This window comes from Arenibacter arenosicollis (assembly GCF_014397245.1).
Taxonomy (GTDB): Bacteria; Bacteroidota; Bacteroidia; order Flavobacteriales; family Flavobacteriaceae; genus Arenibacter; species Arenibacter arenosicollis.
Window position 1 is genome coordinate 57,672 of record NZ_JACLHY010000004.1, and the last position, 57,671, is coordinate 115,342.

The 57,671-nt window shown below is 39.3% G+C and carries 51 protein-coding genes and 2 riboswitches (2 of these 53 cut by a window edge); of the genes, 11 read left to right on the forward strand and 40 right to left on the reverse strand.

All coding sequences use genetic code 11. The features are described from left to right. The 14 genes from H4O18_RS06155 to metF form a co-directional block, all read right to left on the reverse strand. Nucleotides 1-119, reverse strand: the 5' portion of a protein-coding gene (locus H4O18_RS06155) for a DUF5723 family protein (RefSeq protein WP_187582488.1). Its footprint begins 1,318 nt before the window's first position; 119 of the gene's 1,437 nt are visible here — the first part of the coding sequence; it begins with the start codon at nt 117-119; the stop codon falls past the left edge of the window. After that, nucleotides 116-658, reverse strand: coding sequence for a hypothetical protein (locus H4O18_RS06160; RefSeq protein ID WP_187582490.1), 543 nt, complete (start codon nt 656-658; stop codon nt 116-118). Before H4O18_RS06160 ends, H4O18_RS06155 begins: the two co-directional genes overlap by 4 nt. A gap of 63 nt (nt 659-721) precedes the next feature. Beyond that, on the reverse strand, nt 722-1,411 hold the full coding sequence (locus H4O18_RS06165) for a YjjG family noncanonical pyrimidine nucleotidase (RefSeq protein ID WP_187582492.1): 690 nt from the start codon (nt 1,409-1,411) through the stop codon (nt 722-724). After that, nucleotides 1,404-2,699, reverse strand: a complete 1,296-nt coding sequence (locus H4O18_RS06170; RefSeq protein WP_187582494.1) for a polysaccharide deacetylase family protein — start codon at nt 2,697-2,699, stop codon at nt 1,404-1,406. Before H4O18_RS06170 ends, H4O18_RS06165 begins: the two co-directional genes overlap by 8 nt. Before the next feature lie 92 nt (nt 2,700-2,791). Continuing rightward, nucleotides 2,792-3,490 carry a RadC family protein gene (gene radC / locus H4O18_RS06175; RefSeq protein ID WP_187582496.1) on the reverse strand — a complete coding sequence of 233 codons (699 nt, stop codon included), beginning with the start codon at nt 3,488-3,490 and terminating at the stop codon, nt 2,792-2,794. Nucleotides 3,491-3,644: 154 nt separating this feature from the next. After that, entirely contained in the window at nt 3,645-4,982 is a 1,338-nt protein-coding gene (locus H4O18_RS06180; protein WP_187582498.1) for a Gfo/Idh/MocA family protein, read from the reverse strand. A gap of 96 nt (nt 4,983-5,078) precedes the next feature. After that, complete coding sequence (locus tag H4O18_RS06185) at nt 5,079-5,873, reverse strand: 3-keto-disaccharide hydrolase (RefSeq protein WP_187582500.1); 795 nt, start codon at nt 5,871-5,873, stop codon at nt 5,079-5,081. 79 nt (nt 5,874-5,952) lie between these two features. Beyond that, complete coding sequence (locus H4O18_RS06190; RefSeq protein WP_187582502.1) at nt 5,953-6,450, reverse strand: VOC family protein; 498 nt, start codon at nt 6,448-6,450, stop codon at nt 5,953-5,955. 81 nt (nt 6,451-6,531) lie between these two features. Further along, entirely contained in the window at nt 6,532-6,894 is a 363-nt protein-coding gene (locus H4O18_RS06195) for a hypothetical protein (protein ID WP_187582504.1), read from the reverse strand. 39 nt (nt 6,895-6,933) lie between these two features. Then, a complete protein-coding gene (locus H4O18_RS06200) occupies nt 6,934-7,398 on the reverse strand; it encodes a hypothetical protein (RefSeq protein ID WP_187582506.1) in 465 nt (154 codons plus the stop codon). Nucleotides 7,399-7,625: 227 nt separating this feature from the next. Continuing rightward, complete coding sequence (locus H4O18_RS06205; RefSeq protein ID WP_187582508.1) at nt 7,626-8,702, reverse strand: serine hydrolase domain-containing protein; 1,077 nt, start codon at nt 8,700-8,702, stop codon at nt 7,626-7,628. 70 nt (nt 8,703-8,772) lie between these two features. Then, nucleotides 8,773-9,582, reverse strand: coding sequence for a head GIN domain-containing protein (locus tag H4O18_RS06210; protein ID WP_246474060.1), 810 nt, complete (start codon nt 9,580-9,582; stop codon nt 8,773-8,775). A 53-nt stretch (nt 9,583-9,635) separates the two neighbouring features. Continuing rightward, a complete protein-coding gene (locus tag H4O18_RS06215) occupies nt 9,636-10,733 on the reverse strand; it encodes an acyloxyacyl hydrolase (RefSeq protein ID WP_187582510.1) in 1,098 nt (365 codons plus the stop codon). Between the two features lie 142 nt (nt 10,734-10,875). Continuing rightward, on the reverse strand, nt 10,876-11,829 hold the full coding sequence (gene metF, locus H4O18_RS06220) for a methylenetetrahydrofolate reductase [NAD(P)H] (protein ID WP_187582512.1): 954 nt from the start codon (nt 11,827-11,829) through the stop codon (nt 10,876-10,878). A gap of 314 nt (nt 11,830-12,143) precedes the next feature. Here metF and H4O18_RS06225 point away from each other — a divergent pair, with 314 nt between their 5' ends. Continuing rightward, complete coding sequence (locus tag H4O18_RS06225) at nt 12,144-12,398, forward strand: hypothetical protein (protein ID WP_187582514.1); 255 nt, start codon at nt 12,144-12,146, stop codon at nt 12,396-12,398. Between the two features lie 13 nt (nt 12,399-12,411). Here the strand turns inward: H4O18_RS06225 and metH are convergent, their stop codons facing one another. From metH to H4O18_RS06315, 18 genes are all read right to left on the reverse strand, one after another. Then, nucleotides 12,412-15,126 carry a methionine synthase gene (gene metH, locus H4O18_RS06230; protein ID WP_187582516.1) on the reverse strand — a complete coding sequence of 905 codons (2,715 nt, stop codon included), beginning with the start codon at nt 15,124-15,126 and terminating at the stop codon, nt 12,412-12,414. A gap of 44 nt (nt 15,127-15,170) precedes the next feature. Continuing rightward, nucleotides 15,171-16,112, reverse strand: coding sequence for a pyridoxal-phosphate dependent enzyme (locus H4O18_RS06235; RefSeq protein ID WP_187582518.1), 942 nt, complete (start codon nt 16,110-16,112; stop codon nt 15,171-15,173). After that, a complete protein-coding gene (locus H4O18_RS06240; RefSeq protein ID WP_187582520.1) occupies nt 16,109-17,122 on the reverse strand; it encodes a homocysteine S-methyltransferase family protein in 1,014 nt (337 codons plus the stop codon). Before H4O18_RS06240 ends, H4O18_RS06235 begins: the two co-directional genes overlap by 4 nt. Before the next feature lie 191 nt (nt 17,123-17,313). Next, a riboswitch (SAM riboswitch) is annotated at nt 17,314-17,467 on the reverse strand. A gap of 119 nt (nt 17,468-17,586) precedes the next feature. Beyond that, nucleotides 17,587-18,651, reverse strand: coding sequence for an NAD(P)/FAD-dependent oxidoreductase (locus H4O18_RS06245; protein WP_187582522.1), 1,065 nt, complete (start codon nt 18,649-18,651; stop codon nt 17,587-17,589). A 77-nt stretch (nt 18,652-18,728) separates the two neighbouring features. Continuing rightward, nucleotides 18,729-19,562 carry a uroporphyrinogen-III C-methyltransferase gene (gene cobA / locus H4O18_RS06250; RefSeq protein WP_187582524.1) on the reverse strand — a complete coding sequence of 278 codons (834 nt, stop codon included), beginning with the start codon at nt 19,560-19,562 and terminating at the stop codon, nt 18,729-18,731. Nucleotides 19,563-19,564: 2 nt separating this feature from the next. Next, nucleotides 19,565-21,655 carry a HEPN domain-containing protein gene (locus H4O18_RS06255; RefSeq protein WP_187582526.1) on the reverse strand — a complete coding sequence of 697 codons (2,091 nt, stop codon included), beginning with the start codon at nt 21,653-21,655 and terminating at the stop codon, nt 19,565-19,567. A gap of 111 nt (nt 21,656-21,766) precedes the next feature. Next, nucleotides 21,767-23,014 carry a sulfate adenylyltransferase subunit 1 gene (locus H4O18_RS06260; RefSeq protein WP_187582528.1) on the reverse strand — a complete coding sequence of 416 codons (1,248 nt, stop codon included), beginning with the start codon at nt 23,012-23,014 and terminating at the stop codon, nt 21,767-21,769. Between the two features lie 77 nt (nt 23,015-23,091). After that, nucleotides 23,092-23,991, reverse strand: coding sequence for a sulfate adenylyltransferase subunit CysD (gene cysD / locus H4O18_RS06265; RefSeq protein ID WP_425489123.1), 900 nt, complete (start codon nt 23,989-23,991; stop codon nt 23,092-23,094). Between the two features lie 122 nt (nt 23,992-24,113). Then, the gene (locus H4O18_RS06270; protein WP_187582530.1) at nt 24,114-24,737 is read right to left on the reverse strand and encodes a phosphoadenosine phosphosulfate reductase domain-containing protein; all 624 of its coding nucleotides are present in this window, start codon (nt 24,735-24,737) and stop codon (nt 24,114-24,116) included. 38 nt (nt 24,738-24,775) lie between these two features. Next, nucleotides 24,776-25,045, reverse strand: coding sequence for a DUF2061 domain-containing protein (locus tag H4O18_RS06275; RefSeq protein WP_187582533.1), 270 nt, complete (start codon nt 25,043-25,045; stop codon nt 24,776-24,778). Nucleotides 25,046-25,269: 224 nt separating this feature from the next. Then, nucleotides 25,270-25,680, reverse strand: a complete 411-nt coding sequence (locus H4O18_RS06280) for an RrF2 family transcriptional regulator (RefSeq protein WP_187582535.1) — start codon at nt 25,678-25,680, stop codon at nt 25,270-25,272. A 93-nt stretch (nt 25,681-25,773) separates the two neighbouring features. After that, nucleotides 25,774-26,943, reverse strand: coding sequence for a trans-sulfuration enzyme family protein (locus H4O18_RS06285; protein ID WP_187582537.1), 1,170 nt, complete (start codon nt 26,941-26,943; stop codon nt 25,774-25,776). A 393-nt stretch (nt 26,944-27,336) separates the two neighbouring features. After that, complete coding sequence (locus H4O18_RS22120) at nt 27,337-27,477, reverse strand: GIY-YIG nuclease family protein (RefSeq protein WP_343065420.1); 141 nt, start codon at nt 27,475-27,477, stop codon at nt 27,337-27,339. Between the two features lie 109 nt (nt 27,478-27,586). Next, nucleotides 27,587-30,973, reverse strand: coding sequence for a bifunctional aspartate kinase/homoserine dehydrogenase I (gene thrA, locus H4O18_RS06295; protein WP_187582539.1), 3,387 nt, complete (start codon nt 30,971-30,973; stop codon nt 27,587-27,589). A 143-nt stretch (nt 30,974-31,116) separates the two neighbouring features. Then, a complete protein-coding gene (locus tag H4O18_RS06300; protein WP_187582541.1) occupies nt 31,117-32,409 on the reverse strand; it encodes an O-acetylhomoserine aminocarboxypropyltransferase/cysteine synthase family protein in 1,293 nt (430 codons plus the stop codon). Nucleotides 32,410-32,568: 159 nt separating this feature from the next. Then, nucleotides 32,569-32,676: riboswitch (SAM riboswitch) on the reverse strand. 75 nt (nt 32,677-32,751) lie between these two features. Beyond that, complete coding sequence (gene metK, locus H4O18_RS06305; RefSeq protein WP_187582543.1) at nt 32,752-34,008, reverse strand: methionine adenosyltransferase; 1,257 nt, start codon at nt 34,006-34,008, stop codon at nt 32,752-32,754. Between the two features lie 247 nt (nt 34,009-34,255). Continuing rightward, nucleotides 34,256-36,943 (reverse strand): TonB-dependent receptor, encoded by a 2,688-nt coding sequence (locus H4O18_RS06310; RefSeq protein WP_187582545.1) that lies wholly within the window; start codon nt 36,941-36,943, stop codon nt 34,256-34,258. Nucleotides 36,944-36,998: 55 nt separating this feature from the next. Then, nucleotides 36,999-37,847 (reverse strand): GLPGLI family protein, encoded by an 849-nt coding sequence (locus H4O18_RS06315; protein ID WP_187582547.1) that lies wholly within the window; start codon nt 37,845-37,847, stop codon nt 36,999-37,001. Between the two features lie 199 nt (nt 37,848-38,046). On the opposite strand from H4O18_RS06315, the gene H4O18_RS06320 reads away from it, so the two are divergent. Beyond that, complete coding sequence (locus H4O18_RS06320) at nt 38,047-38,661, forward strand: deoxynucleoside kinase (protein WP_187582549.1); 615 nt, start codon at nt 38,047-38,049, stop codon at nt 38,659-38,661. A 79-nt stretch (nt 38,662-38,740) separates the two neighbouring features. Here the strand turns inward: H4O18_RS06320 and H4O18_RS06325 are convergent, their stop codons facing one another. The 6 genes from H4O18_RS06325 to H4O18_RS06350 all read right to left on the reverse strand — a co-directional run bounded on the left by H4O18_RS06325 (nt 38,741) and on the right by H4O18_RS06350 (nt 47,890). After that, entirely contained in the window at nt 38,741-39,760 is a 1,020-nt protein-coding gene (locus tag H4O18_RS06325; protein WP_187582551.1) for an App1 family protein phosphatidate phosphatase, read from the reverse strand. Nucleotides 39,761-39,778: 18 nt separating this feature from the next. Beyond that, nucleotides 39,779-41,029, reverse strand: a complete 1,251-nt coding sequence (locus H4O18_RS06330) for an MgtC/SapB family protein (protein WP_187582553.1) — start codon at nt 41,027-41,029, stop codon at nt 39,779-39,781. Between the two features lie 85 nt (nt 41,030-41,114). Next, the gene (locus H4O18_RS06335) at nt 41,115-43,529 is read right to left on the reverse strand and encodes a sodium-translocating pyrophosphatase (RefSeq protein WP_187582555.1); all 2,415 of its coding nucleotides are present in this window, start codon (nt 43,527-43,529) and stop codon (nt 41,115-41,117) included. A 114-nt stretch (nt 43,530-43,643) separates the two neighbouring features. Further along, nucleotides 43,644-44,174 carry an inorganic diphosphatase gene (locus H4O18_RS06340; protein WP_187582557.1) on the reverse strand — a complete coding sequence of 177 codons (531 nt, stop codon included), beginning with the start codon at nt 44,172-44,174 and terminating at the stop codon, nt 43,644-43,646. Nucleotides 44,175-44,243: 69 nt separating this feature from the next. Then, nucleotides 44,244-46,739 carry a DUF5686 family protein gene (locus H4O18_RS06345; RefSeq protein ID WP_187582559.1) on the reverse strand — a complete coding sequence of 832 codons (2,496 nt, stop codon included), beginning with the start codon at nt 46,737-46,739 and terminating at the stop codon, nt 44,244-44,246. A 170-nt stretch (nt 46,740-46,909) separates the two neighbouring features. Next, nucleotides 46,910-47,890, reverse strand: coding sequence for a pyruvate dehydrogenase complex E1 component subunit beta (locus H4O18_RS06350; RefSeq protein ID WP_187582561.1), 981 nt, complete (start codon nt 47,888-47,890; stop codon nt 46,910-46,912). A 186-nt stretch (nt 47,891-48,076) separates the two neighbouring features. Here H4O18_RS06350 and H4O18_RS06355 point away from each other — a divergent pair, with 186 nt between their 5' ends. From H4O18_RS06355 to H4O18_RS06390, 8 genes are all read left to right on the forward strand, one after another. After that, a complete protein-coding gene (locus H4O18_RS06355; protein ID WP_187582563.1) occupies nt 48,077-48,823 on the forward strand; it encodes an electron transfer flavoprotein subunit beta/FixA family protein in 747 nt (248 codons plus the stop codon). A gap of 63 nt (nt 48,824-48,886) precedes the next feature. Next, nucleotides 48,887-49,855, forward strand: a complete 969-nt coding sequence (locus tag H4O18_RS06360) for an electron transfer flavoprotein subunit alpha/FixB family protein (RefSeq protein ID WP_187582565.1) — start codon at nt 48,887-48,889, stop codon at nt 49,853-49,855. A gap of 91 nt (nt 49,856-49,946) precedes the next feature. Further along, nucleotides 49,947-50,576 carry a bifunctional nuclease family protein gene (locus H4O18_RS06365; protein WP_187582567.1) on the forward strand — a complete coding sequence of 210 codons (630 nt, stop codon included), beginning with the start codon at nt 49,947-49,949 and terminating at the stop codon, nt 50,574-50,576. A 21-nt stretch (nt 50,577-50,597) separates the two neighbouring features. After that, nucleotides 50,598-52,058, forward strand: a complete 1,461-nt coding sequence (locus H4O18_RS06370; protein ID WP_187582569.1) for a NupC/NupG family nucleoside CNT transporter — start codon at nt 50,598-50,600, stop codon at nt 52,056-52,058. 194 nt (nt 52,059-52,252) lie between these two features. Continuing rightward, nucleotides 52,253-53,077, forward strand: coding sequence for a thymidylate synthase (locus H4O18_RS06375; protein WP_187582571.1), 825 nt, complete (start codon nt 52,253-52,255; stop codon nt 53,075-53,077). A 158-nt stretch (nt 53,078-53,235) separates the two neighbouring features. Next, nucleotides 53,236-54,396: an ergothioneine biosynthesis protein EgtB gene (gene egtB, locus H4O18_RS06380; protein ID WP_187582786.1), complete on the forward strand. Its 1,161-nt coding sequence runs from the start codon at nt 53,236-53,238 to the stop codon at nt 54,394-54,396. A gap of 9 nt (nt 54,397-54,405) precedes the next feature. Continuing rightward, the gene (egtD, locus tag H4O18_RS06385; protein WP_187582573.1) at nt 54,406-55,377 is read left to right on the forward strand and encodes an L-histidine N(alpha)-methyltransferase; all 972 of its coding nucleotides are present in this window, start codon (nt 54,406-54,408) and stop codon (nt 55,375-55,377) included. Nucleotides 55,378-55,434: 57 nt separating this feature from the next. Further along, entirely contained in the window at nt 55,435-55,716 is a 282-nt protein-coding gene (locus H4O18_RS06390; RefSeq protein WP_187582575.1) for a DUF427 domain-containing protein, read from the forward strand. An 89-nt stretch (nt 55,717-55,805) separates the two neighbouring features. Here H4O18_RS06390 and H4O18_RS06395 read toward each other — a convergent pair whose 3' ends face one another. Beyond that, entirely contained in the window at nt 55,806-56,102 is a 297-nt protein-coding gene (locus H4O18_RS06395; RefSeq protein WP_103440768.1) for an isoamylase early set domain-containing protein, read from the reverse strand. Between the two features lie 154 nt (nt 56,103-56,256). Continuing rightward, a complete protein-coding gene (locus H4O18_RS06400) occupies nt 56,257-57,339 on the reverse strand; it encodes an aminotransferase class V-fold PLP-dependent enzyme (RefSeq protein ID WP_187582578.1) in 1,083 nt (360 codons plus the stop codon). Nucleotides 57,340-57,395: 56 nt separating this feature from the next. Between H4O18_RS06400 and H4O18_RS06405 the strand changes: the two genes are divergently transcribed. Then, nucleotides 57,396-57,671: the 5' portion of a 2TM domain-containing protein gene (locus H4O18_RS06405; RefSeq protein ID WP_187582579.1), read on the forward strand. Its footprint extends 111 nt past the window's final position; 276 of the gene's 387 nt are visible here — the first part of the coding sequence; it begins with the start codon at nt 57,396-57,398; its stop codon lies beyond the right edge, outside the window.

Genomic DNA, 57,671 nt, shown 5'->3' on the forward strand with positions numbered 1-57,671 from the left:
GGATTGATCATTAAAGCCTGAGGGATTTCTGTAAAATCGTACAGTATTTGTTTGTTCTGTGCAGTAACAAAGGCACAGCCCAATAACCAGGACAATAAGACTAGTTGAAATTGCCTCATTTTAAACGGACCCTGAATTTACCACTTGACCTAAAAATAATTTTTGGGTCTGGGAGGTTGGAAACACTGCTATTGTCCTCTATAAGAACACTGACTTTTATACTTGAAGTATTTTTTATGATTTCAATGCTTCTTTGCTTTCCAGGGCCATAAGGCACTTGCCTTCTATAAAGTGGCGTTGGGGCAGATGGCTGTACTGGAAAATCTATAGTATCAATTGTATTACCGTCTTCATCCAAAAATTCCACAGTCGGCTTAAACTCCTTACTGGTAGTATTATCTATTTCAAAAAATATAGAGCCATCCAAAACTCGATCTGCAAAAGCGTCAAAAGTAAAGGCATCAAAATTAAAATCCTGGGAATAAAAATATTGGCCAACAGATTCATTTATTATTCTTTCTGGCGATTCTACATACAAGATACTTGCTTCTACTGTAGGTATAATTTCCAAATCATCATATTGGTCAAAGTTTTGCGTTTCTATACAAGAATAAAGCGCAAGCAAAATAAATGAGAGAAGCAAAATTTTATTTTTCATACCAAACTTTCCAAGAACAACTACCGGTATCGCGTTGCTATAGTGTTATTGTATATTATAACTCTATAAATACAATTTTATTTCACTTAAATCGTGAATCATATCGCAATATTCGTGCTCCGGTTCATTATTGGCGTTAAAATGCAAGGTATGGATTCCAACCGCCCTTGCCCCCAAAATATCAGCCTCCAAACTATCCCCGATCATCAAGGATTTATGCGGCAAAACATTGGCTTTACTAAGTGCCAGTTCAAAGATTTTTGGGTTGGGCTTTTTAACACCTGCCATTTCGGAATTAATTATATGATCAAAATAATAATGGATTTTGGAGCTTTGCAACTTTTTATCCTGTATTTCCTGAAATCCGTTCGTGATGATATGCAATTTATAATTGGGCTTCAAATAGTCCAAAACCGCAGTTGTATTCGGAATAAGATGATTGAAGGAAGATAAGTTCTCAATATACTGATCGGACAGAATATGTATTAATTCATTGGATATGGCATATTCAAGTGTATCAAAAGTGATTTTCAATCTTTGGAACCTAAGTTCGTCCTTGGATATTTTCCCCTCCCGATAATACTTCCAAAATTTAAAATTTATGGGAATATAAACCTCCAAAAAATCCTCTAGTTCAATACGTACCGAATTCCCGTGAAGTATTTTTTGAAAGGTAAGAGCCGAATTTTTTTCAAAGTCCCAAAGGGTATGATCCAAATCAAAAAAAATATCGGTGACGAGGGATTTAAACATGAACTTGTTTTAAAATACTACTATACAACTTCTTCCAATTCAATTTGCTTTCGGCCCCAATTAATTCATTTGAAAAAACAGTAATAAAATTTCCGTTTACCATTTTCGTTGCCAGATAAAGCCTGTTAACCGCTGTAAAAGCCTCGGTCCTATTTCTATATTTCAGCAAACCGTAATCGTGTATTGCAAACGGATGTATTTTTATAGGCTGCTGGACTTCCAAAGGGATATCATAAAAGTAAAAGGGTGTGCAGGTCCCGGCCCTAAACCCTATTTCATGGGTATATCCCATAGTATAGTCGTCGGTAAAACCCGCCTCGATCAAATTCCTATAGGTTTCAGGGATATCAACTCTGTTATAACGCATTCGGGAGCTGGAAACGGGCCTATTAATTACATTGGAAAGATTCTTTTTCTCCTCCTTAAGCAAGGCTATGTCATTAAAGGAACTGTACGAGCAGGACAAGGAAACCTTATCGTAGTCGGCAACTGATTTAATTAGGTGCTTAAAATTGTTGTTGTTTGGGGATACATTTTTGTCATAGGTGGAGTACTCGGCAAACTGAAAAAAGAACATTCCCTTTACCTTATTTTTTTTATGTAATTCTATAAGCTCGAAAAAATTGTCATAGGGATCTTTTTTTAGCTTTGCCCAAACCAAAATTCGGTCGTAGACCCGTCTAATTTTAAGCGATGCCAAATCGAAAAGAAACCCGGACATCCCCCTAACAAAACCTCTATAGGCAAAACAGTGGGAACTGGATACATCTATAACGGAGGTGTATTTATAATTCCTTGGCTTGTGTTTTAAATCCTTGAATTTGTCCTTAAGCGCGTATAAAAGTTTTTGGGCCCAAATATCTACCAAGGGCTTTTCCAGAAAATCGTATTGAAAGGCCAAACTGTCCTTTGGCGAAAATCTTCCATGCATGTCCTTCACATGGGGTAGATACTCTTCGTACCTACTTAACAAATAAAAACTGGCAGAAAAAATATCGAAGGGTAGATTGCTCCTATCCCCTGTTGAAAAAAAACACGGTGTTCCTTCCCAATCTGCCACATGGATCTGAATATCGTTTATACCGTGTTCAAACAACAAATCATTGCTTCTAACGAAAAACTCGTTCTGTAATGGCTGCTTGGTATAGGTAATCTTAGGGCCTGTATGCTTTATAAAATCCTCTACTTTGGTGGTATAGGTTACCTCTATCCCCAAAATAGTCGTAAACATATGCCTCATGATATAACTAAAACGAGGGGTAATTTTATGGGTATAAATGAGCAACATAGTAATTTACTTTTTCCTTTTTTAAAAGTACCTGACCATAGGTTTCAATATTCAAAATTAGAACGTCCAAACCCTAAATCACCAACCGCTTTCTAAAGGATATTTTCATCTGCAAAACTAAAGTATTCTTTTTGTGTGATAATGATATGATCTAAAACTTTTATATCCAAAGCTTCCGAGGCCACTTTTAATTTTCTGGTAATTTGTTTGTCGGCTTCACTGGGTTTTAATGTGCCGGAAGGATGGTTATGCGCCAAGATCAATCCAACGGCACCAAGTTCCAAGGCTTGTTTTAACACCAACCGCACATCTACCAATGTTCCTGTAATACCTCCCTTACTCAATTGCCCTGCCTGTAGTACCGAGTTGGAATTATTGAGAAAAACTATCCAAAATTCCTCATGTGGCAATTCTCCCATTTTAGGCTGTAAAAGTTCAAAGACATTTTTACTACTGCTGATTTTTGTTATTTTCTGGGCCTCTTCCCCCCTACGTCTCCGCCCTATTTCCAAAGCAGCAGCGATAGAAACAGCTTTAGCCTCCCCAATGCCTTTGAATTGCATGAGCTGTTTAATAGACAATTTCCCTAATTCGTTCAGATTATTGTGCACCGATGCCAAAATACGTTTCGACAACTCAACGGCACTTTCGTTGCGACTTCCCGATCCAATAAGTATGGCTATCAATTCTGCATCCGAGAGATGCGATTTGCCTTTTTGCACTAATTTCTCTCGAGGCTTATCATCATCGGACCAATTTTTAATAGAGAAAGAAGACGGCTTGTGTTGCATAACCTAAAGATAAGAATCTTAACGTTTTATCATAATTACAAAACCGAATATTACGAATGGCCAGGTACATAAATTCTACAATAAAAAAAGCCCAGCTGCAATTCTTGTAAAAAATAGCAGCTGGGCCCCAGCAATAACTTATATGTTGCCATTATTAAAAATCCCTATACGGTGCGTCCAGGAACTTATTGGCTTCCGGTTCGGAAAATCTAGCCGTGCTATTATCCCAATGCAAAGTTTTGTTAGGAAAACGACCCGCAATAACCCCCAGTAATATGGTTTCAGTTAATCTAGCCGAATACTCAAAAGGAGCCGTTGTTTCGGTTTTACCTAAACAGGCATCCACGAATTGATGGTAATGCTTATCTCCTTCGGAATCATAATCCCTAACCGGTTCGCCTATGGCCTTTTGATCCTTGATTATGGACAAATCCAGTTCCTGATACTTACCATCTACAATAAGCCTAGGCAATTCCATGAAATGAGGTAACAAAAGTCTTCCTTTTTCACCTATAAACATGGCCCCTTGTCCTGGTAATTTCTCTTTATTGGGCAATACCAAATCCTTATGTTTCTCTGGCGCACCTTTACCATCGTACCAAATCCATTTCAAGGTATCGGCGGTATATTCGGTTCCGGGAAACGTATAAGTAACGGTGTTTTTTTCAGGAAATCCAAACCCAGTAGGTTTTCTGCACTGGTTTTTTATGGTCATTGGCACATCCAATTTAAGTGCGTTGTATGGGGTATCAAAAATATGCACTCCCATATCTCCCAAGGTACCACAACCGTAGTCCAATAATTTTCTCCAATTGGCCGGATGATAATACCCTTCCTTATATGGTCTTTCCGCAGAAGTTCCCAACCAAAGGTTCCAATCCAAATTATCGGGAACCGGATCGGACCCTTTTGGTTCCGGACCATCAAATCCCCAATTCTTGGGACTCCAGGCCCTAACGGTACTTACTTTTCCTATAATTCCGGATTGGATCAATAAGGTGGCCAATTTATAATCATAGAAAGAATGTACTTGAATTCCCATTTGGGTCACCAAGTTTTTTTCCTTGGCCATCTTCCTCATCGCCCTAGCTTCCGCTACGTGGTGGGTAAGGGGCTTTTGACAATATACAGGTTTTCCAATTTCCATGGCCATCATTGATGCGGGCGCATGGGTATGATCTGGTGTAGAGACTATTACCGCATCTATATCGTTCTTCATTTCCTTAAGCATCACCCTGTAATCCTTAAAGACCACAGCATTGGGGTGCAATTTTTTGGCTTCTGCCAATGCTTTGGAATCAACATCACATAGGGCCACCACATCTACCAATTCATGAGATGATATGGACGCAAGGTCAGCACCGCCCATATTACTGACGCCGATATGGGCCGTCCTCAGGCGTCCATTCTTGGACAATGCCCAAACAGAGGATGGCAGCAGCGCCGTTAAACCTAAAGCAGCGGTACTTTTTAGAAAGTCTCTTTTTTTCATATGTATATTTTAATGTTTTATAACGGTTATAGGTAAGCCTTGATGATTAAAATAATCATTCTCCTCTGTGTTAAGAATTATTTTTATCAGTTAAGATTATAATTTTCTAATTTTTATATTTCTAAACCAAATGGGACTTGAATGATCCTGAAAGCCAATATACCCAGACTTGAACTTACCATAATATTCCTCATCCTTCCATTTTCCAGAATTCTTTCTTTCATACCAATCTTTGGACCAAGGCACAAAAGATAGTACTTTTTTCCCATTGAGCCAGTGCTCCACTTGCTCAGGAGTAAAAACTATTTTTGAGGAGTTCCATTCCCCAACAGGATTCAATATTTTTTGATCGGGATCGGCTACATGCATGGCATAGTCAGAAGCAGTCTGTTGTAAGGGTTGAAGTGCCGATGGATTTTCTGTATGCCCAAGACTAAGGTTATAAGCTGTAAGATCGTGGATTTTAGCATAATTCTCATCATCGATCAGCTGGTATTCCGGGGAAATATTTGGTGGCCCGGCATTGGGTATACCTTCCTTAAGGTGGTAGAAAATTCCACTATTGCCCCCTTCTGGCAATTTCCATTCTACATACAACTCAAAGTTATCAAACTCTTCCAACCCATAAATTATATCCTTTCCGCCTGTATAATCCTGCTCCAGCCCCAATTCGGTATCAAATGTCAATACACTGTCCTTTACCACCCAACCAGGAGGCAAGGTGTCTCCATTGTAAGCTCTCCATCCGTTGGTAGTTACTCCATCAAAAAGGTATGTCCAATTTTCGGTTTCAACTGCAGTTTCAGCTTTAACTTCAGCCTCGGATTTGGTCTTAGTTTTGCATGAAGTCAGTACTAAAGCCACAGAAAAGAAGGTCAACAATAATTTCATTCGATTATTTTATTTGTAGTATTTATAAAAACGGGAAGATAAAAATTTTTCACAAAAGACTCAAGATATGAAAGCCAAATTATTCTGATTCCAATTCCTGCAGCAAACTGGCCAAATTCAGTGGTTTGGTAAACATTACCAAGGACCCGTCCGGCTCATAGGCCCACAGGTTTTTTGGTCGATCCCAATACAGTTCAACCCCATTCCCATCTGGGTCATCCAAATAAAGTGCTTCCGAAACACCATGATCACTGGCCCCTGTTAAAGGATACTCCGCCTTCCTTAAACGATTCAATATTTCTGCTAGGTCTTTTCTTGTTGGATATAAAATTGCCGTATGAAACAAGCCCACGCTATTGGTTGGCGCAGAAGGAAGCCCTCTACTATGCCAGGTATTTAAACCAATATGATGGTGGTATCCACCGGCTGAAATAAAGGCCGCTTGGTTCCCGTACATTGTAGTGACTTCAAAACCCAAAAGATTACAATAGAAATTTAACGACCGTTCCAGGTCGCCCACTTTTAAATGCACATGCCCAATTCGTGTCTGGGAAGGTATAGTATATTCGTTATCCATAAAAGGTAGGGTTTTTAACCTTAATGTAAATCTTTTTATTCAAGACCCTTGGTCGAGACCTACCAGGAACCGCAAATTTTATTAGTACTTATAAATTCTTGCAGCGTATGTTGTGGTAGTATCAATGTGATAAATGTTCATGGGATAATTTCCCCTAGGCTTAATATTTGGCATTTCCACAGCCTTGACCTTAGGTGAAATTGGTTTTGACCGCTGATTATCCATCAAATTACTTAGATCGTCCTTATAATTGAAGTCAAAAACAATGGTATCTTTTAAGGTACACTTACGCTTTTTAAAAGCATTGGCCTCATGATCGCTCCAATCCTTTTCTAAAAAACCCCTATTCTCATCTTCGGCATTTGCCAAATTTGGGTATTGTTGTGCATTTAAACAAGTGCCAATTAAAAATAATACTGAACAAAAAAAGATGAACTGATTCATGTTATATTTTTTTTGTAGGCACAACTTAGGTGGCTGTCTTTAAGATTCCCCACAGTGAATCCCCTTTTCGTATTGCTCCCTCAAAGCAGCTACAGCATTCTTTAATTCCTCCGGAGCGTTTCCATACTCAAAGGTCACCTTGTATTTTTTGCCAGAAAATTCTTCAATTTCCAACCATTCTGCCCCGCCATCCGCACAATCAGGGCATCCAATGATTTCGGGCAGTGAAAAAAATTTACTTAAATCTACTGTTTTTTTAAAGGAATCCCAACTAATCTGAGTCAAGTTTTCGGTACATTTAATGGGTGTCACTTGATCGTTCCATCCTGAACGGGAATAGATTACCGAACCCGATTTAAGCAACATGGCATTTGTACAATAGCCTACACATATTCCAAACGAAGTCCCATACCCCAGCTGTTTGATCTCTGAGGGGTTACCCTCATTTTTTTCACAGGAGACCAACAGACCCATCATCATAAGAAGAAATAAATAATTTTTCATCAGCTGTTTTGTGTTTTAAAATCGGCCATATCTTAAGTAATTCCCCAAAGTTATCCCTGACCGGCTAATTTGTTTACCCATAGATGTTTATGTTCTATTTAGGTTGCGTAGAAAGCAATAGCCATAGCACTATTAACTATCATTTTCAAAACCCTCGCAATCTTAAAATCTCACATCCCACGCTAACAGAAAACAAAATAACACTATACAACAGAATTGGGGAATATTTAGACCTCAACGTCTCCGATCAGAAGCCCTATCACCTCTTCCAAAGTATCCAATACTCCAGGATTGGTACAGTTGATCAGAATAGAGAAAACCATATCCTGTTCCGGATACACATAAAATACCGCATAACCACCTACTCCATTACCCACATGTCCATAATAGGTCCTACCCAACTTATCTTGGGTAACCTGCCAACCTAGACCATAGTAGGTAGGAGTCCCGTTAATAATCCCAGAAGTGAGGAATTGGGATTGAATTTTGTTCTCCCTAAACTTGGTATCCAAATACACCTGTCCAAAAAGTGCAATATCCCTAGATGTGGACAAATAGCCTCCTCCTGCCAATTTGTATGTATTATTTACTGGGATGGCCATCCTGAATCCCAGCTTGCCCCTTGAATAAAAAGTGGTACAGTTAGGGGGTAATTCCCCAGGAATTTCGGGGAGTGTATTTTTTAAACCATAAGGCCCTAAGATTTTTTCCTGAACATAATCGGCAAAGGGGATACCACTAACCTCCTGCATGGCCATGGAAATCAATACCCAATCAAAACTGGTATACTGGAAGCCCTTTCCTGGTTCAAAAAGTAAATCATCTTCCTGGAACAGAGCAAGAGCCTCCTTATTGGTCATAGGCCTATTTAACCCATATTCACCACCACGATAACCTCTCATTCCAGCGGTATGTCCAGCCAACTGACGGACTGTGATGTCGAACTTCTTTTTTGGAAAATAGGGAAGGTATTTATAAATAGATGCATCCAAATCCATTTGTCCGTCCTCCACCATGGTGGCCAAAGCAGCTGCAGCAATGGGTTTAGACACACTGGCTATTCTGAAAATTGTGTTTTGGGGGTCTATGGGAATTTGTTGTTCAACATTTGCATATCCATAGCCTTTCTCAAAGAACACTGCATTGTTTTTACGTACGGTAATGGCCAGGCCTGGAACCCGCTGGTCATCTATAAGCTTTTGTAAGATTTGATCCGCCTGGATTTTACCCATTAATTGCTTGTCCCCACCAATTACCCTTTGGGAAGCTAATAAATCTTTAAGATATTTCAATATAGGATTCATCGGCCAAATACTAAGCTACTTTTATGTTATGGAAAATAGGGAATGGACCTTCGACTATGAACTTTGGGCCTTAATTACTAAAAATTAGTTCCCCCTTATACAATTGCTCCACCTCCACTAAGGCCGGTCTAGTAAAACTTACCACATCCCCGGTACCGCGCAAGGTTCCCTTCAGGGATTCTTGTGGGCTTATACGTATATCGTTGGAACCCCTATGATTGAAACTAATATTTTCCGCAATTAAAGCCTTGGCTTCCAAACGGGAATCGCCTGCCGCAAATACAATATTAAAATTAAGCGTTTTGCCTCTTAAATTATAATATGAAATTCCATTGGAAACTATGGATAAATTTTGGGTGTCCAATTCCAAATTAAACTCCCCACTGGTATAGCCGGCGTCAGGGTCATTGAAGCTTTCGGAAATAAGATTTAAACTAGTAAAGGCCAATACACCCTCACTTAAGATATCCAGCCCAGTACTACTTCTGATTTCCGTAATATTCGGAGCCGTAACATATACTTTTGTAAGTCCATATTTTCGCGTAAAATTACAATCATTGGTATCGCGTAACAACAAGCGGCCATCCTCCACAGTTACCTCAACCTCGTTGCGCAAATATTCCCCTGTTTCCACTTCTACTTTCAAAGCACTTCCCTGTTTAAGTGTCAGTTGCACATTTTCGTAGACCGTAATCTTGGTAAAATCGGGCACTTCCACCAACTCCCTGGTAATGTCCCCTGCGTTTTGAAAGCAATCAGGGGCATTTTCACTGTTACAATTCCAAATCAATGTCATTACAACCATAAGCACGCACCATCTAGAAACAATTTTCATGCTGTTCCTACACCCAAATTTTATCATCAAAATAAAATAGTTCATCTTATTAAATCATTAATGCAGACTAATCCGCATTTAAGTCAACTTCTGCTAGCTTATAGCCGTACCCCTACCCCAAATTCCACAGCTTCGGCCTTTGCTCCATGGGATTTTAAGGTTATAGCCCCGTAGACCTTGTCCGAAAAATATCGCTTAAGGCCAATTCTATTGTATACCTTGCCTTCAAAATCAAATGGATAATACACATAATACCCCAACTGTGCTATAATAGACATTTTATTGACAAAAAGTTCATGGCCCAAAAATAAGCCTACACGCTTATAGTCGTCATCCGGTTGCACTCCATATTCCGGAAATGCCACCGACTGATAGCGTATAAGTTCCTTTAAAAAGTTGGAAAAATACACATCTGCACCAAACTGCAGGGCACTTCTTCTGGTAAAGCGTTTATCTACATAAGCCGAAAAAATATAAAAAGCATATTGACCGGAATCCACCACATCACTTTCATTAATACCTGACCTAAAGGCCAGATTATACCGAATTGGCTCTGTAACCTTTAATTTTTCCGTCCGTATATATTGCCTTTCCGTACCACCATCCAAATCGTAGGTTAAACCCACATTTAAGGCCATAGTATTGGTAGAGGTATTTGGTGCCGTAACATTGGCATTGGAATAATGTATTAGGGAGATTCCGGCCTTTAGGCCCAAGCCTTTAAAAATATTCTCTTTTTGGTAGTTCAACATTAAATAGGTAGAACTCAAAAAATGTGAACCATAAGCGTTGTTCCTGAAATTCTCATTCTTGTCAAATGGGTTGGTGTTATAAGCCACCCCCTGTCCTAATCTGAATTGAAGATTCCTTTTAAAAAAATAGAAGTTGTAATGTGCGTAGAGCCCAAAATTCTCCCCCAAAGTACTACTGTTCATATTCTGATAAACGAATGAAAAACCGGTATCGGGGTAATTATACAACTGTTGCCATTCCTCGTCCCCATAGGTTTTCCTATTATATCCCAAAATAAATCCCCCGGGATGATTGGTAATCAAATGGGAAATATCAGGATTGTGCAAAAGCACGGAACCATAGTATTGGCTAATATCCAAGGTATATCTCTTGGTTTCTTGCGAGTTTTGTGAAAAGCAAAAAGCTGTCGACAGACAGCCTATAAGAAATAGCCTTAGTTTCATGGGGAGCAAATGTAATGAAAAATTAAAAATAGGGGTTTCTAAAACTTGGCAATACTTTATGGCAACACATGAACTCCTGAAATTAATTCAGAGTTGAACCTTGTCCTATCAATTTCCTAACCAATTTAACTGGAAGCAACCGTTAAAACAACTCTTTGGCAATAGCCTCAATATTATCGGATTTACCCATGGAGTAATAATGAAGCACGGGTACACCTGCCGCCTTCAGTTCCTTTGATTGTTGAATGGCCCACTCAATTCCCACCTGACGCACATCTGTGTTAGTATTGCAATCGTCTACAGCATCAATTAAATCTTGTGGTAGGTCAATCTTAAAAACCTGAGGCAATAATTGCAAATGCCGTTTTACGGCAATAGGCTTAATCCCCGGAATAATAGGTACATTGATACCCATATCCTTGGCTGCTTTTACAAATTCAAAATACTTCTGATTATCAAAAAACATTTGAGTTACCACATAATCGGCTCCCGCATCCACCTTTTCCTTTAATCGCTTCAAGTCTGTCATCAAGGAAGGGGCCTCTAGATGCTTTTCAGGATACCCCGCTACCCCAATACAAAAATCGGCACTATGCACCGTCTCCACCTTATCATGCAGATAATTTCCGTGATTTAAGGCGTAGATCTGTTTCACCAAATCCGTGGCATAAGCATGTCCTCCTTTGGTAGGGTTAAAATACTGCTCCTCTTTCCGGGCATCTCCACGAAGTGCCATCACATTTTCGATACCCAAATAATGACAATCAACAAGAACATACTCGGTTTCTTCCTTGGTAAATCCGCCACAAAGAACATGGGGAACGGTATCTACCCCGTATTTATGTTGAATGGAAGCGCAAATTCCTACCGTTCCCGGTCTCATACGCGTCAACTTTTTGTCCAGCAAGCCATCCCTGTCTATGTACACATATTCTTCCCTAGAAGTTGTAACATCAATGAATGGTGGTTTAAACTCCATTAAGGGATCTATATTGTCATACAATTCCTGAATGCTCCTACCCTTGACTGGCGGTATAATTTCGAAGGAGAATAAGGTCTTCCCCTCAGCTTTTTTTATGTGTTCTGTTACTTTCATGATTTCTCCCCCTACCTTTCCCTAATGAAAAGGACCTTTGTCAATTATTATATTTAATACCGTGCACAAATGTGCTATTCTTAATTCTATTCTTATATGGCAGCTCCCAATCACTCCTTTCAGTCGCTTTGGGACCGGGCTATCCACTTAATTTTATTATGTTTTTATGTTTAAAAACATAATAAAGATATCGATCCTATCCCTGCTGCAAAGGCTGTCGGTCTGGATAGCAATCAATGTTCCATTTCAATTCTGCATTTCATTTCGAAACCGAGACCGAGACCTACAAGGTTAAAAAAACCTTGTAGGTCCAAATGGCAAAATTAATCATCCGCAATATTATGCATCAAACCTCAGTAAGACCTACAAGGTTAAAAAAAACCTTGCAGGTCCAAATGGCAAAATTAATCATCCGCAATATTATGCATCAAACCTCAGCAAGACCTTCAAGGTTAAAAAAAAAACCTTGTAGGTCCAAAGGCAAAATTAATCATCCACAATATTATGCATCAAACCTTGGCAACACCTACAAGGTTAAAAAAACCGTGCAGGTCAAATTAACAACCTAGCAGGTCCCAGACCCTAATCATCTGCAATATTGGGCGACAACCATCTCGTGGCTTCCTCCACAGGCATCCCTTTCCGAGCTGCAAAGTCGGCCACCTGATCCTCCTTTATTTTGCCTACTCCAAAATACCGGGCTTCCTCGTTGCCAAAATAATATCCACTTACACTGGCTGCTGGCCACATGGCCAAGCTATCTGTCAATTCTACCCCGATCTTTTCCTTCACTTCCAATAATTCCCAAATGGTCAATTTCTCCAAATGGTCCGGACAGGCCGGGTATCCCGGTGCTGGCCTTATTCCTTTGTACGACTCTTTGATCAGCTCTTCATTGCTAAGCCCTTCATCGGCGGCATATCCCCAATGGTTGATCCGTACTTCCCTATGCAAATATTCTGCAAAAGCCTCTGCAAAACGATCTGCCAATGCCTTTACCATAATACTGTTGTAGTCGTCCAGATCTTTACGGTAACCCTCTGCCAATTCATCTGTTCCAAAGCCCGTGGATACGCAGAAACAACCTATATAATCTTGTAAACCGCTTTCTTTAGGGGCAATAAAATCTGACAAAGCAAAATTAGGTTTCCCCACATATTTTTTGGCCTGTTGCCTTAAAGTCCTAAAGGTAAATTCCTTTCCATTGTGTGTCAACAAAATATCATCGTCGTTTACCGAATTGGCAGGAAACAATCCAAATATAGCCTTTGCTTGGAAAAGCTTGCCATCCAAAATCTTTTTCAGCATTGCCTTGGCGTCATCAAAAAGCTCGGTCGCCTGTTTACCAACGACCTCATCTGACAAAATATCCGGGTACTTGCCATGTAATTCCCAACTTCTAAAGAAAGGGGACCAATCTATATACGGCTCCAATTCCCGAAAATCAAAATCTTCTATCATTTGAATTCCCAAGGTCTTAGGCTTCACTATTTCGGCCTTTGACCAATCCAATTGATATTTATTTTTTCTAGCCGCCTCAAGGGTCAAATATTCTTTATGTTTTCCCCTGTTCAGGAATTTTTGTCTAAAATCTGCATAGTCCAACTTAATGCTCTCCTTGTACTTTTGGGAAGCCTCCTTTTGCAATAGATCCCCTACTACGGTAACTGCCCTAGAAGCGTCGTTAACGTGTACCACGGCACTATTGTACTGCGGATCTATCTTAACGGCCGTATGGGCCTTACTGGTAGTAGCACCACCGATAAGCAAAGGAACCGTAAAATTTTGTCGCTCCATTTCTTTGGCCAAAAAGACCATCTCATCCAAGGAAGGGGTAATAAGTCCGCTAAGACCTATAATATCCACTTTTTCCTCCTTGGCAGCATTAATAATTTTCTCGGGAGGTACCATAACCCCCAAATCTATGATCTCGTAGTTGTTACAGGCAAGGACTACACTAACAATATTTTTTCCTATATCGTGCACGTCGCCTTTTACGGTGGCCATTAGAATTTTTCCGGCAGACGAGCTGCTTCCTTCCGGCTGGGGATTTTTAAGCTTCTCCTCCTCTATAAACGGTAACAGATAAGCCACTGCTTTTTTCATGACCCTGGCAGATTTTACCACTTGGGGCAAGAACATCTTACCACTTTGAAAAAGGTCACCCACCACGTTCATTCCGGTCATTAAATGTCCTTCAATTACCTCTATTGGGGCTTTTACACTTAAGCGTGCAGCTTCCACATCCTCTACCACGTATTGATCAATTCCCTTGACCAAGGCCCGGGTAATCCTATTTTGCAAAGGTTCCTCCCTCCAAGAAAGATCTACCTTATTTTCCTTCTCCTTCCCAATTACGGTTTCTGCAAATTCCAATAAGCGTTCAGTGGCGTCTTCCCTTCGGTTAAGGATTACATCCTCTACGCGCTCCAAAAGGTCTTTTGGAATATCATCATAGACTTCCAACATACTTGGGTTAACAATTCCAATATTCATACCCGCTTTTATGGCGTGATACAGAAATACCGAATGCATGGCCTCCCTTACCGGGTTATTGCCCCTGAAGCTAAAGGATACATTACTAACCCCTCCACTTACACTACAAAAAGGTAAATTTTCCTTCACCCAAGCAGTGGCCTTTATAAAATCGAGCGCATTTAACTTATGCTCGTCCATTCCCGTGGCTACGGGAAAGATGTTTAAATCAAAAATAATATCCTCTGGTGGAAACCCTACTTTATTTACCAAAATATCATAGGAACGTTTGGTGATTTCCAGTCGCCTCTCATAATTATCGGCCTGCCCTACCTCATCAAAAGCCATAACAATTACCGCAGCACCGTATCGCCTAATTAATTTGGCGTGCTTAATAAACTCTTCTTCCCCTTCTTTGAGACTTATTGAATTTACTACACATTTTCCTTGCACTACCTGCAGACCTGCCTCTATAATATCCCATTTGGAGCTATCGATCATGATAGGGACCCGAGCAATATCCGGTTCGGCCACAATAAGGTTCAAGAACTTTACCATTACCTCTTTGCCATCGATAAGGCCATCATCCATGTTAACATCAATGATCTGAGCTCCACCCTCTACCTGTTCGCGGGCAATATCCAAAGCTTCTTCAAACTTCTCCTCCTTGATCAGTCGCAGGAACTTTTTGGAACCCGCCACATTGGTGCGTTCTCCCACATTTACGAAATTGCTTTCTGGGGTTATCACCAAAGGTTCCAATCCGGAAAGTTTTAAAAACCGTTTTGTACTATGTTGTTCCTTATCCTTAGTATTGCTCATTATTTATGTATTGACCTCAAAATTAAAAACACGATCTCGCGTCCTTAAAATGGCAAATTTGATAGTTCCACATTACCTCCAGAGAGGATGATTCCTATTTTTTTATTCCTAAACTTTTCTTTTTCTTTCAACAAGGCCGCAAACGGCACTGCACTGGATGGTTCTATTACCAGTTTCATCCGCTCCCAAATTAATTTCATGGCATCGATGATCTCCTTTTCCTCCACCCTAATAATATCAGAAACCAATGCGATGATAATTGGGAAATTTTTATCCCCCAAGTTTGTCTTTAGTCCGTCCGCGATAGTATCTGACGATATATTATACTTTATTTTTCCACTCTTCAAAGCTCTATAGGCGTCATCCACTTCCATTGGCTCACCCCCGACAACTGCGCAATTGGTCCCAAAATAGTGGGCCGCCAAGGCCGTACCAGCTATGAGTCCGCCACCACCTACTGGAGTCATAATGAACTCCAAATCGGGCTGGTCCTTTAATAATTCCAAGGCCGCGGTACCTTGACCTAAAATTACATTGAGGTCATTGGACGGGTGTAAAAAAACCGCTCCCTTTTCCTCAACAATGGTTGCCGCAGATTTTTCCCTGGCTTCCAATGTAGGTTCCGAGATCGTAACCACTCCACCATAGGCCTTCACTGCTTCAATCTTTACAGATGGGGCACTGGATGGCATTACTATATATGCCTTTACCCCCAAATTCTTTGCTGCCAAGGCCAAGGCCTGACCAAAATTTCCAGAGGAATGGGTTACCACTCCTGCCTTTTTCTGAGCCTCACTTAATTGCTGAATGGCGTTGATAGCTCCCCGCATTTTAAAAGCACCCATTTTTTGAAGATTCTCACATTTAAAGAAAACCTCCGCTCCAGATAATTCGTTCAATAAACGGGAGGAGAGCACCGGTGTTCTATGAACAAAGGGGGCTACTCTATTTCCTGCTTCAAGAACAATTTGTCTAGAAGGTATCATATGTTATGCGTTTCCAGGGTATTTAGGGTTCTAGGGGAATAGTTCTTAACAATATCGGCCATTGCTTTTATATGTTCAGGAGTGGTCCCGCAACATCCACCCACAATATTCACTAAACTCTTTTCCGCATATTCCTTGATCTGCATTGCCATCTCCTCCGGAGTTTCATCATATTCCCCAAAGGCATTTGGTAATCCCGCATTTGGATGCGCAGATACGGCATGCTCGGTCTTGGCTGATAGCACCTCTAAATGAGGCACCAACTGACTAGCTCCAAGGGCGCAGTTGAATCCTACTGACAAAATGGGTATATGGCTTATGGATATTAGGAATGCCTCGGCCGTTTGCCCCGATAGGGTTCTACCGGAAGCATCCGTTATAGTACCACTTATCATAATTGGTACGTCTATATTTCGTTCTTCCTTTACCTCTTCAATAGCAAATAAGGCGGCCTTTGCATTTAAAGTATCAAAAACCGTCTCTACCAATAAAATATCCGCTCCTCCGTCCAAAAGTGCCTCCACCTGTTGTTTGTAGGCTACGCGCAGTTCATCAAAAGAAACCCCTCTAAAGCCGGGATCATTCACATCTGGCGACATACTGGCAGTTTTATTCGTAGGCCCAATACTCCCAGCCACAAACCGTGGCTTATCAGGTTCGCGGGCCGTAAACTCTTCCGCTACTGCCTTGGCTATTTTGGCCGATTCATAATTTAGTTCGTAAACCAAATCTTCCATATGGTAGTCCGCCATTGCAATGGTGGTACTGGAAAATGTATTTGTTTCAACAATATCCGCACCAGCAGCAAAATACAGGCGGTGTACTTCAGCAATAGCCTCGGGCTGGGTGAGGGATAAAAGATCGTTATTTCCCTGTAAAGGGTGTTCCCATTCCTTAAATCGTTCTCCCCTAAAGTCCTCTTCAGTGTATTTATGTCGCTGTAACATGGTGCCCATAGCGCCATCCAACACCAAAATTCTTTCCTTTAGTACGTCTTGAATCTTCTTCATATTACTTTTCAAAAATGTTTGCTCCCTTATGGGTCAAAACCAAGATGCTATTATATGATGTCCCAAATTACTTGGGAAACACAAAATTATAAAAATGACACCCGAAAACAATGGATTACCCCCTAGTTATCGGTATCAAAAAAAATAAATAAAATCAAGTAAGGAAAAGTTTTAGACCAGCGTCTTTCTTTATGTTATCTATTCCCATATAAAATTCCATGTAAATAGAATAAAAACAGGATTAGAATGTAGCACCTTCTTTATTCTTCCCGATAGTTGTCGAAAATGAAAAAAGGGTTGCTAAGGCTTCACCGGGTCTAGTCCCTCCGCCTTTCTTGATAACGTTTCAATGTATTAATGAACGGGTTGCAAAGTAACGCAACAGTGCCTTTAAAAGCAAGGAATCAACTCTTTATTTTAATTAAACCTGTCAGGCTTAACCACCTGACAGGTTTCAATGGCGGTTATGCCAAAATACTTTGAACTACTTCTTTTTTAGCTTCCTTCTTGCTACCGTCAAATCCTTCTACCCCACCTACAGTGGTATATTTCATTACATAACGCTTTCCAGGATTGATCAACTGGTAAGCACTCTGACACATAACGGCCGCTTCATGGAAGCCGGACAATATTAATTTAAGCTTTCCAGGATAAGTGTTTACATCGCCGATGGCATAAACTCCTGGAATATTGGTTTGATAATCGTAGGCGTTGTTCACCTTGATGGCATTTTTTTCAATTTCAAACCCCCAATCACCAATAGGTCCCAATTTTGGAGAAAGTCCGAAAAGTGGAATAAAATTATCCGCTTCCACATAGGTTTCACCTTTTGCTTCATCATTATGTTTTACCACAACGGCTTCCAAATTATCGTCTCCGTATAATTTAACCACCTCAGCTTCGGTATATAATTTAATTTTACCAAGTTTGGCCAAGTCAGCTGCTTTTTCTACAGAATCCAAAGCACCCCTAAATTCATTTCTTCTGTGTACCAAAGACACTTCCGCAGCTACATCCGAAAGGAATATTGCCCAATCCAACGCAGAATCCCCACCTCCGGAGATAACCACCTTTTTATCCCTATACACTTCAGGGTCTTTAATGATATATGCTACACCCTTATCCTCAAAATCCACCAAATTGGGAATCAAGGGTTTTCTTGGTTCAAAAGACCCCAATCCGCCAGCAATAACCACCACAGGCGCCTGATGTTTTGTTCCTTTATTTGTGGTTACCACAAATGAACCGTCATCCAACTTATCCAGTGTCTGTGCTCTTTCACCCAAAGTAAACCCAGGCTCAAATGGTTGAATTTGTTGCATCAGATTTTTTACCAAATCACCGGCAAGAATTTCCGGGAATGCTGGAATATCATAAATAGGTTTCTTAGGATAAATTTCAGAACACTGACCCCCAGGTTGAGGCAATGCATCTATAAGATGCGTCTTCAATTTCAATAATCCCGCTTCAAAAACCGTGAACAACCCTGTTGGACCTGCTCCAATTATAAGTATATCTGTCTTTATCATACTACTTTGATTAATTCCTAATTAATTGCGACACCTATTTAGGCCTAAACCCAATTAGTTGAATGTCTCTCCTTTATTTACTGTGCCACTTGGTGGCTATTTAATATTTCGGTATAATTCAATATTGCGGACCGGTGGTTTACCACCTCCCCGATAATAATAATCGCAGGGTTGCTCAATTGCTCTTTAGCTACCAGATTCTCAATTGAACCTATAGTCCCAACACCTACCTTTTCATCTTCACGTGTGCCATTTTGAATAATGGCGATGGGTGTTTCAGATTTTCCCTCGCTCTTAAATAACCCAACAATCTCAGAAAGTTTGCTCATCCCCATCAGTATTACAATAGTAGCATTTGATTTTGCTGCCAAAGCTACATCCGTGGATAATTTATGATCCTTTGTTGTACCCGTAATTACCCAAAAACTTTCGGCAGCACCCCTTTTGGTGACGGGAATGTTTTGGGAAGCAGGTACGGCCACCGATGAGGATATCCCTGGTACCATGGCTACTTTTATGCCTTTACTGGCGGCGAATTCCATTTCTTCCGCCCCTCTACCAAAAACAAAGGGATCACCTCCTTTTAATCTTACAACGTGGCCGTGGGTTTTGGCCCTACTAACTATAAGATCATTTATCTGTTCCTGCTGATAGGCATAGCATCCTTTCCTTTTTCCCACAAATATATGTTCGGCATTAGGAGCATAATTCAATAGGGAAACATCCACAAGGGCATCGTACAATACCACGTCGGCCGCCTGTAAGGCCTTTACTGCCTTTAGCGTTATTAATTCCACATCGCCAGGTCCAGCACCCACAACGGTCAACTGTCCAAGCTTATCAGCTTCCCCATTTGACCTAAGGTCCGCCAGCGTGGTATTAACATGAATATTATCTTCCTTGCCGATCATTACTATGCGTTTGTCAATTCTAATTTCCTATAAGCTTCCACATTGCCCAAAAATTCTTCGGCATCTTTCAAATACGCTTTTGCAAAGGCTTCTGTTGGTGCATTCTGATTTAATTGAAGTACCATTTTCTCAAATCCTTGCTCCAATTTGAATTTCCCCGTGGCCACAAACAACTTATCAAAATCCTTAATGATACTGATATGTGTATTTACCTTGGTATTTTCAGCTGTCAATAAAGCCTTGGCCGTATTAACCATTGATGAATAGGAATGATAGATACTGGCTGCCCATTTTTCTTCTTCCAAATTCAATTTTGCAGTTTCAATCTTTTCCTCACTGTCAAACAACAAAGTGGCTATCAAATCTATTACTACCCCTGCACATTCTCCAATACCAATGGCTTGTTCATATTTTTCAGAAGTACCCCAATCAATAAAATCGGATGCTTCCAAGTTATCCACATCTGACAAGGGCTTTAGAAAGTCATAAAAGTACATTTGACCTTTTTCCTCATAATAGTCCACAAAGGATTTCCCGTTGCCGTTGGCATCATAATCGTTTAAAATAAACCTTAATGCCTCAGGACCCCTTTTACTAGGTATCTTAATTACCTTATCTGCAAATCGGCCGTTTCCATTTCCTAAATTACCACCTCCCAAAAGCACTTGAAGCGCTGGAGCCACCAATTTATTCTTTGTTCTAACAGACATACCCTGGAAACCAATATTGGCCATATTGTGCTGGCCACAGGCATTCATACATCCACTAATCTTAATAACCACGTCCGTATTATTGATATAATGGGGGTATTCCGCCTTAATTACCCTTTCCAATTCATCCGCTATCCCAGTACTACTGGCAATTCCCAAATTACAGGTATCGGTTCCTGGACAAGCGGTAATATCCAAGGCAGTATTGTATCCAATCTCTGCGAAGCCCAATTTTTCCAATTCTTGATAGAAAAAAGGTACCAGCGATTCCTTAACATAAGGAATCAAGATATTCTGACGCAGACTCAATCTAATTTCACCTGCAGCATATTTTTCTACTAGATCTGCCAATTGTCTGGCTTTTTCTATATAAAAATCACCCAATAAAACCTTTACCCCAATAGCAACATATCCCTGTTGTTTTTGAGGAACCAAGTTGGTAGCCTTCCATTTATCAAAGGCTTTCTGGTCTTTAATAGTTACTTCAGGAGCAATATTCTCTGCAATATTCACACTTGGATAGGCATCCGCATCTATTTCGTAAGTCTGGACAGGTATTGCCAATTGCTCTTCTTCCAACAATTGCTTAAATCCGTCCAAGCCAATATCCTTCAACAAGAATTTCATTCTTGCTTTTGCCCTACTTTTTCTTTCCCCAAAACGGTCAAAAACACGAACTACTCCTTCCATTAAAGGGATGATCTTGTCTGTAGGTAAAAAAGAATAAATTTCATCTGCATGTCTAGGCTGTGAGCCCAATCCACCACCCAAAAGCACTTTAAATCCTCTTACACCATTCTCTATCTTAGCAATAAAGCCAAGATCGTGCATGTATGAAAGACCCGTATCCTCATCTGAGGAAGAAAAGGAAACTTTAAACTTCCTCCCCATTTCCTGACTTATTGGGTTTCTTAAAAAATATTGAAACAAGGCATGTGCATAAGGGGAAACATCGAATGGTTCGTTTACATCTATTCCAGCAGTTTCGCTGGCCGTTACGTTCCTCACTGTATTTCCACAGGCTTCCCTGATCGTAATATCATCCTGCTCCAACTGTGCCCATAATTCAGGTGTACGGTTAATATCCACATAATGAATCTGAATATCCTGACGGGTAGTAATATGAAGTCGACCCGTAGAGTATTCTTCGGAAACGTCACATATCCTTCTTAACTGCTGAGAGCTAACTTTCCCATAGGGCAATTTTATACGAATCATTTGGACACCAGGTTGTCTTTGACCATAAATTCCCCTAGCCAATCTTAGACTACGGAATTTCTCCTCATCCAAACTACCGCCTTGAAATTCACGGATCTTAGCTTCCAATGCTATGATATCCTGTTCTACAACCGGGTTTTCCACTTCTGTTCTGAAAGTCCGCATGCTACTTTTATTTTTTATTCAAAATGATTATTAATTTTTAAAAACCTTTATCCCATAGGGATAATAGATTAAACTGACAACGACACCATACCCTAGGGCACGGAAGGAGGTTTAGTTTATAAACCCGACCCCAGCTGTTGTATTGGACTGATTATCTATTAAGATAAAAGAGCCATTGGTACGGTGATTCTTGAATGAATCGTAAAAAATTGGCTTATTCAATCTAAAGGTAACCTGTGCTATATCGTTCATTCCCAAGGCAGTAATAGTCGTATCGATACCTGAGTAATCCGGATTAATTTTATGGTGAATGTTCTCCACCTTGGCCAAAACCTTATTCACTCCGTGTTGCACAACATATTTGCTTCCCACAGTTAAATTTTGTGAATCCATCCATGAAACCGTAGCTGTAAATTGCTTATCTATTGTTGGCAAGTCACCTACTTTTACCAACATATCTCCCCTGCTTACATTGATCTCATCTTCCAAGGTAATGGTTACGGAAGAACGTCTTGTTGCAGTTTTATATTTCTTGTCGTAGAAATAGATTTCCTTGATTTTGGATTTGGTCATGGATGGCAAGACCACTACTTCATCACCTACACTCAGCTCACCTCCATATACTTTTCCAGCAAATCCTCTAAAATCATGGAATTCTTCTGTTTTGGGACGTATCACATATTGAACCGGAAATCTTGGGGTACCTACATTGTAAATATCCTTTCTATCCAATTCCTCAAAATGTTCCAAAAGAGTTTGCCCTTTGTACCACGCCATTTTCTCTGACCTGTTTACCACGTTGTCACCCTTAAGCGCACTTACGGGAATAAAGGTAATTTTCTGGTCCTGGTAATCGCGCTTACTCATCAGCTCCTCAAAATCGGCTTTGATCTCATTGTATCTTTCCTCTGAGTAATCAACCAAGTCCATTTTATTTATGGCAACAATAACATCTTTTATCCTCAATAAGTTATTGATAAAAAAGTGTCTGTTGGTCTGCTCTATCACTCCTTTTCGAGCGTCGATCAAAATAATGGCCGCTTGCGAAGTAGACGCACCAGTAACCATGTTACGGGTATATTCCACGTGACCAGGGGTATCCGCAATGATATAACTCTTATTGGGCGTTGAGAAATAGATATGAGCTACATCTATAGTAATTCCCTGTTCCCTTTCCGCTACCAAACCATCTGTAGCCAAGGAGAAATCCAGATAATCATATCCTTTCTGCTTGCTGGTCTTTTCTATGGCCTCCAACTTATCGTCAGTCAGGGATTTGGTATCATAAAGCAATCTTCCGATCAAGGTACTTTTACCGTCATCTACACTTCCTGCTGTTGCTATTTTTAGTACTTCCATTTCTTTTGTGTTTTGTATTTGACATTGAGATTTCGTTGACAATTTTTACAAGTGCCAACACACTTCAAATGCCGACTTTAAAAGTATCCTTGTTGTTTTCTTTTCTCCATTGCGGCTTCGGAACGTTTATCATCTATTCTAGCTCCTCTTTCCGAAATCTTGGACTCCCTAATTTCGCCTACTACCTTTTCAATGGTATCTGCGTGGGACAATACCGCCGAAGTACAACTCATATCTCCAACAGTTCTAAAACGAACCATGCGCTCTTCCACTTTTTCATCCTCAGCACGGAAGACAACATCATCTTCTGCCGACCATATAAATCCGTCCCTTAGGAAAATCTTTCTTTTATGCGCAAAATAGATGGAAGGTATTTCTATGTCCTCTTTTTGGATATAGCTCCAAACATCCAATTCTGTCCAGTTACTTATTGGAAAAACCCTTACGTTCTGACCCAATTCTATCTGACCGTTCAACATATCAAACAACTCTGGGCGTTGGTTCTTCTCATCCCACTGACCAAAATCGTCACGAACCGAAAAGATGCGTTCTTTGGCACGGGCCTTTTCTTCATCCCTTCTGGCTCCACCAATACAGGCATCGAACTTAAATTCCTCAATGGCATCCAACAAGGTTGTAGTCTGCAACATATTCCTACTGGAGTATTTACCAGTTTCCTCTACCACTTTTCCTTGGTCTATGGAATCCTGTACGTTACGAACAATCAATTCCACTCCTAATTCCTTAACCAACTTATCCCTAAAGGCGATGGTTTCCGGAAAATTATGCCCAGTATCAATATGCATTAAAGGGAACGGTATTTTAGCAGGAAAAAAGGCTTTTTGCGCCAATCTCACCAAGGTTATGGAGTCTTTACCACCCGAAAAAAGCAACACTGGCTTTTCAAACTGTGCCGCAACTTCCCTTAAAATATAAATTGCTTCGTTCTCCAAAGCATTATTGTTCAATACTTCCAATTCATTCGATCCGCTCACGTCTACTAGTGTTTCCAATTCTGATTCTACAATGCTCACAATAATTCTTTATTTAATTGGTTTTCCTTCAAAAGAAGCATTCACCAATTGTTAATATTCTTTTCTTAGGTATGCAGTCCACATTCCCGGTTTTCCAAAACCTTGGTGGGATCAAAGTACTTATGCTCATTAGGCAAATTCCTATCCTTAAGGTAAGCATCCAATTGACTATCACTATAATGATAGAATGGACTCACCTTCAAAACCCCATCGCGACTTAAACTTAAGATATCCAAAGAATCCCTTAATGCTGTCTGCCCTTGCCTAAGATTGGTAAACCATACATCTGGCTTATGCTCCTCCATAGCCCTTCTAAAGGGTTCCAATTTTACCTGTTCTGTAAAAAGCTGATGTCTGGGATCATCTATACCCGGAATTCCCATGACAGCATCCCTATGAGAGGAAGTTTGTTTGGGAACATATAATTTTACATTTAAATGCAACCTCGCAATAAGCTCTTCTGCATGTTTATATGTATTGGGCGTATTATAACCCGTATCGCACCAAACCACAGGAATTTTAGGAGCAACATCGGTTACTGCATGCAAAATAGCCACTTCATAAGGCCTGAAATTTGTAGTTACCAACGGATTCTCGGCATATTGAATAGCCCAGGAAATTATTTCCTCCGGTGGTATACCCTTAAATTGTTGATTTAGTTTATGTATTTCCTGCTCTGTAAATGCCATTGTCTCTGATTCTTTAAATTCTTTGGATTCTATTTCCTCTACCTTCCCCAATTAATCTTATTCCATATCCTTTCATGAAAGAAATACAATATCATCTTGGTAAACAACTCTACAACCCCGATAGAAAATGCAACGGACAAAGTCCCGGTAACGATCCAAGAAATTAAGATAGTATCCAAGGTTCCAATAATTCTCCAACTAATAGATTTAGCAATACTCCTTTTAGGGTTTTCGGTACGCTTATCAGCCTTATAGCTTTTAGTTGCAGTACTTGTATTATTATTTGCAATTAATTGTTCAGCAATCATATGACAAAAAAACTTAAATTTATTACCCTATCGATTTAATAGAGTAAGCAAAAATAGAAATATTTTTTAGAACACAATAGAAAAAGTTATATAAAATTAAACTTACCCTATAAATTTAGTAGATTAATAAAAAATACGCTTAATATTTGAAGATTATCAATGTTTTATTGCGTAATTACCATGCAAGATTTACAAATATAAACCCCTAATCTGGTAGATTTACCCTATGGCACAAGGTCTGCAAGCGTGTTGTTCCTAAAAACCTCCAAGGTGCTATCCCTAACCTGTAACATTAATTTATGAACGGAACAGCTTGCCTCATCCGGGCAGTCCTCACATTTTTCATAGAAGTTTAAGCTTACACATGGCACCATGGCTATAGGACCTTCCAAAACCCTCATGACAGTGGTCATGGGTATATCTTTTGGTTCTTTTATAAGGTAATATCCCCCGCCCTTTCCTTTTTTGGAACCTAGTAGGCCCGTTTTTCGCAAGGTGAGAAGAATACTCTCAAGAAATTTTTGGGAAATATTCTCATGCTTGGCTATTTCAGAAATTTGAACAGGAGCACGCCCTTTTTGAGACGCCAAGAAGGTCAGTGCCTTTAATCCGTATTTGGTCTTTTTGGAAAGCATGCAGCGAAGATAAGGAAAATTAACATTCCCAATTGGACCTAACCTTATTTTACAAAAACAGTTTAGTCCATTGGAAAACCTTCACAATAGAGCCTAGTCCAATGCTTGTGCAATATCCGCAATAATATCATCTATATGCTCCAAGCCAACCGACACCCTGACCATCCCATCTGTAATGCCAGATGCCAATCTTTCCTCGATAGACAATTTACTATGCGTTGTAGAGGCGGGATGTGTAACTATACTTCTGGAATCCCCTAAATTAGCGGACAAGGACAACATTTTTATAGCATTGAAGAATTTTTGTCCGGCTTCAACGCCTCCCTTTACTTCAAAAGCTACCACGCAGCCCCCTGCTTTCATCTGTTTCTTGGCCACTTCATATTTAGGATGTGATTTTAAAAATGGGTATTTCACCCAATTGACCTTCGAGTGTCCTTCCAAGTATTCGGCCAATTTTAGGGCATTGTCACAATGTTTATCCACTCGTAGAGCTAAAGTTTCCAAGCTCTTGGATAGTACCCATGCATTAAAAGGCGATAGGGACGGGCCAGTAATCCTGGAAAAGCGATACACCTTGTCTATTAAGGCTTTGCTCCCCACTGTAATACCTGCCAACACCCTACCTTGCCCGTCCATTAATTTGGTTCCGGAATGGATTACCAAATCGGCCCCAAACTTGATAGGCTGCTGTAAATAAGGCGAAGCAAAACAATTATCTATGATAAATATTAAGTTATGCTTCTTGGCAAATTTGCCCAATTCTTCCAAGTCCAACACATCCACTCCCGGATTGGTAGGAGTTTCCGCATAGATAATTTTGGTGTTCGGAGTTACCAATTCTTCCAGTTTATCCAGTTCATCTATTTTAAAATAGCTGGTAGAAACATTCCATTTAGGAAAGAACTGAGTGAACAAACTATGGGTGGATCCAAAAATACTTCTAGCGGAAATAATATGATCTCCACTTTCCAATAAGGCTGCAAAAGTGGAAAACACGGCCGCCATACCCGATGCAAAGGCAAAACCATCCTCGGCACCTTCCATCTTGCATACCTTTTCAATAAACTCGGAGGAATTGGGATTGCTATACCTAGAATAAATATTACGGTCCTTTTCTTCGGCAAAAGAAGCGCGCATATCCTCTGCATCCTCAAAAATAAAACTCGAGGTTAAATAAAGGGGTGTTGAATGCTCCAAAAATTGGGTACGTTCTGTCTGAGTGCGTATCGCTTCCGTTTCAAATTTAAAATTCTTCTTCATTATTTCTAATCTATCTAATTCTAATGGTATCCAGTGCAAAGGATAAGCTTTTATTTAATATATCGGGTACTATCAATCTCCGACTATCCCCAGTGGCTGAGCGGAGTCGAAGCCTCATCCAAATTCTTTCATTCTCAAATATGACCAATTTCGACTACGCTCAATCTCCGGCATTCCAAGGTGGTTGAGCGGAGCCGAAGCCACCAATCGATTATGATTTAATCTTCTCTTCAATATAATGTTTAAAGTGGGTTTCATTTTTACATTCGGCAAGGCCATTTAATTTAGCCAAATCCCCATTTATCAACACCTCCTTTTTATTACGACTCCAACCCTGGATTTGCTTTTCTCGATAAAATGCCTTATCAATTCTATCATACTCCTCTACATACATCAATTTAACAGGAAGCCTCTTTTTTGTATGGTTGGCCCCCTACCTTCGTTGTGCTCCATTAACCTCTTGTCCAAATCCACCGTACTACCACAATAATAACTTCCATCAGAGCATTCCAATATATACAAGAAACCTTTCACCTTATATAAAATTAAAACCGTTATATCAGAAATACCTATAATTTCGATTTCGACTACGCTCAATCCCCGACATTACCTGATGGCAAAGCGGAGTCGAAGCCACGAGAATTTATCCCTTTTCCGCTATCCTCAAAATATCCCCAAAAACACCTCTGGCCGTTACTGCTGCGCCCGCACCTGCTCCTTGTATAACAAGCGGATGTTGACCGTAGGATTCCGTATATATTTCAATAATGGAATCGGACCCTTTTATTTGTCCAAGGGCACTCTCTTTGGGAACAGAGATTAATTTAACCTCCAATTTCCCCTTTTCTTTTTGCAGATCCCCTGATAGGTCACCCACATAACGGAGTACATGACCGGGCTTTTGAGCCTTCTTTATACTGCTAAATTTTTCATCCAAAATATTCAATTGTTCCAAAAAGCCTTTTACATCACCATCCTGAAGCGACTCCGGAATTAAATTTTCAATTTGTATATCCGAAAACTCATTGCTAAGATCCAGTTCCCTGGCCAAAATCAATAATTTTCTTCCCACATCATTACCGGAAAGATCCTCACGCGGATCCGGTTCGGTATACCCCAGTTCCATCGCTTCCTTTAAAATCACTGAAAATAAGGCATCCTTTTCTGAAAAGGTATTGAAAATATAACTCAAAGACCCCGAGAAAACCCCTTTTATCCTAGTAATATTCTCTCCAGAAAGATGCAACAACTTAATAGTATCTATCAAGGGTAATCCAGCGCCCACATTGGTCTCGTACAAATATTGCTTTTGATGTTTGGCTAGTTCCTCCCTAAGTAACTGATAATAATCAAAACGCAGGGTATTGGCAATCTTATTGGATGAAACCAAATCAAAACCGTTATCCACAAAATCAAAATACGATGCTACAAAGTCCTCATTGGCCGTATTGTCGACCGCAATAAGGTTCTCCAGATGATTATCCTTGGCAAACTTGAAAATATCGTTTAATTTATAAGGAACTGCCTTGGTATCCATGGAAGTTTTCCAATTTTTGGAAATACCATTCTTGCTCAATAAGACCTTTTTAGAATTGGCTACCGCAAAAACATTGATATTAATTCCTTTTCTTTTTTCTATAGTCTTGTTGGACTTAAGAATTTGATCAATAAGGGTACCGCCCACATTGCCATGTCCAAAAATGGCAAGATTCACTTTTTTACTTATCCCAAAAATCTGCCCATGCACCACGTTAAGTGCCTTGTGCAGATCCGATTTTTTAACGACCAAACTTACGTTCTTGCCCGAAATAGTATTGTTAAACAACAAGGGAACAACCTGATTCTTTATAAGGGCATTGAAGGGCTTATGGAATGTGCTAAGATCCTGGCCAACAATGGATATAACGGACACTTGATCCACCACAGTAATATTATTTATATCCTGTAGTTTAAAATCGGTTTGAAATTCCTCCTCCAATGATGTTTTTGCCAAATTGGCATTTTTGGCATCGACTACCAAACCAATCCCTCTTTCCGAAGACCCCTGGGAAATAATACTTACACTTATATTATTATTACCCATTGTCCTAAAAATACGCGCATCTACACCAACCTTGCCCAATAACCCGCGACCTTCCAAATTGATCAGTGCCATATTCTCTATGACCGATAAGGATTTTATTCCCTCTTTACTGGTTTTGGCGCTTATTAGGGTACCTTCATTATCGTTATTGAAGGTATTTAAAATACGCAGTGGAATATTCTTTTCAATTAATGGAATAATTGTCTTTGCATGCAAAATATTGGTTCCGAAATTCGCCAACTCGTTGGCTTCACTATAGGAAAGTTCAGAGATTCTTTTTGCCTCGGTCACCAAATCCGGATTAGCCGTAAAAATACCGTCTACATGGGTGTAGTTCTGCAATTCTTCGGCATTTAGGTAATTGGCCAATAAGGCAGCCGAGTAATTGCTCCCATTTCTACCCAATGTGGTGGTTTCATTAAGCTCATTGGAGGCAATAAAGCCAGTGGTAACCGCTACGGCATCCAAATCCAATTTCCCGAACTCACTTTTCACATTTTCCTTGGACAAAGTCTCCAAAACTTTTGCATCGCCAAAATTGGAATCCGTTTTAATGAGCTGTCTGGAGTCTATAAATTTTGCATTGACTCCTTTCCCTATAAGTAATTTGGTTACCAATTTTGCCGAGAGCAATTCTCCATATGCCAAAACCTGATCCTTAATTTTAGGGCTATAATCCCCTAACAAAGCCACCCCTTCGAACAATTTCACCAATCCCCTAAATTCTTCAGAGAGATTGACATTGCCATAGGCATGCTGTTGATATTTTTCAAATTCCTCAAAATCCTTTACATAATCCAACCCCTTGGCTGCCTTGTCCAACATGGCTTCCAATTCATCGGTAGCTTTATTCCTGGCGGATACCACTACCGCAATATTTTCACCCTTCTCCACCTTATCAGTAACAATCCGCAACACTGTATCCAGTCCTTCACCATTGGCCAAAGACTTACCGCCGAATTTTAAGACCTTCACCTTTTTAGATCTTCCGTTACGGTCAAAAACTCCCTTTAATAGCTCCTCCATTTGATTGAATTCGATCAAAAAGGCATCGTGCCCGTGAAGGGAATGAATTTCACCATAGGTTACATTACTATTGGCTTGGGCCAGTTTTTTAAAGGTATCCTTATTTTCCTGGGCCGTAAAAAAAAGATCGGAATCCACCCCAATGATATGGATATTGGTATCGCTATTTTGAAGATTAATAAATGCCTCTTCCCCTTCCCTGTTGATATCAATGGTCTTTAACAATTGATTCATTAATTTATAGGCAGACAATTGAAAACGCTCCTGTAACTTCTTTCCATGATGTGTCAACCAACTCTCTACATTGAAGACTTTCAATTCCTCATTGGTGCTTCTTTTGAAACGCTCTTTAAAGGATTCCGGTGTCCTGTAACATAGCATAGCATGCATACGCGCATCATGTACAGGCTGTTTGGAATTCACCAAAAACTGCTCCTGTATCTGACAGTTGGCAATAAGCCAATCTGTTGATTTCCAATCGGATGCCACTGGAATAAGATGCTCGGTTAAATGGGGATTCAAAGCCGCCATTTCCCAAGCAATACCGCCTCCCAAGGAACCGCCGATAAGGGCATAAACCTTACTTATTTTTAAGGCCTCCAATCCTAATAGAAAAATTTTGGCAATGTCCTTGGCTACAAAATCCTTATAATTTTCTATAACAAATCCATCATATCCATTTCCAGGAATATTAAAGGAAAGAATGGTGTATTTCTTAGTATCAATACATTTACCATCCCCGATCAATGTTGTCCACCATCCATTCTCTCCAGCCACATCGGAATTACCTGTAAGGGCGTGGTTCACCAGAATAATTGGTGCGGAATGCAGGGGAAGTCCAAAGACTTCGTAGGACAAATTAATATCCAAGGTTTTGCCGCTATAGGTAACGTATTTATTAACTGAAAGATGATGTAACATAAGTTGTTTGAACTAATAATTATTCTTGAAAGAACACGGTCATTGATTTTATAATAATATGGGAGTGGAGAAATTAGTATCTAATATTTCAAGGCACTCCCACATCACTTTATCAATGATTATAAAAGGAAATAAAATATTTTTTATGCTAAAACAGATTTATCAATGGTTGAAAATGCCTGCACCAAATCTGCCTTTATATCCTCGATATCCTCCAAACCTACACAAAGGCGTATCAAATCTTTTGTAACTCCAGTTGTTTGTTGGGCATTATCATCCAATTGTTGGTGGGTGGTACTTGCTGGATGGATAATTAAAGATTTGGTATCCCCTATGTTGGCCAACAAAGAAAATAACTTGGTTTCGTCAACAACTTTTTTAGCCGACTCGTATCCTCCTTTAACACCAAAGGTCACAATTCCACTTTGACCGTTTGGAAGGTATTTTTTGGCCAAGGCATAGTAAGGACTTGTTTGTAGGCCAGGGTAATTTACCCATGCCACTTCTTTTCTATCCTGTAACCATTTTGCCAATTCCAATGCATTTTCACTGTGCTTCTTGATACGCAGTTCCAATGTTTCCAAACCTTGGATAATCTGAAAGGCATTAAACGGACTCAAGGCTGCACCAAGATCTCGTAAACCTTCTATTCTAACTTTTGCAATAAAGGCTGCAGCTCCCAAGGCATCGTGATAAACCAATCCGTGATATCCGGCGGATGGCTCGGTAAATTCCGGAAATTTCCCACTACTCCAATCAAATGTACCGGCATCTACAATAACACCTCCCATGGAAGTACCATTTCCGTTTATATATTTTGTAAGCGAATGGATTACAATATTTGCTCCGTGTTCAATAGGTTTTACCAAGGCACTTGTAGCCACCGTATTATCCACAATGAAAGGAATTTTTGCCTTTTTCGCTACTCCGGATATCGCTTTTAGGTCAAGTACATCCAATTTTGGATTCCCTAAAGATTCCACAAAAATGGCTCTTGTATTTTCCTGAATGGCATTGGTAAAATTATCTTCGTCCCCTGGCTCAACAAAAGTGGTCGTAATACCCAATCTAGGTAAAGTCACTGCCAACAAATTATAAGTACCTCCGTAAAGACTACTGGAAGCTACAATATGATCCCCAGTTTTCAACAAAACCAATAAGGCTGTTGAAATGGCCGCCGTACCAGAAGCTGTAACTACACTGGCAAGACCACCTTCCAAAGCTGCCAAACGCTGCTCTAGAATATCATTTGTTGGGTTGTTAAGCCTGGTATAAATAAATCCAGGTTCTGATAAATTAAAAAGATTGGCCGCATGGTCAGAATTATTGAAGACGTAGGCGGTATTCTGATAAATGGGCACAGCCCTGGTTCCTGCCGTTGATTTTGTGTCATGTCCTGCATGCAAAGCATTTGTTGAAAATTTTTGAGTACTCATGATTTCTTGTTTTTTTTATATTATTAAAATAGATAAAATAAAAAGCCAAAACAAATAATGCGGACAATGCAATATTATAAAATCAAAAAGTTAAAAAGAAAATCAATTACAGAAGTAACCGTTAGCGTTATCTGCCATGGATACTGCAAAAAAATCCAATTTTCATTGGAGCAGTATTTAGGTAGAATTTAGCACCTTCTTTAATAAATGATCAAAGGGTTGCTAAGGCTTCAAAGGGTCTATTCCCTCCACCTTTCTTGATAACAATTCAATAAGTGTTTGAACTTTAGGTTTGCAAATATAGGTATGGAAAATTCTTTTTTCCTAATCTTTTCAAAAAAATTATAAATCGAAAGCTTGTTTCACCAAATCAACGGCATCCAATTTCTCCCAAGTAAATAATTCCACTTCTTTTTCTACACGTCCATTATAAGGTGATTCGAAAATCTTGACCTTGGTTATTGGCTCCTTGCCCATATGTCCGTAGGCTGCAGTTTCCAAATAAATTGGATTTCTGAGTTTTAATCTTTCCTCGATGGCAAATGGACGCATATCAAACAATTGCGCAACTTTTTTTGCGATCTCACCGTCACTTAAACCAACTTTGGAAGTCCCGTAAGTATCCACAAATATTGAGGTTGGTTCCACAACACCAATGGCGTAACTTACCTGCACCAACATTTCATCGGCAACACCGGCAGCCACAAGATTCTTGGCGGCATGTCTTGCCGCATAAGCTGCACTGCGATCCACTTTACTGGGGTCTTTTCCACTGAAGGCACCGCCACCATGGGCTCCTTTACCCCCGTAGGTATCCACGATAATCTTCCTTCCGGTTAAACCTGTATCGCCATGGGGACCACCAATTACAAATTTCCCTGTGGGGTTTATATGATATTTTATAGTATCGTTGAATAGCTTTTGTATATTCTCCGGTAATTGCTCCTTCACCCTAGGGATTAGAATAGAGATAATATCCTTTTTAATTTTTGCCAACATTAATTCATCGTCCTTATCAAACTCATCATGTTGGGTAGAGACTACAATGGTGTCTATACGTTGTGGCACATTATCATCGGAATATTCTATAGTCACCTGTGCCTTGGCATCCGGTCTAAGATAGGATATAGCATCGCCTACCCTTCTCAAATCTGCCAAAACCTGTAATATTTTGTGGGAAATATCCAGCGCCAACGGCATATAATTGTCCGTCTCCTTAGTTGCATAGCCAAACATCATACCTTGATCACCCGCACCTTGTTCTTCCTTTGAACCACGATCTACCCCTTGGTTGATCTCTTTGGACTGCTCATGGATCAACGAAATTACACCGCAAGAATCTCCACTAAATTTATAATCTCCATTGGTATAACCTATCTTGTTGATGACGTCGCGCGCTATTTGCTGAACGTCAAGATAGGTGTGGCTCTTAACCTCACCGGCCAAAACCACTTGACCCGTGGTCACCAAAGTTTCACAAGCCACCTTACTTTCCGAGTCAAATGCTAAAAAATTATCCAATAACGCGTCACTAATTTGATCCGCTATCTTATCTGGATGCCCTTCACTAACCGATTCCGAAGTAAATAAATATGCCATAAATCCTTTCTAAATAAAAAATTAATAAGAATTTGACGAAGCATACTAAAGAAGAGTGGATGTTATTGCTCGTATAGAGCATAAACACCATAAACTGCTTTAGCATTTTGTTATGCCGAACCTATTTCAGCACTTGAGGTTGCAATCAGTCAAATCTTTCCTCGATATTTTCGGCTACAAAAGTACAAGAATTCTTGACGTATCTAAAAATGTTTAACAACTATTTTAAAATTGAGGCTGATTCAACCTATAAATCATACTTTACAGTAAACAAGACATACCTTGGTTGAATAAAATAAGACGAAGTGGTGAAATACAACTCATTGGTACTATCCCTATTCAGCGTTGACGTATCCAAAAGATTAGTGCCCTTAATTCCAAATTCCCATGGACTATCTTTTTTCTGATAGGATAGATTGCCTTCCAAAAAACTATAGGTATTATCAATGGTATTTTCCTTGTCCCTATAATTATAGTAATCATAATCCAAGGTAAATATGAAACTTTTAAGAAAGGAGGCATCAAACTTGGCGAAAGGTCGGTCAGTGTAATAAGTGGTTTCCCGGCCTCCGTTATCATAATTATTTACAGAATACCTATACCCCAACTCCAAATTAGGGGCATTTCTAAAATTGGTTGCTAAGGAAGACGTATAGTTTTGTGTAAAGGATTCCGATTTTCTTGGTTCCAGATCAACAATATTATTAGTGGTAGACCATGAAACATTTGCCCCCACAGACGCCTTTATTTTTCCAAAAGTTCGTTGATACCTACCATTGCCACTTAGGGATTCATCTTCCAGATTTGAATTTATGGTGGTACCTATCCTATTTATTCCAATAATTTCCGAGGAACTTTTAAGGGCATCTATCCGCTTCGTATAAGTAACATTACCGAATATGTTGGTAAAATTAAACATATTGAAACTAAAGAAATTCAAGGATAAATTATGGTTTAAAGCGCTTTCCAAGTCCCTATTTCCGGAATAAACCGAATTATAGTTGTTGAGGACATATGCTTCGGCGAAATTATTGATATCCGTAAAAGATCTTGAAACCCTATAATTAAATCGAATGTTTTCCGATTTTTTTAGTTGTGCGTTGATGTAAAGATCGGGCAATAAGGCCGTTAGATTATCCTTCACCGTAGTTCCCAACTGAGTGTTCTTAGCTCCATACTGATGTAATGTAGCCCCCGGATTAAAGGTGAAAATCCCTGCAATTACCTTGTAATGAAAACCCAAATACAGATCAGAAATAGTATAGGTTACATCGTTGTTATATTCGCTATCTACAAAATTCAATGGCGTCCCTCCATCCAATATTTGAAAAATACCGGAATTGAAATTCTGATGACTCTGTGTAGTTCCCAGAGTAAAATTTAAATTACTCTTTTGGCCCGTAACCCAATAATAATCCAACTTCGCATCCACTTTATTGGTTATTGTATTTTTGTCTTGATTAAGGTTATAGATACTCTGATCTTCATCTACCGGGAAAATATCGGTAAAGGCAAAATTATCCCTTATAGCATTGTAAAATGGATCTTCATCCTGATAAATATGTTGGGCCTCAAAAGCAATAATATTTTTTGAATTTAAAGAAGTGTAATAAATATTGGCATTTTGATTTACAGAAATAGGCTTTTGCCTCTTAGTTTCCGTAATTTCATCTGTAATGGTAGAAATAGAAATAACATTCTCAATCTCATCATCGTTAGACTGTTTCAAGAGTATGTCGTAATCAAATTGAAACCTATCATTAGGCTTGTACATTGAACTAAATTTTGCCAATCCCAAATGAGCGGTTTGATCTGTTGATGTTGGGGCATCTTCCGTTTCGTTGGAGGAGATATAAACCCTTCTTGTTTGGTTTTCCATTAGGGTCCCGGTATAGGAATAAATACCAAAGCCGCTCAAGTCCCAATTTTCTTTTGGGGAATAACTAAAATTTACAGCGGCAAACTTGGTGTTTATGTTTTTTGCCCTATTGTTCTGAAGGCTGGAAAGTCCTAAGCCATCTCCACCAATATCTATAGAACTTCCACTTGAGCTACCTAAATTTCTAAATCCACCGGTAAAACTCTGGTAATCCCTTCTATTAAAAGGAGCTTCCCCAATATTATTGAGATCCGTAATAATATTTATACTGTAATCGGGACTGTAATAAAACAGTTTTGGATGTGCCAAATAACTATCATTGGTACCATAGCCTGCCGTTATTTCCCCGAACCAAAATCTCTTCTTTCCTTCCTTGAGTTTAATATTTAGGGCCACATTGTCCGTATCATTGGTAAGGCCCTTCATTTGGGTTACCTCATTAAAGTTTCTCAGTACCTCTATTTTATCCAGTGCATTGGCCGGAATATTCTCTGCCGCCAACTTGGAATCCCCGTCAAAAAAATCTTTGCCCTCTACCATTACCTTGGTAACTCTTTTACCTTCCACCTCTATTTGCCCATCATCATTAATTTCGACCCCGGGCAAATTGGCCAGCACATCCTTTAGCTTCTTTTCGGTACCGGTCACAAAAGAATCCGTGTCATACACTATGGTATCGCCCTTGACCGATATAGGCATCTCATACGTTACCTCAACCTCGTCCAATTGATTGGTTTGCTCGTAAAGAACAATGTCTTTGTTAACATCGCTTGTAGGTGCCGTAAAGGAGAATTCCTCCGCCTTGAAGCCCAAATAGCTTACGCGAACATTAAAATTTGCACCCGCTTTTAAACTTAATTTATAGAGTCCACTATGGTTTGTTATACCGTAAGATTCCAGCGCCTTGGTTTCCGTATTTATGGCAATAACATTAGCCATATCAATTCCCACACCTATTGAATCCTTAACTGTTCCCGTTAGTGTAATTTCTTGACCAAAAGCTGTTGTAAAAGCAAAAATAGCTACTAGTACGGAATAAACATTCTTATTGTACATCTATAAAAAAAATTAAAATATCCAAATTATTGACTATAACTAAAAGCAGTTAAAACTATGGCCTGCCACCTCCGCCACCTCTATTACCTCCGCCTCCGCCACCACGACGAAAATTCTCCCTCATTTCGGCCATCTTATCTTTGGAAATTTTATCATATTCCTCCTGGGTAACCGTCTTGCCCTTATTTGGTGCCTTTATCTCTTTCTTCTCTGTTGGGTTGAGCACCAGTTTTGTACAAAGTATAACCGTAACATCATCACTAACCTCCAAAATTAGGCCCGGTAGCCCCCAATATTCCCCAGGACCTTGATTTACCGGGACATCCGGGGTATACCAAGCTGTGACCTCGATTTCCTTTTTTGTAAATTCGGATTCCTTATTTTCATCATTCTCCCCTCCCCTACGAAAAATTGCCCGCATATTGGGCCTTTTAATAGTTTTGGTTGCAGTGGCCTTAAAGGCGGTATAATTACCGATCTGCTTTGACTCCCCTCCAAGTTTCCATTCCAATTTTGGCAATGTATCATCGACCAGAAAAATCTTTCCGAAAAGTTCATTTTTAACCAAATATCTGCCTTCCTTCACATCCTTATAATAATCTCCTCCGGCTCCGCTCAACGCACCAAATCGCCTACCACCCCTGTCGTTGCCAGGCTGTTCCAATCTTTCCTCCTCCTTATAGATCGATGCGGATTTATCAAAGGTTAAAATATAGGTCCGCTCATTGGCCTCCTTCATTCTTTGCATTATTTCCTTTTTTCTATCCTCTGGTATTTGCCTTCCGCCAAAATCCATATTGACAGTAGTCTTACTAAAATAGGTAGCCTCGCCCTGAAAATCCTGGGCATAAATTCCGAATTGGGATGCCATTAGCATCAAGGCGAATAAATAGAAACTTTTCATTATTTTACATTTTGTATCACGCTTAAGACTTCAATTATATGTTTTGGTTTAATCCGAAAACCAATAAAAAAAACAATTATCCCTTCCAATAAGTTTTTTATCGGATAATCTATCAAAGATTTTAACATGCACACGATATCTTGTATATTGTACCACTTAATTATAAGTGCGCATAACACTAACCATAATTACACAATCTATGCATATCGCCGTTGCAGGAAATATTGGGGCTGGCAAAACCACCTTGACAAGATTATTATCCAAACATTACCAATGGGAAGCCCAATTTGAAGATGTAGTTGACAATCCATATCTGGACGACTTTTACAATCAAATGGAAAGATGGAGCTTTAATCTCCAGATTTACTTTTTAAATAATAGATATAGACAAATATTACAGATCAGAAAAAGTGGCAAGGACACTATTCAAGATCGTACCATCTACGAGGATGCACATATTTTTGCGCCAAACCTCCATGCCATGGGTTTAATGACAAATAGGGATTTTAACAATTATACCAGTCTTTTTGAATTAATGGAAACATTGGTACAACCACCAGATCTATTAATTTATTTAAGAAGTTCCATTCCCAATTTGGTAAATCAAATTCACAAACGCGGACGTGAATATGAGAATAGCATTTCCATAGACTATTTAAGTAGATTGAACGAGCGATATGAGGCATGGGCCCAAAGTTATGAGAAGGGCAATCTCTTGGTCATTGATGTTGATAAACTTAATTTTGTTGACGAACCTGAAGATTTAGGATTGGTAATCAATAAAATAGACGCCGAGATCAACGGCTTATTTTAAACCAGAACACTGTTCCTCTACATTAGGAATAAATATTTGGTGAATGTACAAGTAGGTACTTCTTAAAAAGAAAAAAAGCTTATTTCATAATCAATCCATTTGCCTTGGCATGTTCTATGGCTTGATCACTATCCTCGACCAACAGTACGGGAATGGCCTTATATTCCGTGAACAGCCCCCTTACCCGTAACATTTTCTTTTTATGCCTAACACTACGCAAATAAACGGCCTTGATCCTATCCGGAAACATTTTGGCGATTTCCAAATAGATATCGGCATCTTTCTCCCCACTATCTCCAATAAGCACAAAGGAAAGTGTTGGATAGGTTTTTAGAATATTTAAAATTTCATTGATTTTATGTGGACGATCGTCCGGCCCTTTTAGTTTATTTCTTTTGAAAAATGCACTAAGGCTTCGCAGTAAAATGGGGCCTTTTGGAAAATTATTATTCCTTAAAAAAAATTCCAGATAAAGATATAAATTCCATGGACTGTTACTTACATAAAAAATAGGGTTCGATTTTTCTCCTGAAGCCCCCCTATGCAGCAAGTGATAAAATTCTGGCGCCCCGGCCAAAGGAATCCTTCTTTCGGGGGTTTTTAAGAAGGTGTTGTACAAAACCCGCCATTTTAATAAGGACACCATGCCAGTTTGCAAAATAGTATCATCAATATCACTTATAACCCCAAAATCTGAATCCGAAGAAGGAACCAACATTTCCCCGGGAAATCGGTTTTCAAGTTGAATGGTTCTTTTAATGGATTCCTCGGCATAGGAAACTTCAAAAGCCAACCACCCTTCCTCATTACACATAGATTCCAGATCGGTTTTACCCAAGGACAGCAAAAAATAGCCTTCACCATCTGTTTTAAACTCATGAACATCACCATTGGGAAGCTTCAATTTTAAAGCACAATTCCCAATAACATCTGTCTCGAAACGTTTCCAGGAATTAATTAAAAGGTGGATAAAATTCTTTTTTGTAAGATCTATATTTTCATCCTCAAGGGCTCGCCCCTTAACGTATAATTGTGCATTGGAGCCATAGGTTTGGAATACAATAATCTGTAAGGGGTCTCGGCGTCTAAATAATCCCATCGCTTAAAAGTATAAATTCTATGGCCATAACCAAATTAATAATATCCCTGCGATAATGGCAATTCCGAAAGAAATTGCAATCCATCGCCCTAATTGTTTACTTCCCAGTACCCCTGCCATAACCCCTTTAAAAGCCAAATTGGACATTGAGGCCAGAAGGATAAGCCGCCAGCCTGTGTTTGCGTTCAATGATTCGGTTTTAATAAGTTGTGATAAGGAAAGGGTAATGGCATCCACATCCGTTAATCCACTAATGATGGCCACTAGATATAAAGCCTCGTTGCCCAATTCCTCCTTGGCAAAAGCAACAGCTAACAAAATAGCACCATATAGCAACCCAAAGATCAATGCACTTTTAAACTGCGCAGGATTATCGGGCTCCGGCATCCTATCATTTGAAGAATCTTTATTTATACTGTAAAACATGCCCACACAAATTAGGGCCATGACCACAAATTCGATTATTAAGGGCAGTAGCATTTCCGGAATTTTCTCAGGTACCACTACACTCACCTCCACCATTACCCTTGCCAAGGCAATTGCCGAGGCAGTTGTAATTACAAAGGCCGCCATTTTGCTAATGGACAACGTATCTGCCGTTTTTCGGGCATAACTAACAGTGGTAGCCGTACTACTGATCAAACCACCTAAAACACCATTGGAAATAATCCCAACTTTCTTCCCTACGAACTTATATATAAAATACCCAAGGACACTCAGCCCTACTATAAGGGTTATCATTAGCCATATGTTCCGTGGATTAAGTACCTCATATGGCCCATATGTTTTATTCGGTAGAATGGGTAGCACAACCAATGAGATTCCAGCAAAGGTCATTATGGCCGCAAGATCCTTTTCCTGAAGTTTATCTATAAATCCATGCAGTCTTTCCTTAACATAAAGAAGCACCGCCATGGAAGTACCTATTATTACCCCCAATATCCTGTCGCCCATTACCAAATAAGCTCCTATGGCAAACATCATCAAGGCGGCAACTTCCGTAGTTTGTCCAATGTCCGGGTCAGTAAATGCCTTTATTTTAATTAAATTGGCGGCAACCAAAAGGCTAGTTATAGCTAATCCAAGTACAGGTAAGATAAACGGATTTTGATAATCCCTACTCAAGAATCCGGCCAATACGCCCAAAACAGCAATTAGGGTAAATGTTCTTACCCCCGCCATTTCGCTATGGGCTTTTTGTCGTTGCAGGCCTACCAACAATCCCAATCCAAAAGCAATGCCCAATGTAGTTAAATCGTGATAATCCATATGCCTTAATAAATTAACAACTAAAAAAGTAAAAACCCCGTTAAACGGGGTTTTTAAGATAATACCAAAAAATAAGTTTTACAACTTACTTATTAATCTCTACTTTTTCTATTACTACTTTTCTATCATTATTATCTGATTTTACTGTAGTATTCTCAAAAGCTTCCAATTGGGCCTTTACTTCTTCGGCTGTTCCTTTAAAAGTTTTCTCTTCTTTTGTTGTCTCACCATTTACAGTTGTAGAATAGGTAATAACGGCTTGTGCCAATTCAGGAGTTTTTACAGTCATTTCAATCTGCACTTCCTGCTCTGCCATACCTGTCTCAGCGTGACCTCCCAATATTGGGGCAATTACCAATCCAATTAAACAGGTAAGTTTAATAAGAATGTTCATTGAAGGACCAGAAGTATCCTTAAATGGATCACCAACCGTATCTCCAGTTACCGCCGCTTTATGGGCATCCGAGCCCTTATAGGTCATTTCTCCATTAATTTCTACACCTGCCTCAAAAGATTTCTTAGCGTTATCCCATGCACCACCAGCGTTATTTTGAAAAATAGCCCAAAGAACACCTGATACCGTAACCCCAGCCATATAACCGCCAAGCATTTCGGCAATCAATTGATTGTCACTACCATAAACCAATTTCCCCAAAAGTACAATCGCAATAGGGAAGCCAATGGTCAGAATTCCTGGCAACATCATTTCACGTAAGGCTGCTTTGGTTGAAATATCAACACACTTTGCATAATCTGGTTTCCCAGTGCCTTCCATAATTCCCGGAATTTCCTTGAATTGTCTACGCACTTCGTACACCATATCCATAGCCGCTTTACCAACCGAATTCATGGCCAAGGCGGAGAAAACCACCGGAATCATACCACCTACGAACAACATGGCCAAAACTGGCGCTTTAAAAATGTTAATTCCGTCGATACCTGTAAAGGTTACATAAGCTGCAAATAACGCCAAAGAAGTCAAAGCTGCGGAGGCAATGGCAAATCCTTTTCCTGTAGCCGCCGTGGTATTCCCAACGGAATCCAATATATCTGTACGCTCCCTTACAATAGGATCTTGCTCACTCATTTCTGCAATACCACCGGCATTATCAGAAATAGGTCCAAAAGCATCAATAGCCAATTGCATGGCTGTAGTAGCCATCATCGCAGAAGCGGCCAATGCCACCCCATAAAAACCTGCCAAGGCATAGGAAGACCAAATTGCAGCTGCGAAAATTAGAACAGTAGGGAATGTAGAAATCATCCCAGTAGCCAAACCGGCAATAACATTGGTTCCGGCACCAGTACTTGATTTTTGCACAATGGCCATAACCGGCTTTGTACCCAAACCTGTATAATATTCAGTAACCGAGGAAATAACCCCACCTACAACCAAACCAATAACGGTTGCATAAAACACCCTTATGGAAGATATATCTTTTAAACCTTCACCAAAAAACTCCATTTGCATGGTTTCTGGCAACATGTATTTTACCAATACAAAGCAGGCAATCAATGTTAAACCAATAGAAACCCAGTTTCCTATATTCAAAGCACCCTGCACTTCTTTTTCCTTGGCTTCGTTGTTTTTTATTTTAACCAACATAGTACCTATAATGGAAAAAATTATTCCAAAGCCAGCAATGGCCATAGGCAATAAAATTGGTCCAATACCACCAAAGGCATCTTGAATGGCACCACCCATATCCTTAATAACATAATTCCCAAGTACCATAGCCGCCAAAACGGTAGCTACGTACGAACCAAATAAATCCGCACCCATACCTGCAACATCCCCAACATTGTCCCCAACGTTATCTGCAATAGTAGCCGGGTTACGTGGGTCATCCTCTGGAATACCTGCCTCAACCTTACCAACCAAATCCGCACCTACATCTGCCGCCTTGGTATAGATACCTCCACCAACTCTTGCGAACAAGGCAATAGATTCAGCACCAAGGGAAAAACCGGCCAATGTTTCAAGTACAATTGTCATGTCCTCTGTAGATGTCCAAGTACCGTTCATAAAAAATTGAAACAATAATATAAAGGCGGCAGTTAAACCCAAAACGGCCAAACCAGCAACCCCAAGTCCCATGACAGTTCCACCACCAAAAGACACTTTTAATGCTTGTGGCAAACTGGTACGGGCAGCCTGTGTTGTTCTAACATTTGTTTTTGTAGCTATTTTCATTCCCATATTCCCTGCCAATGCAGAAAAGAATGCACCAAAAACAAAAGCTACTACAATAAGAATATGCGTAGTAGGTACTATAAAGGAAATTGCAGCCAATGCAACACTGGCCCCTATAACGAAGATGGTCAATAATTTATATTCTGCTTTAAGAAAAGCCAAGGCCCCTTCATAGATATAATCTGAAATTTCTTTCATTTTTCCATCCCCGGCATTTTGTTTTAATACCCAAGACCTTTTTACCGCCATAAAAGCAAGACCTACCAATGCCATAATTATTGGCAAGTAAATAATTATTGATTCCATTTGTTTGATTATTTGTTTGATTATTTGAGGGGCAAAAGTAGTAAAATATGGGAGAATAAAAAAAGCAATATTACTTCCATAATATTGCTTTTTAACTTTTTAAAAAATTAAGGATTAATACTTTATACTCACATCCTGTTTTGGCACATCGCTATCCTTAAACCTTTGGATACATTTAGCGACAATTTCCTTCGCTTCTTTTTGCTCTCCCCATCCACCAACATCAACTTTTTTCTTCTCCAAATCCTTATAAACCTTAAAGAAATGTTCTATTTCCTTTATTAAATGCGGATTTAATTCATTTAAATCATTGATCTTGTTCCAGACTGGATCTGATACGGGCACGCATATCACCTTTTCATCCGGACCTTTTTCATCGGTCATATGAAAGACACCAATTGGCTTAACTTCCATGACACACCCAGGAAATGTTGCTTCCGTCACCAAAACAAGCACATCCAATGGATCCCCATCCAGGGCGAGAGTTTCCGGAACAAAGCCATAGTCTGCGGGATACATCATGGACGAAAAAATCATCCTATCGTATCTTATCTTCTTTAAGGCAAAATCGTATTCATACTTATTTCTACTCCCTTTTGGTATTTCGATCAATACATCGAACGACGTAAATTCTTCACTGCTCATATGGTTATCTTTAATCTTATAATTTTCTAAAATAACAAATTAATGTCAGGTAACGGTCAACTAAGTACATTAGAAATGAAATCCGAAGGACCCGGTTACCCCAAAAGGCCTTGCTCCAGGGTTATCCAAATAATTCCCCCTAAAGTTAAAATCTATCCTTAGAAACTTGAATATGTTGCCGACCCCAACGGAATACTCCCAATAAATCTTATCATTTGGAGCTAACAACGGAATATTTGCCGGGGCACTCAAGGCTTTATTTCCGTCCGAAAGTTCACCCCAAACGCCCCTTAATCCAACTATCTCCCTTAAATTCCAATTTCTCATAAAGGGAATCCTGGAGAGAAACCTACCGTTAAAATTGTGTTCCAAATGGGCCGATACATAGGTATCGGTTACAAATTCGTAAAAATCAAGATTTGAAAAGGTATTATATACAGAGAAAAAGGTCTGGTTTCCAGGGATGGCATTAAGCAATCCCAATGGCACCTCTCCATAAGTCTTACCAATCTCCACCGTACTTAGCAACCTTCCAAGACCTCCAACCTGCCATGGCTGGGTGTAGCTAAATTGCACCTTTTTAAAATCGAAATCACTATCCATGAAGTTTTTAATTCCATTGGTATAGGACAAAAACAAGGTACTGTAGTTATCGTTCACATCCCTTCTTTCCACCCCATTGCCTATTGTCCTCTTTCCCGGAGTGTATATCAGAACAGTAGAAAGATCAAATTGATTTATTTCAGAGGAAATACCTGTGGGCGATGAAGGATCTATATAATCCAGATTAAAGGCATTTGGCAAGGCAGAACTAAGTGTCCTGTACGATCCTCCTACCCCAATCCTTAAATTAGTGACAGGTTCCAGCTCCAAGTTAAAAGTACTTAAATCTATGCTGGTAAGTCTATCATTGGAACCCACAGTTAACACGGATGAAGAGGCAATACTTCTGCCCAACACATCATTAGTAGCCGTTAAACTTATCCCCAGTTGCTCTATATCCCTTCGTTTGCCACCGGATATAATGAACCTGGATTTCTTATCCACCAACCATTTTCCGGAAATTCCATACTTAAATTTATCGTCCCCAAAACCATAGGCAACGTACCCTTGTAGCCGCCAAGGGTCATTTTGTCCAAAATAGGTTCTTGCCCCTGCCCTAAGACGTACTCCTTCAGCTTCATTGTAACCAAAAACACTATATACATCCCCTAGATCTAAATTCCATTTATCAATTTCTACATAACCAGAGCCCAGTATGCTCACTATATTATAATAGCTTTTAAATTTGGGAACCGTTTTTAAGGTATCCAACAATTTGTAGATTCCCTTTTCATCAGCATTTAAGGACTCCAACCTATTGGTTGCCCAGAAGTCATCTTCCTTATTTAGGACCAGAGGGTCAAAAGGATCTGTCTTGGCCCTGTAAAACTCATTGGGTTTTGGCTGATCAAATTTATAGTCCCCATAGACCGTAGTCCTCTTACCATATACCCCTCTTGAATTTTCTTTTTTATTAAAACTAAAATCCGATAACATATAATCCCGGGTCAAAAGAAAAACGGAATCGTTGACCACATCAAACTCTTGTTCAATATAAATCTCCTTTACCCAGTTAATATTGGCACTTTTGGTCACGGCCAAATTTATATTCTTCACCGCATAGGTAGTATCATTTACCCAAAAGTTCCCTTTAAATGTTAATTCATTCTTTCTTCGCGGATAGTAGATAATATTATAACACCATTTATTATCTATATAGGCACTATCGGCCAAGACATAATTATAGGTATCCACCCCTGTTTTGGACAAGGGACTGGTAAAACTCTTATCGAAAAATTTTAAATAATTATTATAAATGTCATAATCGGAATACAAATCCGCTATAAATGCAATTATTGCCTGATTATTGTTAAAGCCAGAATTCTTGCTTCCAAGCACATCTTCTTTGACAGCACCCGTTTCATTATTGCCATATACCTTCGCAAAGGTTTCATTCAAAAAAATAGGTAAATAGGTCTTCCCGGTTATCCTTGAAGTATCCAAATCATTAAAAACAAATTCCAATCCCCTAAAAACCTTACTTTTCATTAAGGCACTATCTATAGTATTCAGGTCAAACTCAATTTTTTCGTATTTATCATACTGAAATTGCCTGAACATATGAACCCCGTTTTTACGCTTTTTGGCCCATATTTTTTTAAGGATATCTATGGCTGGATTATTTTTCTTATCAGTTTTCCCCACATAGACCACCACTTCGTCCAACTGTTCACTGGACTCCACCAAAACAATATTCATATTATAAGTGACTTTGGAGGTAAGTGTAATTTCTTTGGTCTCATAACCAATAAAAGACACCAATAAGGTAGTGTAAATATTATCTGATTCCATATAGAATCTACCATTGTCATTGGTAATAGTTCCTTCTGAAGAATCTTTGAACAAAACGTTGGCAAAGGAAACAGGCTCACCAGCCTCATCCAACACTATACCACCAACCTTGGTCTGTGACAGGGAGAGTTGAGCTATAAACAAAAAAAAGATTAAGAAGATTCTTGTCATTTTCTAATGTAAAAGGACTTATGAAAAAATTGCACCATTCCTTTAAAGTATGGAATCAAACCTATAGACGTATCCTAAAGGTTATTCTTACCCATATAAATCAATTTATAATATAAAAGCTTCGTCAACCCTAAGTCAACGAAGCCAATACAATCTTTTTATGATATAAATTATAATTTGTACAATACTTTCTTAACCGCCTTCACAACATCTTCATAGTTAGGCAACCATTCCGCCAAAAGTACCGGGGAATAAGGTGCTGGAGTATCAGCAGTGTTAATTTTTACAATTGGCGCATCCAAATAATCAAATGCATTGGCCTGCACATGGTAAGTTATCTCAGTGGCTACATTGCCAAATGGCCAAGCTTCCTCCAAAATAACCAATCTATTGGTCTTCTTTACAGATTTTAAAACAGCCTCATAGTCCAATGGCTTTACTGTCCGCAAATCAATAACCTCTACACTTATGTTTTCTTTAGCCAATTCTTCGGCAGCTTTATCCGCTTCCTTAATAATTTTACCAAAGGATACAATGGTAACATCAGTACCTTCCCTTCTAATATCGGCTACACCCAATGGAATAGTAAACTCCCCCTCTGGAACTTCACCCTTATCGCCATACATTTGTTCCGATTCCATAAATATTACCGGATCATTGTCGCGAATAGCGGATTTCAACAATCCTTTGGCATCTTTTGGATTTGAAGGAACCACCACTTTTAACCCGGGACAGTTGGCATACCAACTTTCAAAAGCCTGTGAATGTGTTGCCGCCAATTGACCAGCAGAAGCAGTTGGACCACGAAAAACAATGGGACAATTAAACTGCCCACCTGACATTTGTCTGATCTTAGCCGCGTTATTTATGATTTGATCTATCCCGACCAAAGCAAAATTAAAGGTCATAAACTCTATAATTGGCCTATTGCCAATCATAGCAGAACCCACACCAATACCGGAAAAACCAAGCTCGGATATTGGGGTATCTATTACCCTTTCCGGACCAAATTCATCTAACATTCCCTTAGAAGCCTTATAAGCTCCGTTATATTCAGCAACCTCCTCACCCATTAAATAAATGGTCTCGTCCCTTCTCATCTCCTCGGACATTGCTTCTTGTATAGCCTCCCTAAACTGTATTGTTTTCATCTGTAAAATGGAATCTTTATGTTAAAATGCTAAAAGCGCAAGCAAAAGTAGGAAATAATATATCAAAACTAAGTGGTTAATTATTAAAAATACATCAAAAATATACTATGCATGCATAGTAATTTAAAAAATTATTGAGTATATTAGCCACCATTTCTTATTTAATGGTCAACAAAAAAATAACATATGAAAATTTTAGTATGCCTAAGTAATGTCCCGGACACTACTTCCAAAATAAACTTCACTGACGGAGACACAAAATTTGACACCAATGGGGTTCAATTCGTAATTAATCCGAACGATGAATTTGGTCTTACCCGCGCCATGTGGTTCAAGGAAAAACAGGGTGCTACAGTACATGTGGCAACTGTTGGCGAGGCCAGTACGGAACCAACCATTAGAAAAGCCCTAGCTATTGGTGCCGACGAAGCCATACGTGTAAATGCCATTCCCACTGACGGATATTTTGTAGCCGAGCAGTTGGCGGAAATTGTAAAAAATGGAGAATACGACCTTGTGATTGCCGGGCGGGAATCTATTGATTATAATGGCGGGATGGTCCCAGGAATTTTGGCTTCTTTATCGGGAATGAATTTTGTAAACACCTGTATAAGTTTGGAAATCGAGGGCAACAATGCAACGGCCGTACGGGAGATCGACGGTGGAAAAGAAAAAATATCCACAACAATGCCTTTGGTAATAGGTGGACAAAAAGGTCTGGTTGCCGAAAGTGATCTAAGAATTCCGAACATGAGAGGAATTATGATGGCACGCCAAAAGAAATTAAATGTCGTTGAGCCTATTTCAGCCAGCAAAGCAACGGACGACGTAAAATTTGAAAAACCCGCGCCTAAGGGTCAGGTTAAATTAGTGGATGCCGATAATATTGACGAATTGATCAATTTATTGCACAATGAAGCTAAGGTAATTTAATATTGAATTCCTTTTAACAGCACATCTTTTGCCATTTGGCACTCAAATAAAACATTAAAATATATGTCAGTTTTAGTATATACAGAATCCGAAAACGGAAAATTTAAAAAGAACGCCCATGAGGTTGCCTCCTATGCTTATGAGGTTGCCAAGCAAATGGGAACCACGGCTACGGCCATATCCATTAACGCCAATGAGTCGGAAAGCCTAGGGGATTATGGAGTTGCCAAGGTCTTGAACGTCTCCAATGACCGTTTAAAAACATTTAACGCCAAAGCTTTTGCCAACGTCGTAGGACAGGCTGCACAAAAAGAAAACGCCAAGGTGATCATTCTTAGTTCCAGTGCGGACACTAAATTTTTAGCACCAATTTTAACCGCCCAATTAAAGGCAGGTTATGTTCCCAATGTTGTTTCAGCCCCGGAAAGCACCAGTCCATTCCAGGTTAAAAGAACTGTTTTTAGCAACAAGGGTTTCGCTTTTACGGAGATTACTTCCGAAATTAAAATTATTGGCGTTTCCAATAATGCTTTTGGAAGTTCAGAAAATAAGACAACCGCCACCGTTGAGAACTTTGAACCTAGCCTAGGGGAGGATTTATTTACCACCAAATCTATAGAAATAGACAAGGTAGTTGGCAAGGCCACTATTGCCGATGCCGACATTGTGGTTTCTGGAGGTCGTGGACTAAAAGGTCCGGAAAATTGGGGAATGATCGAAGAATTGGCCGAAGTATTGGGAGCGGCGACCGCATGTTCCAAACCCGTATCCGATCTCGGATGGAGACCTCATGGAGAGCATGTTGGTCAAACCGGAAAACCTGTAGCCAGCAATTTATACATTGCCATTGGTATTTCTGGAGCAATTCAGCATTTGGCAGGTGTCAGCTCTTCCAAAGTAAAAGTAGTCATTAATACAGACCCAGAAGCCCCATTTTTTAAAGCCGCCGACTATGGTATTGTAGGTGATGCTTTTGAAGTTGTTCCTAAGCTAATAGAAAAATTAAAGGAATTTAAGGCACAAAACGCTTAATTTTTGTTAAATTGTGCCCCTTAAAGGGCTGCTCAAATTTACTTGGTCCGTCCAGTATTTTGAACAGCCTTTTTTTAGTTGATAAATTTCTATGAGCTTAGTTAGATTAAAAATAAAAGGGATATCATATAGCCAAACGCAAAATGGTGCATATGCCCTTATATTGAATGAAGTTGATGGCGACCGTAAACTACCTATCGTCATTGGTGCCTTTGAGGCCCAATCCATAGCCATTGCTCTGGAGAAGGAAATTAAGCCGCCAAGACCGCTGACACATGATCTTTTCAAAAATTTTGCCGATCGATTTGATGTTGTCATTAAACAAGTCATCATCCATAAATTGGTCGACGGGGTCTTCTATTCCAGTATTATTTGCGAACGTGATAAAATAGAAGAAATCATAGATGCCAGGACCAGTGATGCCATAGCCTTGGCATTAAGGTTCAATGCTCCTATTTTTACCTATAAGACCATTTTGGACAAAGCCGGTATATTCCTAAAATTTTCTTCAAAGGAAAAGGATAAAGAAGATTCTGACGACAGCATTATAGTCGATGAAATTCTTCAAGAAGGGGAAACCGTTGAAATAAATCCAGGGGCTTCAGAAGGGTACAAAGAACTTAGTATAGAGGAGTTGTACGCAGAGCTGGACAAGGCCGTTGCCAGTGAAGATTACGAAAAAGCCGCAAAACTCAGAGACGAAATCTCCAAACGCAAATAAATTACCTGTAATAATTATTGGATGAGAAAAAAGCTTTGGGTTCTATTTATTTTCTGTCTTATAGCGTTTCCATCCATAGGCCAAGAAATAGGCAACCCTGACACACTTCAGAGCACCTCCGAAATCATTCCAAATCAAGGTGTAACTTTTACAAGTATCTGGAGAGGCATCTTAGGAATGTTATCCTTGGTTTTTATTGCATACCTTTTCAGTAACAACAAAAAAGCAATCAATTGGAAAACGGCAAGTATTGGAATTTTTATCCAACTTGTATTGGCCATTTGCATTCTAATTGGCGAGAAAATAGGTTTTAATGCTTTTGGTTATAGATTTGACCTCAGCTTTGTTTCCAAAATTTTCGAATTTGGAGGGAAAATTTTTGTCAGTATTTTAGATTTTACCAGAGCAGGCAGCAAATTCCTTTTTGAAGGTTTGGTAGTGGACATGGATACCTTTGGATTTATTTTTGCATTTCAGGTACTGCCCACTATTATCTTCTTTTCAGCTCTGACCTCTGTTTTGTTCTATTTGGGCATAATCCAAAAAGTGGTGCAGGCCTTGGCTTGGCTATTATCAAAAAGCCTGGGAATTTCAGGTCCAGAGAGTTTAAGCGTTACCGGTAATATTTTTTTAGGACAAACAGAAGCCCCCTTATTAATAAAGGCATATTTGGAAAAAATGACTAAGTCCGAAATACTTTTAGTCATGATCGGAGGCATGGCCACCGTAGCTGGGGCCGTTTTAGCTGCATATATTGGCTTTTTAGGTGGGGACGACCCCATCCTAAGGCTGCAGTTCGCCAAACACCTATTGGCCGCATCGGTTATGGCTGCACCCGGCGCCATTGTTATCTCCAAAATTTTATATCCACAAACCGAAGAAATAAACACTGAAGTCCATGTTTCCAATGAAAAAATTGGTTCCAACATCTTGGACTCCATTTCCAATGGTACTACTGAAGGCCTAAAATTGGCCGTAAATGTTGGTGCTATGCTTTTAGTATTTGTTGCCTTTATTGCAATGATAAACGGCATCTTAAATTGGACCGGTGACATCACCGAATTAAACTCATGGATTGCATCCAATTCACCGTACGAAAAGTTTTCTTTGGAAGCTATACTTGGAACCATATTTGCCCCACTTATGTGGCTTATTGGAGTGGATTCCGTGGATATTATGTTGATGGGCCAACTTTTGGGCATTAAATTGGCTGCCAGTGAATTCATTGGCTACATACAACTGGCGGAACTAAAAAATATTGCCAGCAGTACTCATTTCACATTCAACAAATCGGTTATTATGGCAACTTATATGCTTTGTGGATTTGCCAATTTTGCATCTATAGGCATTCAGATCGGAGGCATAGGTTCCCTAGCACCAGGACAGCGAAAAACCTTGTCCGAATTTGGGATGAAAGCAGTACTGGGAGGATCCATCGCCTCATTACTTTCCGCTACTATAGCAGGAATGATTTTGGGATAAATAGTAAATAAAATCGATTCCCAAAATTGTTATCCATAGAAGTATTCGCAATAATTCCCGTTAATAAAATTTAATAACTTCAGACTATAGTCCATCAGTAACAGCTTAGATTTACCTAATTTCGCTACACAATTTTTTGACTAAAAATCTAAACTATTCTCGCTCCATTTTGGAGATCATCAAGGCAGAGGCATATGAAACAATACCACGATTTACTAGAACATGTTTTGGAAAATGGAGTCCAAAAAGGAGATAGAACCGGGACTGGCACCAAAAGTGTGTTTGGATATCAAATGCGTTTTGACCTAGCGGAAGGCTTTCCCATGGTAACCACAAAAAAACTTCATTTAAAATCGATTGTACATGAACTCCTATGGTTCCTAAAGGGCGATACCAATATTACCTATTTACAGGAAAACGGTGTACGGATATGGAATGAGTGGGCCGACGAGAATGGCAATTTAGGTCCTGTTTATGGATATCAATGGCGTAATTGGAATGGTGATGAGATAGATCAAATAAAAGAAATAGTAAGCACCCTTAAAACCAATCCCAATAGTCGCCGTATGCTGGTTTCGGCCTGGAACCCCAGCGTACTGCCAGACACCACATTGTCTTTTTCAGAAAATGTGGCCAATGGAAAAGCGGCTTTGCCCCCATGTCATGCCTTTTTCCAATTTTACGTTGCCGACGGAAAATTATCCTGTCAATTATACCAAAGAAGTGCGGATATATTTTTAGGCGTTCCTTTCAATATTGCGTCTTACGCCTTATTTACACTTATGATTGCCCAGGTTTGCGGATTGCAACCAGGTGAATTCATTCACACCTTTGGCGACGCACATATCTACAACAATCATTTTGAACAAGTTGCCTTGCAATTAAGTCGCACACCAAGACCCCTGCCAAAAATGGTTTTAAATCCTGATGTAAAGGATATTTTCGACTTTACCTTTGAAGATTTTAGTCTGGTGGATTACGACCCGCACCCACATATCAAGGGAGCGGTAGCCATTTAGGATTTTTTTTATGTTAGAAATGTAAGGATAATTTAATTCTTAGACTAATCCCTAATAATTCCCAAAACACTGCTCCAAAATGGAACGGGTCAATTCCCTATTTTTTTGGATTGATCATCATCAGTGTATATTTCATAAATTTAGGGATAAATACAGATATGGTCCTTACAGGTCAGATAACTAATTTCTTTTTAGAAACAAGAAGGCATACCGAAGCCATATGCCAACCTCTAGAAATTGAGGATTATGTGGTACAGCCCATAATTGATGTTTCCCCACCAAAATGGCATTTGGGCCATACTACATGGTTTTTTGAGGAATTCGTGCTAAAGAAACACTTTGAGGACTACAAATGTTTCGACTCCAACTTTTCTTTTGTTTTTAATAGTTATTACGAAACGGTAGGCAAACGCGTAATTCGCGCCGATCGCGGTAATCTTTCCAGGCCTTCCGTAGCCAAGGTCTATGAGTATAGGAACCATGTTACAGAAAACATGAAGGTTTTTTTAGATAAAGGACTTACCAGGGAGATTGAGGAATTGGTTGAAATAGGGATTCATCACGAAAAACAACATCAGGAATTATTACTAACGGATATTAAATATATACTTGGCAACAATCCACTTTTGCCAATCTTTTCCCCTTCATATAAGGAACATACCCCTGATAATTATAATCAAGAATGGTTGCAGATTGCCGAAGGTATTTACAGTATTGGACATAATTCAAATGATTTCTGTTATGATAATGAACTTGGCTTACATAAGGTCTATCTCCAAGCATTCAACATTTCCAATAAGCTGGTGACCAATTTGGAATACCTTGCTTTCATAGAAGACAATGGTTATAAAAAATTTGACCTATGGCATGCCGAAGGATGGGATTGGGTTAAACAGAACCAAATCAACGCTCCGCTCTACTGGCACCTAATAGATGGTGAGTGGCGTAATTACACCTTAAACGGACTGCAAAACGTGGATTGGGCGGCACCCGTTACCCATGTATCCTATTTTGAGGCATACGCTTATGCACAATGGAAAAACTGTCGTTTACCAACCGAATTCGAATGGGAAATAGCGTCTCAGAATTTTAATTGGGGCAAAAGATGGGAGTGGACGGAAAGTGCTTATTTACCCTATCCAAATTATAAAAAGGCGGCCGGTGCCCTTGGCGAATACAACGGCAAATTTATGGTAAATCAGAAGGTGCTTCGCGGAAGTTCTATTGCCACACCAGCAAAACATGCCAGACACACTTATCGCAATTTCTTTCCAACCAATTTAAGATGGCAATTTACCGGTATTAGATTGGCCAAATAGCAACAATTTATGGAACAGCAAACAATAACAAAACTTGATATTAAATTTGGAAAGGATGTATATAATGGCCTGACCGATTTTCCTAAGCACTTATCCTCAAAATATTTTTACGATCATAATGGCGATAAGATTTTTCAGCAAATTATGTCCATGCCGGAGTATTATTTAACCAATTGCGAATACAATATATTGGATAGGAATAAAGCACCTATAACGGAGCTGTTCACCAAAAATACCAATAGAATAAATTTATTGGAACTTGGGGCCGGTGATGGTATAAAAACCAAAATATTATTAGAGCAATTGTCAGGTACCGGAATAGATTTCAAATATATTCCTATCGATATTAGCCAAAACGCCTTGGATCAATTGGAAACATCCCTTTCCATGGAATACCCTACAATAAACGTTGAGACAAAACAAGGCACTTATATTGAAACCTTAAAAACCATTAGAAAGGAAGGCAATTCCAAAAATATAATTCTATTCCTAGGTTCCAATATTGGAAATTTATTACATGATCAAGCTCTTCAATTCCTCTCGGAATTAGAAAATTCCATGGATGTTGATGATATGATCTTACTTGGTTGCGATCAGAAAAAAAATCCGCAAACCATCTTGGATGCCTATAACGATCCTACAGGAATTACGGAGGCCTTCAATAAAAATATTTTAAAAAGAATAAATTCCGAATTGCAAGGGAATTTTGACTTGGATAAATTTTTACATTGGGAAACCTATAATCCACAAACCGGTACCGCAAAAAGTTATTTGGTTTCCAAAGAAGCACAGGAAGTGCATATAAAATCCATTGACTTGGTAGTTGATTTTGAGGCATGGGAAACAATCCATACCGAAATTTCACAGAAGTATGATGATAGTGAAATTACAAATTTAGCAAGAGAGGCTGGATTAAAAGTTTTGAAGGCCTTTACGGATTCCAAGAAGTATTTTAAGAATTATATTCTAGTAAAGGACTAGGATTAGCATTTAAGCCTAAAAGGAAAACCAATATTAACAACATTAAAAAGTGAAGGTATGAAGGCCGTCTGGAACAATAAAATAATTGCCGAAAGTGAAGATACTATTGTAATTGAAAACAACTATTATTTCCCTGCGGAAAGTATCAAGAAAGAGTATTTTTCTCCCAGTACAACCCACACAATATACCCATGGAAAGGTACTGCCTCCTATTATAATATAACGGTGGATGGTGTAAAGAATAATGATGCGGCCTGGTATTATCCGGAAATAAGTGACCTAGCGAAAGCGATTAAGGGGAGAATCGCATTTTGGAAAGGGGTTACCGTAACAGATTAATTATAAAATCGCGCAACACTACCAGATAAATATTCCAATTAATCTGATACCACTGAGAAAGAAACCTCAATGGTATCAGATAGACTTAATTACAATTCCAAAACTGAATTCTCAGCACCAGCGAATTCATTCCATTGGTAACGATCAGCCTCAGCTTCGTTAACGAAATTACCATCCACTATATACTTGAATTCAAATGTTTGTTCTTTTGGTAAATCGAAAGTCCCCTTGAAGGTTCCATTTTTCAATTTCTTAAGTGCACTACCTTTTGGGCTCCAATTATTAAAATCTCCTACTACCGCAACCTTTTTGGCATCTTCTGCAGGAACTGAAAATGTCACCTTGCATACTGGCTTACTCTTTAAATATTGTTTTGTAATTCCCATAACCTCAAAATTTTAGATTAAAGTGCAAAATTACATCATTAAATCCCTCATTACCAATGACCAATGTCATTTTTATCATTTTCTTAAAATAAGTTTAACAATTAACACTCTTTAATAATTTAACAGGGTAAAATTCCGAAGAAATTAACATTTACTATTTTTCTTTTAGGATTCTCACAATCTTATCTATCTCATTTTCTGTATTGTAGAAATGAAAACTTAAACGAATGCCATTTCCACGCTGTGCACAGAGCACATCCTTCTCCGATAATTTAGCATATAGATCCTTATTGGCCGAAATATTAAAAATAGAACTATGTTCTTTTCTCTTCACAACGGATTCTTCCAGTAGCCCTAAATTCCCGAACTCAATTTTTGCTTTTAAAGAAAGTCTTTTAATTTGGTCCGAAATTGTCTCCATACCAATGCCGGATAGAAACCCCAGAGAATAATTTAAACTTCCAAAATTGAATGTATCCAAATGTCCAGGCTCAAATTGTTTTGCAAAGGACACATTTTCTTTTCCGCTCAAATCCCCATCGGCCGCGTTAAACCCAGTGGAGCGGCAAGAAAATTTAGCAGGCGTTTCATCGGCAAATAACATAAACCCGTTTCCGTAACCGCCAAGAAGCCATTTATAGGAACTTGCACCAAGTACATCTATACCGGAATCCTCAAAATTGAAAATATCGGTACCTAAAAATTGAGTGCCGTCAGCAATAATCAAGAGATCGGGGAACTCCTTTTTTAGACTCTTTAAGAACTCCAATTCAACCTTAATTCCATTTAGCCATTGTACCAGACTAAGAGCCAATACATTGATGTTTTTGGATTTTACCTGGCTATAAATATTTTCCTCCAAATCATGGGTAACTTTTAAATAGAAGGTATTGCACTCCCTATTTTCAAAAGGCCAATTTACAGAAGGATAATCCCCTTCCAATAACAATACATTCCTTTTATCCCCCATTCCTTCCAATAGCAAATTGAGTCCAATTGAAAAATTGGGCACCAATGCTACATTTTCAGCCTTGCAGCCAAAGAATTTTCCAACGGTATTTCTGGTTTCTGAAATAAGCACATTGCTTTTCATTTTCATTTTACTCCCTCCAATAAGGAAATCAAGGTCATGCTCTTGGCGCCAATCCAAAAGGCCGTCATAAAGCAAACCTGAGGTGGCCGTATTTACATAGGTATATTGACTTAAAACTGGGAATTGCTTAATAATCTTTTGCATATCCAAAGATGTGAAATTTGTATTTATGGTATCTTTGCCTAAAGATAGGAATTAGGATGTTCACCAAGAATAAAAAAAAATCACTTATAGAATTAGAACAGCATGAACTGCTGGAACATGCCCAGACCAGAATAAAACAAAAAAAGCGACTTTATAGTCATTTTGTTGTGTTTTTGATCGGTAGTGTATTTCTGATTATCATCAATAAAATACTTAAGTATGGCGTGGAATACAACTGGTTTGTTTGGGCCATTACCTTTTGGGCCTTTTTATTCGCAATTCATGTCTTTAACGTATTTGTCACCACTAAATTCATGGGATTGGAATGGGAA

Bases quoted from the DNA above. Each gene is read 5' to 3' on its own strand.
- H4O18_RS06160 (WP_187582490.1), bottom strand. From the start codon at position 658: ATGAAAAATAAAATTTTGCTTCTCTCATTTATTTTGCTTGCGCTTTAT.
- H4O18_RS06165 (WP_187582492.1), bottom strand. From the start codon at position 1,411: ATGTTTAAATCCCTCGTCACCGATATTTTTTTTGATTTGGATCATACC.
- H4O18_RS06170 (WP_187582494.1), bottom strand. From the start codon at position 2,699: ATGTTGCTCATTTATACCCATAAAATTACCCCTCGTTTTAGTTATATC.
- radC (WP_187582496.1), bottom strand. From the start codon at position 3,490: ATGCAACACAAGCCGTCTTCTTTCTCTATTAAAAATTGGTCCGATGAT.
- H4O18_RS06180 (WP_187582498.1), bottom strand. From the start codon at position 4,982: ATGAAAAAAAGAGACTTTCTAAAAAGTACCGCTGCTTTAGGTTTAACG.
- H4O18_RS06185 (WP_187582500.1), bottom strand. From the start codon at position 5,873: ATGAAATTATTGTTGACCTTCTTTTCTGTGGCTTTAGTACTGACTTCA.
- H4O18_RS06190 (WP_187582502.1), bottom strand. From the start codon at position 6,450: ATGGATAACGAATATACTATACCTTCCCAGACACGAATTGGGCATGTG.
- H4O18_RS06195 (WP_187582504.1), bottom strand. From the start codon at position 6,894: ATGAATCAGTTCATCTTTTTTTGTTCAGTATTATTTTTAATTGGCACT.
- H4O18_RS06200 (WP_187582506.1), bottom strand. From the start codon at position 7,398: ATGAAAAATTATTTATTTCTTCTTATGATGATGGGTCTGTTGGTCTCC.
- H4O18_RS06205 (WP_187582508.1), bottom strand. From the start codon at position 8,702: ATGAATCCTATATTGAAATATCTTAAAGATTTATTAGCTTCCCAAAGG.
- H4O18_RS06210 (WP_246474060.1), bottom strand. From the start codon at position 9,582: ATGAACTATTTTATTTTGATGATAAAATTTGGGTGTAGGAACAGCATG.
- H4O18_RS06215 (WP_187582510.1), bottom strand. From the start codon at position 10,733: ATGAAACTAAGGCTATTTCTTATAGGCTGTCTGTCGACAGCTTTTTGC.
- metF (WP_187582512.1), bottom strand. From the start codon at position 11,829: ATGAAAGTAACAGAACACATAAAAAAAGCTGAGGGGAAGACCTTATTC.
- H4O18_RS06225 (WP_187582514.1), top strand. From the start codon at position 12,144: ATGGCAAAATTAATCATCCGCAATATTATGCATCAAACCTCAGTAAGA.
- metH (WP_187582516.1), bottom strand. From the start codon at position 15,126: ATGAGCAATACTAAGGATAAGGAACAACATAGTACAAAACGGTTTTTA.
- H4O18_RS06235 (WP_187582518.1), bottom strand. From the start codon at position 16,112: ATGATACCTTCTAGACAAATTGTTCTTGAAGCAGGAAATAGAGTAGCC.
- H4O18_RS06240 (WP_187582520.1), bottom strand. From the start codon at position 17,122: ATGAAGAAGATTCAAGACGTACTAAAGGAAAGAATTTTGGTGTTGGAT.
- H4O18_RS06245 (WP_187582522.1), bottom strand. From the start codon at position 18,651: ATGATAAAGACAGATATACTTATAATTGGAGCAGGTCCAACAGGGTTG.
- cobA (WP_187582524.1), bottom strand. From the start codon at position 19,562: ATGATCGGCAAGGAAGATAATATTCATGTTAATACCACGCTGGCGGAC.
- H4O18_RS06255 (WP_187582526.1), bottom strand. From the start codon at position 21,655: ATGCGGACTTTCAGAACAGAAGTGGAAAACCCGGTTGTAGAACAGGAT.
- H4O18_RS06260 (WP_187582528.1), bottom strand. From the start codon at position 23,014: ATGGAAGTACTAAAAATAGCAACAGCAGGAAGTGTAGATGACGGTAAA.
- H4O18_RS06270 (WP_187582530.1), bottom strand. From the start codon at position 24,737: ATGGCATTTACAGAGCAGGAAATACATAAACTAAATCAACAATTTAAG.
- H4O18_RS06275 (WP_187582533.1), bottom strand. From the start codon at position 25,045: ATGATTGCTGAACAATTAATTGCAAATAATAATACAAGTACTGCAACT.
- H4O18_RS06280 (WP_187582535.1), bottom strand. From the start codon at position 25,680: ATGCTTTCCAAAAAGACCAAATACGGATTAAAGGCACTGACCTTCTTG.
- H4O18_RS06285 (WP_187582537.1), bottom strand. From the start codon at position 26,943: ATGAAGAAGAATTTTAAATTTGAAACGGAAGCGATACGCACTCAGACA.
- thrA (WP_187582539.1), bottom strand. From the start codon at position 30,973: ATGTTACATCATCTTTCAGTTAATAAATACGTTACCTATAGCGGCAAA.
- H4O18_RS06300 (WP_187582541.1), bottom strand. From the start codon at position 32,409: ATGAGTACTCAAAAATTTTCAACAAATGCTTTGCATGCAGGACATGAC.
- metK (WP_187582543.1), bottom strand. From the start codon at position 34,008: ATGGCATATTTATTTACTTCGGAATCGGTTAGTGAAGGGCATCCAGAT.
- H4O18_RS06310 (WP_187582545.1), bottom strand. From the start codon at position 36,943: ATGTACAATAAGAATGTTTATTCCGTACTAGTAGCTATTTTTGCTTTT.
- H4O18_RS06315 (WP_187582547.1), bottom strand. From the start codon at position 37,847: ATGAAAAGTTTCTATTTATTCGCCTTGATGCTAATGGCATCCCAATTC.
- H4O18_RS06320 (WP_187582549.1), top strand. From the start codon at position 38,047: ATGCATATCGCCGTTGCAGGAAATATTGGGGCTGGCAAAACCACCTTG.
- H4O18_RS06325 (WP_187582551.1), bottom strand. From the start codon at position 39,760: ATGGGATTATTTAGACGCCGAGACCCCTTACAGATTATTGTATTCCAA.
- H4O18_RS06330 (WP_187582553.1), bottom strand. From the start codon at position 41,029: ATGGATTATCACGATTTAACTACATTGGGCATTGCTTTTGGATTGGGA.
- H4O18_RS06335 (WP_187582555.1), bottom strand. From the start codon at position 43,529: ATGGAATCAATAATTATTTACTTGCCAATAATTATGGCATTGGTAGGT.
- H4O18_RS06340 (WP_187582557.1), bottom strand. From the start codon at position 44,174: ATGAGCAGTGAAGAATTTACGTCGTTCGATGTATTGATCGAAATACCA.
- H4O18_RS06345 (WP_187582559.1), bottom strand. From the start codon at position 46,739: ATGACAAGAATCTTCTTAATCTTTTTTTTGTTTATAGCTCAACTCTCC.
- H4O18_RS06350 (WP_187582561.1), bottom strand. From the start codon at position 47,890: ATGAAAACAATACAGTTTAGGGAGGCTATACAAGAAGCAATGTCCGAG.
- H4O18_RS06355 (WP_187582563.1), top strand. From the start codon at position 48,077: ATGAAAATTTTAGTATGCCTAAGTAATGTCCCGGACACTACTTCCAAA.
- H4O18_RS06360 (WP_187582565.1), top strand. From the start codon at position 48,887: ATGTCAGTTTTAGTATATACAGAATCCGAAAACGGAAAATTTAAAAAG.
- H4O18_RS06365 (WP_187582567.1), top strand. From the start codon at position 49,947: ATGAGCTTAGTTAGATTAAAAATAAAAGGGATATCATATAGCCAAACG.
- H4O18_RS06370 (WP_187582569.1), top strand. From the start codon at position 50,598: ATGAGAAAAAAGCTTTGGGTTCTATTTATTTTCTGTCTTATAGCGTTT.
- H4O18_RS06375 (WP_187582571.1), top strand. From the start codon at position 52,253: ATGAAACAATACCACGATTTACTAGAACATGTTTTGGAAAATGGAGTC.
- egtB (WP_187582786.1), top strand. From the start codon at position 53,236: ATGGTCCTTACAGGTCAGATAACTAATTTCTTTTTAGAAACAAGAAGG.
- egtD (WP_187582573.1), top strand. From the start codon at position 54,406: ATGGAACAGCAAACAATAACAAAACTTGATATTAAATTTGGAAAGGAT.
- H4O18_RS06390 (WP_187582575.1), top strand. From the start codon at position 55,435: ATGAAGGCCGTCTGGAACAATAAAATAATTGCCGAAAGTGAAGATACT.
- H4O18_RS06395 (WP_103440768.1), bottom strand. From the start codon at position 56,102: ATGGGAATTACAAAACAATATTTAAAGAGTAAGCCAGTATGCAAGGTG.
- H4O18_RS06400 (WP_187582578.1), bottom strand. From the start codon at position 57,339: ATGCAAAAGATTATTAAGCAATTCCCAGTTTTAAGTCAATATACCTAT.